Source organism: Mesorhizobium sp. M0037, assembly GCF_040323635.1.
GTDB lineage: Bacteria > Pseudomonadota > Alphaproteobacteria > Rhizobiales > Rhizobiaceae > Mesorhizobium.
Map to the genome: position 1 here is coordinate 500671 of NZ_JAMYVB010000001.1, position 54433 is coordinate 555103.

Consider the following 54433-nt stretch of genomic DNA (forward strand, 5'->3'; position numbering starts at 1 on the left):
GCCGGGTGAATTCCCGGCCGAGACGCACTATATGAAACTTACGCCGCCTTCGGCGCCTAATGGGCAGCCCTCGGCGATGCCATAGTTTGAAAACTGTCGGGCCTTGACCCCGGCGTGGATGGAGAACGCTTATGCCTGCTGTGCAGGACACGATCGATCGGGTCCGAAAGATCGACGTCGACCAGTACAAATACGGATTCCAGACAGAGATCGCGATGGACAAGGCCCCCAAGGGCCTGAGCGAAGACATTATTCGCTTCATCTCGGCCAAGAAGGATGAACCGTCCTGGATGCTGGAATGGCGTCTGGAAGCCTATCGGCGCTGGTTGACGCTGGAAGAGCCGACCTGGGCGCGCGTCCATTATCCGAAGATCGACTTTCAGGACCTCTATTACTACGCGGCGCCCAAGAGCACGCCCGGCCCGACCTCGCTGAGCGACGTCGATCCCGAGCTGTTGAAGGTCTACGAGAAGCTCGGCATTCCGCTGCGGGAACAAGAAATCCTCGCCGGCGTGCAGAAAACCGACGTCTCCGATCTCGAGGAGCCCAGCGACAACGTCTACAAATCGGGCCGTGTCGCCGTCGACGCGGTGTTTGATTCCGTTTCCGTCGTCACCACGTTCAAGAAGGAACTGGCGCAGGCCGGCGTCATCTTCTGCTCGATCTCGGAAGCCATCCGCGAGCATCCGGAGCTGGTGCAGAAATATCTCGGCTCGGTCGTGCCGACATCCGACAATTTCTACGCCACGCTGAATTCGGCTGTCTTCACCGACGGCTCGTTCGTCTTCGTGCCCAAGGGCGTGCGCTGCCCGATGGAGCTGTCGACCTATTTCCGCATGAACGAGAAGAACACCGGCCAGTTCGAGCGCACGCTGATCATCGCCGAGGAGGGGGCTTACGTCTCCTATCTCGAAGGCTGCACGGCGCCGCAGCGCGACGAGAACCAGCTGCATGCCGCCGTCGTCGAACTGGTGGCGCTCGACGATGCCGAGATCAAATATTCGACGGTGCAGAACTGGTACCCCGGCGATGCCGAGGGCAAGGGCGGCATCTACAATTTCGTCACCAAGCGCGGCGACTGCCGCGGCCACCGTTCGAAGATCTCGTGGACGCAGGTCGAGACCGGTTCGGCGATCACCTGGAAATATCCCAGCTGCATCCTGCGCGGCGACGATTCCTCCGGCGAGTTCTATTCGATCGCTGTGTCGAACGGCTACCAGCAGGTCGATAGCGGCACCAAGATGATCCATCTCGGCAAGAACACGTCGAGCCGCATCATCTCCAAGGGCATTGCCGCCGGCTTCTCGCAGAACACCTATCGCGGCCAGGTCTCGGCGCACCGCAAGGCGACCAACGCCCGCAACTTCACCAATTGCGATAGTCTCCTGATCGGCGACCAGTGCGGCGCCCACACCGTGCCCTACATGGAAGCCAAGAACTCGACGGCGCAGTTCGAGCATGAGGCGACGACGTCGAAGATTTCCGAGGACCAGAAGTTCTACGTCATGCAGCGCGGCATCCCGGAAGAGGAGGCGATCGCGCTGATCGTCAACGGCTTCGTCAAGGATGTTATCCAGCAGCTGCCGATGGAGTTCGCGGTCGAAGCGCAGAAGCTTATCGGCATCAGCCTCGAGGGCTCGGTCGGCTGACCGGACAATATATATCCAGGAAAGAAAAAATGCTTGAGATCAAGAATCTGCATGCCCGCATCGTCGATGACGGCACCGAGATCATCCGCGGCCTGAACCTGACGGTGAAAAACGGCGAGGTCGCTGCCATCATGGGTCCGAACGGCTCGGGCAAATCGACGCTGTCCTACATCCTCGCCGGCCGTGAGGACTATGAGGTCACCGAAGGCGACATCCTCTATAACGGCCAGTCGATCCTCGAAATGGATCCGGCCGAGCGCGCCACCGCGGGCATCTTCCTCGCCTTCCAGTATCCGATGGAGATACCTGGCGTCGCGACCATGGAGTTCCTGAAGGTGGCGATGAACGAGCAGCGCAAGGCGCGCGGCGAGGAGCCGCTAAAAATTCCGGAATTTTTGAAGCGGGTGAAAGAGGCGGCAGCCTCGCTCTCGATGGACATGGCGATGCTGAAGCGGCCGCTCAATGTCGGCTTTTCCGGCGGCGAGAAGAAGCGGGCCGAGATCCTGCAGATGAAGCTGCTGGAGCCAAAGCTCTGCGTGCTCGACGAGACCGATTCAGGCCTAGACATCGATGCGCTGAAGATCGTCTCGGACGGCGTCAACGCGCTGCGTTCGCCCGACCGTGCCATCATCGTCATCACCCACTACCAGCGCCTGCTCGAGCACATCGTGCCCGATAGCGTGCACGTCCTATACAAGGGCCAGGTGATCAAGTCCGGCGACAAGTCGCTGGCGCTCGATCTCGAAGCCAATGGCTATGCCGGCGTGATCGGCGAAGCCGCGTGAGACGCCAGAAGGCCATTTTATGCTGAAAGGCGGGGCAAAACTGATGAATATGCATACACAACCCCAGCGCACGCAGGCCGAAACGGCGTTGATCGACGCTTTCGGCGAGCGTCTGTCGTTGCTGCCGGGTGACGGCGCGGTGATGCTGAAGCGCGACGACGCCATCGAGGCGATCAAGCACGGGCTGCCGACGCGGCGCATCGAATCCTGGCATTACACTGACCTGCGCCGGCTGTTGACCGCGGTGCCGGCATTCGATCCGACGGCCGCCGCCAAAACGCTAACGCCCATCGTCGAAGGTTCCGCCGTGCTGGCGGTTCTGAACGGCGTCTCGAGTGCGAAATTCCCCGCGATCGAGGGCGTGACGATCCAGCGCCTGTCGGAAAAGCTGACCGACGGCTCGATTGCACCCGGCCTCGAGCCCTATGGCAGCGATGACGCCATCGGCGCGCTGAACACTGCTTTCGTCGCCGACGGCTATTTCGTCGACATCGCCGATGGCGCAGCACTGGAAAAGCCGATCGAATTGCAGAACCTGCAAGCCGGCGGACAGACCCATGTGCGCTTTCCCGTGCGTGTCGGCGCCGGCGCCAAGGCTGCGATCGTCGAGCGTCAGGCGGGCGAGGGCGCGGCTCTGGCCAGCTCCGTCAGCCAGCTGGTGTTGGGCGAGGGCGCCGAGGTGACCTGGCTGATCATCCAGGAACAGCCGGAAACGGCCACCCATCTGGCGCAGTTCAAGGCGCATCTCGGCAAGAATTCGAAGCTGACGCTGTTCTTCATGAATGCCGGCGGCAAGCTTGTGCGCCAGGAGATCGTGGTGAAGACCACGGGCGAAGGCGCCGATTTCAAATTGCGCGGCATCAACCTTCTGGCCGGCGACACCCACACCGACGTGACCATGGTGCTCGACCATGCCGTGCCGCATACGACATCGACGGAAGTGATCCGCAATGTGGTGACCGGCAAGGCGCGCGGCGTCTTCCAGGGCCGCATCAACGTCCACCAATACGCGCAGAAGACCAACGCTAAGATGGCCTGCAACACGCTGCTTTTGTCGGATGATGGCGAGTTCTCGACCAAGCCGGAGCTGGAAATCTTCGCCGACGACGTCATCTGCGGCCACGGCGCGACCGTTACCGAGATCGACCACAACCATCTGTTCTACCTGATGGCGCGCGGCATCGACGAGAAGAGCGCCCGTGGCCTGCTGGTCAAGGCGTTCGTCGCCGAAGTGATCGAGGAACTGGACGACGAAACCATCGTCGAGGCCCTGGAAACAAGGCTGGACGACTGGTTCGTGGCCCATGGGTAAGCACCTCTTTCCCTTCTCCCCTTGTGGGGTCCGAAGGACGGGCGAGGCAAGTGACTCGCCCCGGGCGGTGGCCGAGCGAAGCTCGGTCGGATGAGGGGCGAGTGACGGAGTGAGGCGTTGCCTCAAGAGAGCTTGTAATGGACCAGAAACTCGAAACCACCCCCTACGACGTCGAGGCGATCCGCCGCGACTTCCCGATCCTGTCGCGCGAAGTCTACGGCAAACCGCTGGTCTATCTCGACAATGGCGCCTCGGCACAGAAGCCGCAGGTGGTGCTGGATACGATCCAGCACGCCTATTCCCAGGAATACGCCAACGTCCATCGCGGCCTGCATTTCCTGTCCAATGCCGCGACCGACGCCTACGAGAAGGCGCGCGAGACGGTGCGCCGCTTCCTCAACGCGCCAAGCACCGACAACATCGTATTCACCTCGAACACGACCGCGGCGATCAACACCGTCGCTTACGGCTATGGCATGCCCAATATCGGCGCGGGCGACGAGATCGTTCTGTCGATCATGGAGCACCACTCCAACATCGTGCCGTGGCATTTCATCCGGGAGCGGCAGGGCGCCAAGCTGGTCTGGGTGCCGGTCGACGATCTCGGCATCTTCGGCATCGAGGAATTCGAAAAGCGCCTGACCGACAAGACCAAGCTCGTCGCCATCACGCATATGTCGAACGCGCTGGGCACGGTGACGCCGATCAAGGAGATCGTGCGCATCGCGCATTCGCGTGGAATTCCCGTACTTGTCGACGGCAGCCAGAGCGCCGTGCACATGCCGATCGACGTCCAGGACCTCGATTGCGATTTCTTCGTCTTCACCGGCCACAAGGTCTACGGGCCCTCCGGCATCGGCGTGCTCTACGGCAAGAAGGATATTCTCTCGGCCATGCGCCCTTTCATGGGCGGCGGCGAGATGATCGAGGAAGTGACGGAAGACGTCGTCACCTACAACGAGCCGCCGCACCGCTTCGAGGCCGGCACGCCGCCGATCGTCCAGGCGATCGGGCTGGGTGCAGCATTGGAATACATGGAAAAGATCGGCCGCGAGCGCATCGCCGCGCACGAGGCCGACCTCAAGACCTACGCGCACGAGCGGCTGCGCGCCATCAACTCGCTGCGCATCTTCGGCGACGCGCCGGACAAGGGCGCCATCATTTCCTTCGAATTGCAGGGCATTCATGCCCATGACGTGTCGATGGTGATAGACAGGCAAGGTGTTGCCGTCCGCGCGGGCACCCATTGCGCCCAGCCGCTGTTGAAACGCTTTGGCGTAACCTCCACATGCAGGGCATCGTTCGGCATGTATAATACCAGGGCCGAAGTCGACGCTTTGGCCGATGCGCTGGAAAAAGCGCGCAAGTTCTTCGGGTGACAGGTTCTTTGGATGACGACCATGGATGATGCGAGCCACACCACCGCGCCGGAAGCGGCCGTCAATCCGCTGGTTTCCGCCTCGGCCATTCCCGCCGACGAGCTGGCGCGGCTGACCGACGACATCGTCTCGGCGCTGAAGACGGTCTATGACCCGGAAATACCGGCCGACATCTATGAGCTCGGCCTCATCTACAAGATCGACATCGAGGACAACCGCGCGGTCAAGATCGACATGACGCTGACCGCGCCCGGCTGTCCGGTGGCCGGCGAAATGCCCGGCTGGGTGGAAAACGCCGTCGGCGCCGTCGAAGGCGTCTCCGGCGTCGAGGTCAACATGACCTTCGACCCGCCCTGGTCGCCCGACCGCATGTCGGAAGAGGCGCAGGTGGCGGTGGGCTGGTACTAGGTTGACTGAGGTTGGTGCACTTGCACCAGTGGTAAAACTTCACCATTTTAGGTGAGGAATCATTCGGCAGGCCTTGAACCTGCATGGAATGGAAGAGGAAAAAGAATGGGACGCTTCGCCGTCATCACGATGACCGAAAAGGCCGCCGACCGGGTGCGCGAGATCGTCGCCACGCGCGACAATGCGCATGGCATTCGCCTCGGCATCAAGAAGGGCGGCTGCGCCGGCATGGAATACACGGTCGACCTGGTGACCGAGCCCAATACCAAGGACGACCATATCGAACGCGACGGCGCGCATGTCTATGTCGCGCCCGAGGCTGCCCTTTTCCTGTTCGGCACCGAGATGGATTTCGAGCAGACCACGCTGCGCACCGGCTTCACCTTCCACAACCCGAACCAGAGTTCGGCCTGCGGCTGCGGCGAATCCGTCGAACTGAAGCCCGCCGACCTGAAGGCGCTGGCTGAGGCGCGCGCTTCGGCCTGATCTTCCTTCTCCCCGTTCACGGGGAGGTGAGGAATGGTCCGCGCAGCGGGCGAAAAGCCAATTGCTTGGCTTTTCGAATGACGAACGGCCCGAAGGGCCGGATGAGGGGCAGCGCTGACCATCGGAAGTCGCGCTCCGCGCCTCCCTGCTTACTTCACCCACATCTTCGTCCGCTTGTGCCAGTCGGCGATCGATTCCTCGGGATAGACGTCGAAGACCTTGTCCTTTTTGCCGATCACCGGCTCGACCCAACTCGCCTTGTATTTCAACATCAGATGCACCTTCTCCGGCGGTTTCGGCAACTCGCTGTCGATTGCCGAGGCGAAGGGGTGGACCAGGTCCGGCCATGTCGGATCGTAGAGCCAGAGCGCCGAACCGCACTTCTTGCAGAAATTGCGCTCGCCCGTCGAAATCTCGCACTTTGGATGCTCGTCGTCCGCGATCTCGGCCTGGTAGACGCCGAGATTGCGCTTGCCCTTGATTTTCAGCGTCTTGTAATCGGCGCCGAGATTGATGGCGAAGCCGCCGCCGCCCTGCTGCTTGCGGCAGATCGAGCAGTAGCACAGCATGAACGGCACCGGCGTGTTGCTCTCCACCTCGAAATGGACGGCATCGCAGCGGCAGGATCCCTTGAGCAGCAGCGGCATGACAGAACTCCGACGGATGGCTCTCAACTTGCCAGCATGGTTTTTGGTTGCAGCCATGGCAAGCCCGGTGACATGATTGCGGCATGGACAATGAACGCATCGAAGAACTGTTCGAAGGCCTCGGCCCGGTCAGTATCCGAAAACTGTTCGGCGGCAAGGGTATCTATTTCGACGGCGTCATCGTCGCCATCGTGCTGCGCGGCGAATTGCTGCTCAAGGCTGACGAGCAAAGCGCGCCCGACTTCGAAGCCGCCGGCTGCAAGCAATGGACCTATACCGGCACCCGCCACGGCAAGCTGGTCGCGATGCCGTACTGGAGCATTCCCGACGACGCGTTTGATGATCCTGACGAGATGAGGGTGTGGGCGCGCCGGGCGTATGAGGCGGGACGAAGGGCGGGGAAGTGAACCGGGACCGCCGCGTTTCTTCCCACCCCCCTCTGTCCTGCCGGACATCTCCCCCGCAAGGGGGGAGATCAGTTGTCACATTGGCCTTCGCTAATCACCAACGTTGAAAATGGGAGCCTGCGGCTAAGCTGTTAATCTCCCTCCTTGCGGGGGAGATGGCCGGCAGGCCAGAGGGGGGTGCTGTCCCGCCGACGTAGGCGATCCTACAGCGCCGTCGCAATCCTCGCCGCCAGCCGCGCATTGTTCTCGACCAGCGCGATGTTGGTCTTCAAGCTCCGGCCGCCGGTCAGTTCGAGGATTTTGCCCAGCAGGAACGGCGTCACCGCCTTACCGGTCACATTCTGCACTTCCGCCGCCTTCTGCGCGGCCTCGATATAGCCGGCCATCTCGTCGGCCGGGATTTCATCGTCCTGCGGCACCGGGTTGGCGATCAGCATGCCGCCGACCAGGCCAAGTGCCGCCCTGGTCTTGTAGAAATGCGCGATCTCTTCCGGTCTGTGCAGGGTCAGCGGCGCGCGGAACGGCGAATGCCGCGACCAGAAGGCCGGCATCGTCTCGCAGCCATGGCCAATCACCGGCACGCCGCGCGTCTCCAGCACTTCCAGCGTCTTTTCGATGTCGAGAATCGCCTTGGCGCCGGCCGAGACGACGATGACCGGCGTGCGCGCCAACTCGTCGAGATCGGCCGAGATGTCGAAGCTCTTTTCCGCGCCCTTGTGGACGCCGCCAATGCCGCCGGTGGCGAACACCTTTATCCCGACCAAGTCAGCGGCGATCATGGTGGCGGCGACCGTGGTGCCGCCGGTGCGGCCTTGCGCCACCGCAAAGCCGAGATCGGCGCGCGACAGCTTCATGGCGTCGCCGGTCATCGCCAGCGACTCGCGCTCGCCGTCGGAAAGCCCGATCTTGATGCGGCCGGCGACCACGGCGATCGTCGCTGGCACCGCGCCATTGTCCAGGATTATCTTTTCGACATTGGCGGCCATGGCGCCATTGTCGGGGTAAGGCATGCCATGGGTGATGATGGTGCTTTCCAGCGCCACGACGGGGCGGCCAGCGGCGAGCGCCTCGGCCACGGGCGCGTGGAGGTCGATGAAGGGGCGGGCGCTTTGCGGTGTCATGATGGTCTCCGATCCGGAGATCCGCGCGTCCGCTTGGACGTCGCGCTCCGGCAATGGCAATTGGCCGCCCTCATGCCATTTCCTGCGCGTCGGGCACAAGAGCCAGTGCCTCGGTGAAGGTCGCAATCGTGAAGGCCGGAACCGCGTCGGCGCTTTCAATGGCCAGCGTGGCGGCGGCAACGCCCTCGCGCAATGCCTGGCGCAGGGGCAGGCCGCGCAGCAGGGCAGCGATGGTGGCGCCGGCCAGCGCGTCGCCGGCGCCGGTGACGTCGGCGACTTTTCTCGGCGCCGGCGGCAGGATAGAGAAGGCGCCGGCTTCGTCGAATCCCAGCACCGGGCCGTCGCCCGCCGTCACCACGCCACTGGTGAGGCCGCTGCAGCGCAGTCCGTCGACGATCTCGCGCTCGGTGGCATTGGCATCGACGCCGGCCAGCACCATGGCCTCGCGCCGGTTCATGAAGACCTGCGCGAGTTCCTTCAGCACTGGTATCATCCGCACCACCTTGGCCGGCGAAATGGCGATGGCGAACACCGGCTTGCCGGCGGCGAGCCCCACCAGCCGCTCCAGCGCCGTTGATGGCAGATTGGCGTCGCAGAGCACCGCATCGGCCTCGGCGACCACCTCGCGCACCTTGGAGCGGCGGATCTGCTTGGGGAACGCCAAATCGTAGAGCGCCATATCGGCAAAGCCGGTGATCAGCTCGCCGTCGCGATCGATCAGCGCCGTGTAGCTCGGCGTCGTGCGGTCGAGGAAAACCGCCGACAGGTCGGCAATGCCGGAGTCGGCGATGGCGCGCGCAACCGTCTCGGCCGAGGCATCGCCGCCGCGCACCGACAAAAGCGAGGCCGAGACGCCGCGCCGCACCAGGCTGCGCAGCGCGTTGAAGACGCCGCCGCCGACATCCTCGCGCATCGTGCCGGGGTTGGACGCCGCGGGCACGTACGTGCCCGACACCTGGCCGCGGCGATCGATATGGGCGCCGCCCACCGCCAGTATCTTTGCTGATTTCACCATGCCGGCGATATGACCTTTGTTATTCGAACCAGACAAGCGCTAGGCTGTGCGACCGAGCTTCGCAGGCGAGCCGGCGATTCGGCCCATCGAAACAGCCGGAGCATCTGGCCCAATGCGGAACGCGTCCGAAAACCAAACCACGAGACAAAAAAAGAACAAATCCGGATAATGATTGTTTTTCAGTTATTTGATCCCTCTTGCCAAACGAGAACAAAAGTAGTACAAAATGGGCAGGGATTACGGATTGTCCGGCCTTCATTGACGACCAAGGGGTGATGTATCATGGCTCAGAATTCTTTGCGGCTTGTAGAGGACAAAGCGGTGGACAAATCAAAGGCTCTGGACGCGGCGCTGTCGCAAATCGAGCGCGCCTTCGGCAAGGGCTCGATCATGCGGCTTGGCGCCAATGAGCAGGTCGTCGAGATCGAAACCGTGCCGACCGGATCGCTGGGCCTCGACATCGCGCTTGGCGTCGGCGGCCTGCCGCGCGGCCGCATCGTCGAGATCTACGGGCCGGAAAGCTCGGGCAAGACGACACTGGCGCTGCACACAGTTGCCGAAGCCCAGAAGAAAGGCGGTATCTGCGCCTTCGTCGATGCCGAGCACGCACTCGATCCGGTCTATGCCCGCAAGCTCGGCGTCGATCTGGAAAACCTCTTGATCTCGCAGCCGGACACCGGCGAGCAGGCACTGGAAATCTGCGACACGCTGGTGCGTTCCGGCGCCATCGACGTTCTGGTGGTCGATTCGGTGGCCGCCCTGACGCCGCGCGCTGAAATCGAGGGCGAGATGGGCGATTCGCTGCCCGGTCTCCAGGCTCGTCTGATGAGCCAGGCGCTGCGCAAGCTGACCGCCTCGATCTCGCGCTCCAACACCATGGTCATCTTCATCAACCAGATCCGCATGAAGATCGGCGTCATGTTCGGTTCGCCGGAAACCACGACCGGCGGCAACGCGCTGAAATTCTACGCTTCGGTGCGCCTCGACATCCGCCGCATCGGCTCGGTCAAGGACCGCGACGAGGTCGTCGGCAACCAGACCCGGGTCAAGGTGGTCAAGAACAAGCTGGCGCCGCCCTTCAAGGTGGTCGAGTTCGACATCATGTATGGCGAGGGCGTCTCCAAGACCGGCGAACTGGTCGATCTCGGCGTCAAGGCCGGCGTGGTCGAGAAGTCCGGCGCCTGGTTCTCCTACAATTCGCAGCGTCTCGGCCAAGGTCGCGAAAACGCCAAACTGTTCCTGCGCGACAATCCCGACACGGCGCGTGAGATCGAACTTGCGCTGCGGCAGAATGCCGGGCTGATCGCCGAGAAATTTCTTGAAAATGGTGGCCCCGAGCGCGGCGAAAGCGACGACGGCTTCGAGGAAGAATCCGGCGCCATGTAGGGCACGGCCAGAGTTCGGCCATAAATCCAGCTTAAGTAACCGAGTTCTTTAGTATTGCGTTTCAAACCGCCGGCCTTCGCGCCGGCGGTTTTCGTTTTTGGGCAGCGTGAAGCCGGCTTGGCAGTTGCCGGATTGGCCCAATTCCGTGTTTCTGGACAGGGTGGGGCGTGCCCGCTAAAAGGCCAAGTCAATCGTCTAAAAAGCAGAGACCAGTGTCCGCCGGCCGTGCCGGCGGTTTTCGCGAAAAGGCAGCACTCATGAGTGGCGTGAACGAGATCCGGTCGACATTCCTCGACTATTTCCGCAAGGAGGGCCACGAGGTCGTGGCCTCGAGCCCGCTGGTGCCGCGCAACGACCCGACGCTGATGTTCACCAATGCCGGCATGGTGCAGTTCAAGAACGTCTTCACCGGCCTGGAGAAGCGGTCCTATTCGCGCGCCACCACTGCGCAGAAAAGCGTGCGCGCCGGCGGCAAGCACAACGACCTCGACAATGTCGGCTACACCGCGCGCCATCTGACCTTCTTCGAAATGCTCGGCAATTTCTCCTTCGGCGACTATTTCAAGGAGCGCGCCATCGAACTGGCCTGGAACCTGATCACCAAGGAGTTCGGGCTGAACAAGGACAAGCTGCTGGTCACCGTCTATCACACCGATGACGAGGCGGCCGGCTTCTGGAAGAAGATCGCCGGTTTCTCCGATGACCGCATCATCCGCATCCCGACCTCCGACAATTTCTGGGCTATGGGCGACACCGGACCGTGCGGGCCGTGCTCGGAAATCTTCATCGACCGTGGCGAGCACATCTGGGGCGGCCCTCCCGGCAGCCCGGAGGAGGACGGCGACCGCTTCCTTGAATTCTGGAACCTGGTGTTCATGCAATATGAGCAGGTCACCAAGGATGAGCGCATCGACCTGCCGCGGCCGTCGATCGACACCGGCATGGGCCTGGAGCGCATGGCCTCCATCCTGCAAGGGGTGGAGAGCGTCTTCGAGACCGACCTGTTCCGTCATCTGATCGATGCGGCCTCGTCAGCGCTCGGGCAGGGACCCGACAAGGAGACGGTCGCCTCCTTCCGCGTCATTGCCGATCATCTGCGCTCGTCCTCTTTCCTGGTTGCCGACGGCGTGCTGCCGTCGAACGAAGGCCGCGGCTATGTGCTGCGCCGCATCATGCGCCGCGCCATGCGCCATGCGCAGTTGCTCGGCGCCAAGGAGCCGTTGATGTGGAAGCTGGTGCCGGCGCTGGTGCGTGAGATGGGCCAGGCCTATCCCGAACTGCTGCGCGGCGAACAGCTGATTACCGAGACGCTGAAGCTCGAGGAGACCAGGTTCCGCAAGACGCTGGTGCGCGGCCTCGGCCTGCTCTCGGAGGCGACGGAGACGCTTCATGCCGGTGACATGCTGGACGGCGAGACGGCCTTCAAGCTCTATGACACGTACGGCTTCCCGCTCGATCTGACGCAGGACGCACTGCGCCAGCGCAGCATCTCGGTCGACCTTGCCGGCTTCACCCATGCGATGGAGCAGCAGAAGGCCGAAGCGCGCAAGCATTGGGCTGGCTCCGGCGACGCGGCCACCGAGACCATCTGGTTTTCTGTACGCGAGAAGGCCGGCGCCACCGAATTCCTCGGCTACGAGACCGAACAGGCGGAAGGCCTCATTCAGGCGCTGGTCAAGGACGGCAAGACCGTCGACAGCGCGATCAAGGGCGACGCGGTGGCGGTGGTCGTCAACCAGACGCCGTTCTATGGCGAGTCCGGCGGCCAGATGGGCGACACCGGTATCATCTCCGGCGAAGGTTTCTCGATCGAGGTTTCCGACACGCAGAAAAAGGCCGACGGCCTGTTCGTGCATCTGGGCAAGGTGACGAACGGCACGGTCAAGCCAGGTGCAGCCGTCGAGCTGAAGGTTGACCATGCACGCCGCACCCGGCTGCGTGCCAATCATTCGGCAACGCATCTGATCCATGAGGCGCTGCGCGAGGTGCTGGGCACCCATGTCGCGCAGAAAGGTTCGCTGGTCGCGCCCGAGCGCCTGCGCTTCGACATCTCGCACAACAAGCCGATCTCGGCCGAAGACCTCGAAGAGGTCGAGCGCATGGCCAACGAAATCGTCGTCCAGAACAGCCCGGTGACGACGCGGCTGATGTCGGTCGACGACGCCATCGCCGAAGGCGCCATGGCGCTGTTCGGCGAGAAATACGGCGACGAGGTGCGTGTCGTCTCGATGGGCACCGGCGTGCATGGCGCCAAGGCCAATAGACCCTATTCCGTCGAACTTTGTGGCGGCACCCATGTCCGGGCGACCGGCGATATCGGCCTGGTGCGTGTCGTCTCCGACAGCGCGGTCGCCGCCGGCGTGCGCCGCATCGAGGCGCTGACCGGCGAAGCCGCACGAAAATATCTCGACGAGCAGGACAGACGCCTGAAGGCAACTGCGGCCGTGCTGAAGATCTCGCCGGCCAACGTGCCGGCGCGTGTCGAGGCGCTGCTCGAGGAACGCAAGAAGCTCGAGAAGGAACTGAGCGAAGCCCGCAAGAAACTGGCGCTGGGCGGTGGTGCTGCGGCCGATGCTCCGGCCACCACCGAAACCGTCGCCGGGATCGGCTTCCTCGGCAAGGCGGTTTCCGGCGTCTCACCTAGGGATTTGAAGCCGCTGGCCGATGCCGGCAAGACATCGCTCGGCTCCGGCGTCGTCGTCTTCGTCGGTGCGGGCGAAGACAACAAGGCAAGCGTCGTGGTCGCCGTGACGGACGATCTCGTCGGCCGCTTCAGCGCTGTCGATCTGGTGCGCGTTGCCTCGGCCGCATTGGGCGGGCAGGGCGGCGGCGGACGGCCCGACATGGCGCAAGCCGGCGGTCCGGACGCCTCGAAGGCCAATGATGCGATCGCCGCGGTGAGGGCGGCGCTGGAGGCAGCCTGAAAGCCACCCTATGTCGTATCTGGTTCGTGTGCGGCTTTCCGGCCTTCGCCGCCGTGCTTGCCATTCTGTGGCTGATAGTGGCAAGCCGGCAATCAGCTCTTAGACGGTCCGTCTAGCTAGTCTAGTTCTTTTCGCCGCCTTCAGGGCGCGCGTCATTCTGCTGGAATCGCCCCAGGTGGACAGCCAGATCAGCACGTCCGTGGCGATCGAAATCAGCGACCGTAAAAAGTTCAGCGCCGGGCCGGGCGATTTCAGCTGCTCTTCGGCGTGATGGAGATGGGCGAGCTCTTCCTCGCGGATCGCCAGGATGATGCCTTGCAAGTCGTGGTCGCGATTGGCGAGGAAAAACAGCTGATCGTCCAGATGGCGATGCACCGCCGCTTCAACCGCCGCCGTGCAGGCCCAGATGCCTTGCGGACCGAGCAGGGCGGTGACAAAACCCAGCAGCCAGCCACCCCAGCTCCAGAATTGCATCACCCGGCACGGTCGCGCCTTCCGCGCCGGCATGGCGGCACGGAAGGCGGCGCAATGCGTGCGCTCGTGCCCGAGCATCTCCGACAAGGATGGCACGCAATCCGGCCAGAAGCGCCTGGCGACAAGAATCTGCGCCGAATAGATCCTGATCGCACCGAACTCACCGGCGTGGTTGACCCTGACAATTCTGGCGATGGTGAGCGCGTCCTGGCGAGATGGGTCAGCCATGGCCCGAACCCATATCAGCCCGCCGCCAGGCTCGGACGTTTTGCGATGCCGTCCCACCAGGCCTGGATGTCGGCGAACGCCGCAAGCAGCTTTTGCCCGTCGGCGACCTTGACGAAATAGGCGATGATGGATGCCGCATGCAGGTCGGCCAGCGTCAGCTGGTCGCCGAGCAGCCACGGCCCGGGAGGCTTGAGTGCGGTGAGCACCCGCAGCACCGTTTCCGCCTGGCGCAGCCCGTTGGCGACCAGTGCCTCGTCTGGCGCTTCCTTCTCAAGCCGCTCGACGGCGACGTCCCAGACCATCGATCTGTAGGCATAGGCGTCGAGCATGCCGATGATCTGGTTCATCGTTGCGCGGGTGCGGGCGTCTTTTGGCTGCAGTGCCGGGCCGTCGAACGCCTCGTCGACATAGCGGGCGATTGCGCTGGTTTCGAACAGGCGAAACCCGCCGTGCTCGAAGGCCGGAATGCGGCCGAAAGGGTGATGCTCGAAGTACCAGGCGGGAGTGCCCTCGGCGGCAAAGACATCGACCGGCACAAGGTCGTAGTCGATGCCTTTTTCCGCCAGCACGAGGCGGACGATGCGCACATAGACGCTGTAGTCCGCCCCGTAGACGACCGGCTTGGCCATGGCTGCCGGCTTACGCCATCGCCTTCTGCAAATTCTCGTCGATCTTGTCGAGGAAGCCGGTGGTCGACAGCCATGGTTGGTCGGGACCGATCAAGAGCGACAGGTCCTTGGTCATGAAGCCGCTCTCAACCGTCTGGATGCAGACCTTCTCCAGCGTGTCGGCAAATCGCTTCAACTCGGCATTATCGTCGAGCTTGGCGCGGTGGGCGAGGCCGCGCGTCCAGGCGAAGATCGAGGCGATCGAATTGGTCGAGGTTTCCTCGCCCTTCTGGTGCTGGCGATAGTGGCGCGTCACGGTGCCGTGCGCGGCCTCCGCTTCCACCGTCTTGCCGTCCGGCGTCATCAGCACGGAGGTCATCAGGCCAAGCGAGCCAAAACCTTGCGCCACCGTGTCGGACTGGACGTCGCCGTCATAATTCTTGCAGGCCCAGACGTAGCCGCCAGACCATTTCAGGGCGGAGGCCACCATGTCGTCGATCAGCCGGTGCTCGTACCACAGCTTCTTCGCCTTGAACTCGGCCTCGAATTCAGCCTCGTAGACCTCCTGGAAAATGTCCTTGAAGCGGCCATCATAGGCTTTGAGGATGGTGTTCTTGGTCGAGAGATAAACCGGATAATTGCGCAGCAGGCCGTAATTCAGCGAGGCGCGGGCGAATTCGCGGATGGAGTCGTCGAGATTGTACATCGCCATGGCAACACCGGCGCCGGGTGCGTCGTACACGTCGTGCTCGATCACCTTGCCGTCCTCGCCGACGAACTTGATGGTCAGCTTGCCCTTGCCGGGGAAGCGGAAGTCGGTGGCGCGATACTGGTCGCCGAAGGCATGACGGCCGACGATGATCGGCTTGGTCCATCCCGGCACGAGACGCGGCACGTTCTTCATGATGATCGGTTCGCGGAAAATGGTACCGCCGAGAATGTTACGGATGGTGCCGTTGGGCGACTTCCACATCTTCTTCAGCTTGAATTCCTCGACGCGCTGCTCGTCGGGCGTGATCGTCGCGCATTTCACACCGACGCCCCATTTCTTGATGGCATTGGCCGAATCGATGGTCACCTGGTCGTTGGTGGCGTCGCGGTGCTCGACGCCGAGGTCGTAATATTCGAGCTTCAGGTCGAGATAAGGGTGAATCAGCTTGTCCTTGATGAACTGCCAGATGATGCGGGTCATCTCGTCGCCGTCGAGCTCGACGACCGGGTTCGCCACCTTGATCTTCGCCATGAAAAGAATGCCTCGCTTTTGGGGAACTAAACGGCCTTGCCCGCATGGCTTCGGCCGGGGATGCGGAGCGTATATCAAAGCCTATTTGGCCGCGCAAACGCCGATCCGTGCAGAATGGGTCGTCTGTGCCGCGACCGGTGTTTTGCAAAAGCTTCATTTTGCCGAGCGGATGTGGCAGGGAACGCTGAAATGCCGCAAACAGCAGTTCATTGAGATCATGTCCGCCGTCGATCATCCTGAAATCGCATCCGCCGCCGGGCCGGCGATCATCCTGGTCGAGCCGCAGCTCGGCGAGAATATCGGCATGGTTGCGCGCGCCATGGCCAATTTCGGCCTTGCCGAACTGAGACTGGTCAACCCGCGTGACGGCTGGCCGAGCGAGAAGGCGCGCGCCGCCGCCAGCCGCGCCGACCATGTCATCGATGCCGTAACAGTGTTCGGCGACCTGGCGTCCGCCGTCGCCGACCTCAACTTCGTCTTCGCCACCACGGCGCGGGAGCGCGACGGCTTCAAACCCGTGCGTGGTCCGGTCGAAGCGGGCAGGGCGCTGAGGGCGCGTCAGATGGCCGGCCTGCGCACCGGCATCTTGTTCGGCCGCGAGCGTTTTGGGCTCTACAATGACGAGGTCGGGCTGGCCGACGAGATCGTCACCTTCCCGGTGGATCCCGGCTTTTCGTCGCTCAACATCGCCCAGGCCGTGCTGTTGATGTCCTATGAATGGATGAAGTCGGGCCTGGAAGACGAGACGGCGACCAATTTCTCCAGCCCTGAAATGAAGCCGGCAAGCAAGGAAGAGTTGCACGGGCTGTTTGCCTATCTCGAAGGCGCGCTCGAAGCGCGCGGCTATTTCCGCCCGGCGCCCAAGAAACCCAAGATGGTCGACAATCTGCGCGCCGTCTTGACGCGCGCCGGTTTCGCCGAGCCGGAACTGAAAGTGCTGCGTGGCATCATCTCGTCGCTCGACCGGTTTTCGCCGGCCATGCCGCGCGGTGACGGCTCGCCGGGAGACGATCCAAGGCGTTTGCCGGCCGCTGCGCGAAAACGCCAGGCAGACAAAGAAGATTAGAAATCGCTAAGCTTCGAACGGCTGAAGTAACCGAATTTTATTTGCCTCTCGTCCATTGTTGTCAAAACGGTGGGGTGGCAAATGTTCACGTCCAAAATCGGCCGTATGCGCTTCTTCTTCTATTCGCTCGGCGTAGCCCTGCTCGAGGCCGTTCTTGCTGTGCTGTGCATCGTTGGCACGATCGGCTTTGAGGGGCTGGTCAACTCGGCGCCCGGTCCATCGCGGCAAGGCATGGCAGGCGCGGTTCTGGTCGTTTCCCTCCTGGCCGTGGTCATGCGTGCCAACATCGCCTGGCGACGCAGCCGCGACGCCAACGGCAAAGCCTGGATCCTGTGGTCCTACATCGTGTTCTGCGCCATCTACGCCTTTCTGCAGGCAGGCACGCTGCTGGTCATCGATTTCAAGAACCCGGAAAGCACGTCCAGCGGTTTGAACCTGCTGGCGCTGTCGATCTTTGGCCTTTGGTGCACGATCCTGGTGGCTAAGCCGGTGGCGGGCATCAATATCGACGAACTGACATCGGTTTTCGATTTCGATGGCGATACGCCCATGCCTGCGGGATCCGGTCGGATGGCCAGCAGCATGGCACAGTCTTCCATGCGCAACGCCACACCGGCCACGCGCTCGGTGCCGTCCGCCCAGCCTATGGGCCGCCCGAGGCCCGCCGGCTTCGGCAAGCGCGGGCTCTAGCCCGAGGCAAGGTCGTCTTCGCCGGCTTTGCATAGAACTTGCTGACATTCGCCACTTCAAGACCATGATGGTTGCAGATAGAAGAACGGCATTGGCCAATGACCGCCAAGCCTTCTGATCCAGCCTCTTTCATGGTCCGATATCAATGAGCCACCGTCCGATCCTGATGTTCGATTCCGGCGTTGGCGGATTGACCGTGCTGCGCGAAGCGCGCGTGCTGATGCCCGACCGGCGCTTCGTCTACGTCGCCGATGACAAGGCCTTTCCCTACGGCGCGTGGGAAGAGCCGGCGCTGCAGGCCCATATAGTCGAGCTCTTCGCCAAGCTGCTCGACCGTTTTGATCCGGAAATTTCGGTCGTCGCCTGCAATACCGCTTCGACGCTGGTGATCGATGCCTTGCGGGAAAAATTCCCTGGCCATCCCTTTGTCGGCACGGTGCCGGCAATCAAGCCGGCTGCCGAGCGCACCCGGTCCGGGCTGGTCTCGGTGCTGGCGACGCCGGGCACGGTGAAGCGCCAGTACACGCGCGACCTGATCGGCAAATGGGCGCAGAAATGCCATGTCCGGCTGGTCGGCAGCAACAATCTCGCCGGACTGGCCGAGGCCTACATGCGCGAGGGCTTTGTCGACGAGGAGGCCGTGCGTGCCGAGATCGCACCGTGTTTTGTCCAGCATGACGATTTGCGCACGGACATCGTCGTGCTCGCCTGCACGCACTATCCGTTCCTGGCCAATCGCATGCGCAAGACCGCGCCCTGGCCGGTCGACTGGATCGACCCGGCCGAGGCGATTGCGCGGCGCGCTCTGTCGCTGCTTCCGGCTGTCGACGGGCCATTGCCGCAAAGCGAGCCCGACATCGCCGTCTTTACCTCGGGAAAGGCGGACTTCGCCATCAGCCGGCTGATGCAGGGTTTTGGATTGAGCGCACGCTAATGCATGTCGCCCAAAAGTGCGCAGCGGTTCTGGGACAAGGACATGCACAAAACGAAAAAACTAAAGCGCGTCGCCGACGCGCTTTAGGCAGGCTCGAAGACAATGACGCGCCGATCCGGATCGGCCGAAACAAGCCTTAGCGTCAGGCCATCGCCCTGCCTGAACCCAGAGGCCTTCACATTCGCAACGACAGGCATGTCCGAGAGCTGAACGCGCACACGCTGATCACCGACGTCGGTGACGACGGCCTTGAATGTTTCACCCATGCGCCCCCTCAGCATCACCGCCTCGGCAAGGTCGATGGCCGCGTGGTTGATCTGCGAGGCGCGGGCGCCTGCGCGGCCCATCACCTTCGGCAGTCTGGAAAACGCCTCGGTAACGGCTTGCGGCACCGGCTGGCCGTTGACGATGGCCAGCACGCAGCGCACGACATAGCGATCGGCCAGCCGCCTCAGGGGCGCGGTGGCGTGGGCATAGGTCGCGGCCATCGCCTCGTGCCAGGGGACAACGCCTTCTTCATAGGGTTGGTAGGACGCACCGGAGCCGGCGCGGCGGATTTCCAGCATCAGCGCTGCCTGGTGCATGTTGGTCGGATCGAGGGTTCGCTGATAGTCGGACAGGCTGGTCGAAGGAGGCCAGGACAGGCCTAAGGCCCGTGCCGCGCTGCGCAGTCTTTGTACTTTGGAAGCATCGGGCGGCGCCATCACCCGGAACAAGCCGGTCCGGTGTGCCAGCATGGCGTCGGCAATCGCCATGTTGGCGGCCAGCGAAAGTGCTGCGTTGTCTTGCTCGGATTGCAGCAGCGGTCTGAACGCAAGCTGGAACGTGCCATCGGCAAGCTGTTCCACCTCCTGCTCGGGCGGGTCGACGCGCGAAGCGCCGCGACGGTCTTCGGCCGCCGCCATGCGTCGCGCGATTTCGGCGAAGCCGACTGGGACGTCGGCGGCCTGCACGCTGTCATAGGCGAGCTTGGCGCGGCTTTGAATGATTGCCCGCTCCGCGCCATCCAGCCTTACCGCTCCGTCGTCGACGATCCGGACCGTGAAGATGACAGCCGGACGCGGACCGCTGGGCAGCAAGCTCGCGGCGCCCTCGGCAAGCACCCGGGGATAGAGCCCGGCCTTGCCGTCCGGCAAATACAGGGTTTCGCCCCGCGCCCAGGCTTCGCGATCCACCGCGTCGCCGTCCGCGACGAACCAGGCTACGTCGGCAATCGCATAGTGCAACAGAAGGTCGCTACCGCTCGCTTCGATCGAAAACGCTTGGTCAAGATCGGTGGAAGCCGCGGGATCGAGCGTCACGAAGGGCATCGCCGTGCGGTCGGCATGCTGGTCGGGCACGCGCCTGGCCGCCGTCTGTGCCATGGCCATTACATCAGGGGGAAATGCCTCCGGCACATGGAACTCGGTGCGGATTTTCGCGAGGCCGGTAGCGAGTGCCTGCGAGGGATCGTTCAACGATTTCATGGCGCCGTCCTACACCGGCGTTGCGGGCACGGGAAGGTGGTTTTGCCGGCAGTTGGCCGACCATGGGCAGGCATGAGCGCGGAACGGAAGTTGACCGCCAGCGCTGGAACCGTCGCCGGAGCGCAACGTTTCTTCCTCTGTCAGCAAAGGAGGTGCCGATATGCCTGCAACCTCAAAAGCACAGCAAAAGGCCGCTGGAGCAGCCCTGTCGGCCAAGCGCGGCGAGACCAGGAAGAGCGAACTTCAAGGCGCGTCGAAGTCGATGTACAATTCGATGAGCGAAAAACAGCTCGAGGAATTCGCAGAGACCAAGCGCAAAGGCCTGCCGGAGAAGAAATCGGCAGACTGAAACCTTGAACCGAGTCGATAAACAAAGCCCGTGGCCGAAACCACGGGCTTCTTCGGTTCAGGCCAAGCCCGAAACCCCTGACGTCACCAGCAGCGCTTCACCTTGTAGCGGATGACCTTCTTGTGGCCATGCCGCCAGATGACCTTCTTCTTCACCACGACATGGCAGGTCTGACGATGCTTGTGGCCCTGCCAATGCTTGGCCATCGCTGGCTCGGGCACGGCGATCGACATCGTCCCGGCCAGGACGGCTGCACCGACCAACGAGAGGAAAAACTTCTTCATGCGACTTCGGGCTCCTTTGGCTCCAGTCCCTTCCTAAATGCCGTCGGCGCAACAACCTCCCGCCGCATCCGGCACGGCACTCAACGCCAAAGACGTGATATGGTTGCCGGGCCCAGCGCCAGCGACGCGCTTGACTCTGCTCAAATCTCCGTTTAACGAGCGCACCAACACCGGGCCGCAATGCCCGGTTGTTTCTTTTGCATGGCAAGCCCGGGAAAGCAGGTTTATCGTTTCCTGGGTTTTGTCTAGACTGACGTGTCCCGTGGGTTTTCCGCCGCGTTGCGTGGGAAAACCCTGTCAGGCCTCGAAAACGGAGGCCAGAGGAGGGCGCGTTTCCTTCACCCGGACCATGAGGCTCCGGGTGGTTTGTTTTGAAAGGGAATGCGATGAGCAAGCGCGAATCCGCGAAGTACAAGATCGACCGCCGTCTCGGCGAAAACATCTGGGGCCGCCCGAAGTCCCCGGTCAACAAGCGTGAATACGGCCCCGGCCAGCACGGCCAGCGCCGCAAGGGCAAGCTTTCCGATTTCGGCCTGCAGCTGCGCGCCAAGCAGAAGCTGAAGGGTCACTATGGTGATGTCTCTGAAAAGCAGTTCCGCAAGGTCTATGAAGAGGCTGATCGCCGCAAGGGCGACACCTCCGAGAACCTGATCGGCCTGCTCGAGTCGCGTCTCGACGCGGTCGTCTACCGCTCCAAGTTCGTGCCCACCATTTTCGCGGCTCGCCAGTTCGTCAACCACGGCCACGTCAACGTCAACGGCAAGCGCGTCAACATCGGCTCGTACCGTTGCAAGCCGGGCGACGTCGTCGAAGTGCGCGAAAAGTCGAAGCAGCTGGTCATCGTGCTGGAAGCGGTCGGCCTCGCCGAGCGCGACGTGCCGGACTATATCGAAGTCGATCACAACAAGATGGTCGCGACCTTCTCGCGCATCCCCGGCCTGGCCGATGTTCCGTTCGCCGTGCAGATGGAGCCGAACCTGGTCGTCGAATTCTATTCGCGCTAAGCGATCGCTTTCTGCGATACCGGAAAGGGCCGCCCGTCGAGGCGGCCTTTTCTTTGTCGGCCATGTCCGCTAATCCGGCACTCTCGGCTATGGAAAGCGACAAGCCATGAACATGCTGGCAGGCATCGACACAGTTGAACCGATTGCTGAAGGCGGCTTCCACCCGCTGTTTGCCGACGTGCCGTCTTCGGTCGAGTTCAACAAACTGCGTAAGCGGCTGTTGCGGTTGGCCCGCCAGGCGATCGACGATTTCGCCATGGCGAGGCCCGGCGACCGCTGGCTGGTGGCCTTGTCCGGCGGCAAGGATTCCTACGGCCTGCTGGCCGTGCTGCTCGATCTCAAATGGCGCGGGCTGCTGCCGGTCGAGCTGCTGGCCTGCAATCTCGACCAGGGCCAGCCGAATTTCCCGAAGCACATTTTGCCCGATTACCTCGATGCGCATCGCATTCCCCATCGCATCGAGTATCAGGACACCTATTCGGTGGTCACCGACAAGCTGCCTCAGGGCAGCACCTACTGTTCGCTGTGCTCGCGGCTGCGGCGCGGCCATCTCTATCGCATCGCGCGCGAGGAGGGCTGTTCGGCGCTGGTCCTCGGCCACCACTGCGAGGACATTCTCGAAACCTTCTTCATGAATCTATTTCATGGCGGCCGCCTTGCCGCCATGCCGCCAAAGCTGCTCAATGACGACGGCGACGTCATGGTGCTGCGGCCGCTGAGCTACTGCGCCGAGGTCGATCTGGAGAAATTCGCCGCCGCGATGAAATTCCCGATCATTCCCTGCGATCTCTGCGGCAGCCAGGAAGGCCTGCAGCGCAACGCCATGAAGGCGATGCTGGACGATATGGAAAAGCGCATGCCGGGCCGCAAGGATACGATGCTGCGCGCGCTGTCCAACACCAGGCCGTCGCATCTGCTCGACAGAAAGCTGTTCGACTTTGCCGCCCTCAATGGCAGCCTCAGCACAGGACAAGACATTTCCGATGATATTTGACGACCAAGCGATCGACTGGCTGGCCGAGCTTCTCGCCGATGCAGCCAAGGCCGAAATCATGCCACGCTTTCGCCGGCTGGGCGAGGGCGACATCAGACAGAAGACCTCGGCTGCCGACCTGGTGACCGAGGCCGACATCAACGCCGAGCGGCTGATCACGGCCAGGCTGCGCGAGCGCTATCCCACGGCGATGATCGTCGGCGAGGAAGCCTGTTCCGACAATCCGGCGCTGCTTCAGGGGCTCGGTGATGCCGACCTCGCCTTCGTCGTCGACCCGGTCGACGGCACCTTCAACTTCGCCTCCGGCGTGCCGCTCTTCGGCGTCATGCTGAGCGTCGTCGTCAAGGGCGAAACCGTCGCCGGTATCATCCATGACCCCGTAGGCCGGGACTGGCTGATCGGCGCCAAGGGCGCCGGCAGCCATATCCGCCATGCGCATGGCGCGCTGGAGACGGTGCATGTCGCCGATGCCGTGCCGATCTCGCAGATGACCGGCTCCGTCTCCTGGCAATATCTGGCGGAACCGCAACGCTCGCTCTTGGCGCGCAACCAGACCAAGACCCTATCGCAGTTCGGCTATCGCTGCGCGGCACATGAATACCGTCTTCTGGCCAGCGGCCATGCCCATTTCGTCGTCTACAACAAACTGATGCCGTGGGACCATCTGGTCGGTGTGCTGATCCACGCCGAGGCCGGCGGCTACACCGCGCGGATCGACGGCAGCGCCTATCTGCCCTCGTATATCGACGGCGGCATTCTTGTCGCCCCGGACAAGGAAAGCTGGCAGGAGTTGCGCAGGGAACTCTGGGCGCAATAATCGGTCCAACTGCTGGTAGAGGCTTTCGTCAAGTATATTGGCTCTGTTATAGTGTCCAATCTCTCGCGAAGTCGGAAGCTGCGAAATGAAACATCGGTCCGCAATTGTTGCAACGGCGCTTGCACTTGCCTTGGCCGCCGCTGGCGCCACTGAGGCAAGATCGCAGGAACGCGCGTGCGGCAGTCGCGATCCCGTCGATACCATAGACGAGATGTTTTCCGCGATCTTTGCCTGTTGGCAGCCGCCGCCTGGAAGTGCTGGCATGACCCTGACGCTGAGTTTCTCAATTCGCAAAAACGGCACGCTGATGGGCAAACCGCGCGCCACTTTCTCCCATATGGGAGATGATGCCTCGCTCAACCGGGTCTTTGTGTCATCCGTGCTCGAAGCTCTCGACAAGGCTCTGCCGATGCCTCTTTCGGACAGCATGGGTGGCGCCATCGCAGGGCGCCCGCTGTTCCCTCGTTTCACGGCAGTGATTGGCGGCGCATCCTGAAACGCGTCGCTTGAAGGTGGCTGCGGTCTGAGACAAATAAAACTCGTAGCGCAGAACAGTTGCTCAATGCAGGTCGGTGACGTGCCCTAAAATGGGTGGGTTGTGCGGCTGGAACATCTTGCCGCGCTCGGCGATCAGGATCATCAGCAGGGCCGCGACCGAGACGCTGCAGAAGCCGGCGGCAAGCGGCGTCACCGTGCCGTTGAAGGCCTGGCCGATCAGCGTGCCGAGGATGCCGCCGAGAAAAGTCTGCATGAAGCCCAGGATGGACGACGCGGTGCCCGCCAGTTGGCCGAGCGGCTCCATCGCGAGCGCGTTGAAATTGGCGCCGAGCGCGCCGAACGGGAGCATCGCGCTGGCGAAGAAGGTGATGAACAGCCAGAGTGGCATCTTCATTTGAAGCGAAACGGTGAGCCAGGCAAGGCTGATCACTAGGAACAACAGCAGTGCGCTCTGCGACAGGCGGCGCATGCCGATGCGGCCGACCAGGCGCGAGTTGAGGTAGTTCGAAAAAGCGAGAACGCCGGCGACACCCGCGAAGATGACAGGAAACAATTCGCCGACATGAAAAATGTCGACATAGATCTGCTGTGCGGAGGCGATGAAGCCGAACATGGCGGCGAAAATGAAGGTGCTGGCAAAGGCGTAGCAAAGCGCCATGCGGTTGGTGAGCACGATGCGGAAACCACCGACGACGGATGAGACTGTCAGCGGCCGGCGGTACTCCGGATGCAGCGTCTCCGGCAGCCGCAGCAGCGACCACGCCGACACGATCAGCGCTCCGACGGCCATGGTGACGAAGATCCAGTGCCATGTTGCGAACAGCATGATGAACTGGCCGATCCCAGGCGCGATCACCGGGATGGCCATGAACACCATGAAGATCAGAGACATCACCTCGGCCATGCGCCGACCGTCGAACGTGTCGCGCACGATCGAGACGGCGATGACGCGGGTCGCCGCCGCACCGATGCCTTGCACCAGCCGGCACAGCAGCAGGACGGCGAATGACGGGGCGATGGCGGCAGCTGCCGCCGCCACGACATAAATCGCCAGCCCGGCAACGAGTGGCGCGCGGCGCCCGAACCGGTCCGAGATCGGTCCGAAGAAAAGCTGTCCGCCACCGAAGCCCAATATATAGGCGGTGATCACATACTGGCGGTGGTTTTCATTCTCAACGCCAAGCGTGGCGCCGATTTGCTGCAGTGCCGGCAGCATGATGTCGATGGCCAGCGAGTTCAACGCCATCAGTGCCGCGCACAGCGCGATGAATTCCCAGCGCGGAATAGGCAATTTGCGTGCCTGTTGCGGCGCTTTTGCTGGCTGGTCCACGGCGGGTCCGATCTTCAAAACGAATATGCGCCGGCATGCCGGCGCATAACTTCGTCCTCACTCCGATAGGGGGAGGTAACATTTTGCCGGGGCGGGGCTGCCCCGTCTCAACTCAGAATCAGGCTGTCGCTTTGACGCTGACGCCCTTGTCGACGAGCAACGTCTGCAGCTCGCCCGCCTGGAACATTTCGCGGATGATGTCGCAGCCGCCGACGAATTCGCCCTTGACGTAAAGCTGCGGGATCGTCGGCCAGTTCGAATATTCCTTGATGCCTTGGCGCAGTTCGGCCGAGGTCAGCACGTCGACGCCCTTATAGTCGGCTCCGATGTAATCGAGGATCTGGACGACCTGGCCGGAAAATCCGCACTGCGGAAAACCGGGCGTGCCCTTCATGAAAAGGACGACGTCGTTGCCCTTCACTTCGCTGTCGATGTAGTCGTTGATGCCGCTCATGAGATATCCTTTCACGCCTGTGGGAGTCAGGCTCGAAGCATAGCCATCAAATAAACCCATAGATGGGCCGAAACAAGATGTTTGCGCCGCCGTCGCGGAAATGGCGCAAAGGATCGCCTGTCTTGGGCCAAGCATCCGAGCCGATTGCAGCCTTCGGAACATGATGAAAAGACGATATGGCGCCGCCCTTCCGATCGCCATCCTGCTGGCGGCGATTGCCGTTGTCTGGTGGCCGAGACGCCCGGAGCCGCCGCCGCTGGTCATTGGCGGTGACCTGCCCGCGCCTTGCCGGAATGTCGCCTTCGAGGCGGTGACCTATGTCGTCTGCGAGATCGATCTTCGCGCCGACAGCATCGGTGTTTTCCACGCCAGCGCCGATGGCAAGCCTTTTGGTTCGCTCGAAGCCTTCGACAAGGCGGTTGCGGGCGAGGGGAGGCCGGTGCTGCTCGCCATGAATGGCGGCATGTATCACGAGGATTTGTCGCCGGTCGGCCTGCTGGTCGAGAACGGCAGCGAAAAGTCACGGCTCAATCTTGCCGACGGCGAAGGCAATTTCTTCCTGAAACCGAACGGCGTCTTTCTGGTGGGCAATGACGGCAAGGCGGCTGTCATGGAAAGCAACGCCTATGCCGTCGCCAAACCCGATGTTGCCTTCGCCACGCAGTCCGGCCCGATGCTGGTGATCGATGGCAAGATTCACCCACGCTTCGAGCCGAACGGAACCTCGCGCTACATCCGCAACGGCGTCGGCGTGCGCGATGAAAACACCGTTTTGCTGGCGATCTCGCGGTCTGAGGTCAGTTTCGGCAGCTTTGCGCGGCTGTTTCGCGACGCGCTACAATGCCGCAACGCGCTGTTCCTCGACGGCGCGGTTTCCGCGCTGTCGGATGGGAAAAGAATGATCGTCGGCGGAAAATACCCGGCGGGCCCGATCATCTCAGTGTCGGCGAAGCCGATCACGTCAGTGTCGGCGAAGCAGCCGCAGAAACAGTAGGCCAGTCTGGCTTCAGTCCGGCACGCTGGTCTGCAGGGCCAGCGCGTGCAGCACGCCGCCCATATTGCCCTTCAGCGCATCATAGACCATCTGGTGCTGCTGGACGCGGCTCTTTCCGCGGAAGCTTTCGGCCACCACTTCGGCTGCATAGTGATCGCCGTCACCGGCGAGGTCGCGGATCGTCACCTTGGCGTCCGGAATCCCGTCCTTGATCAGTTTTTCGATGTCGTGGGCATCCATTGCCATGGCATAATCCTGTTCTGGGCGGCTAGGCACGAAGTGACTCGGACGGCAGCCTAAAGCCTTTCTGGTCCGGGTTGAAGCCGCTCTGTCGGCGACGCAGTGTCTAAGGGCCATCCTGCGGCGGGTGCACCACACCATCTTCGGTGATATCGTCGCGGGTCGAGAACCCCCGGCCAAGGCTGAACACCAGGACATAGAGCGGGATGTTGAGCGCTAGGTTGATGATCGGGAGATAGCTGGTCATCTGCCACAAGGGCGAAAAGAATGGTTGGCCATAGCCGTCGCAGATCAGCGATGACCCGTATTCCCACAGCGCGCCGGTAATGACCGCAATGGCAAAGAGCTTGATGCAGGTGGCGACATGCCTTGCGCGCGCCGGGTTCGGCAAAAGGCGGCTCCACAGCACCAGGCAGATGATGGGGATCGCATAGATCAGACTTTGCAAGGCCAGCATCTGCAGTGTGCCATTGGCCGCCTCAATGAACTGGTCACGCCTTTCCAGCAGCGGACAGACCTCGCTCGAGGTCGTCGACAGCAGGAAAAAGACGAACGGCCCGAGGAACCAGAAGAAGAACAGCAACGGCCAGAAGACGACTGCGATCAGCGTCCGGGCTGCCAGGCTGGTCAAATGGACTTGTCCATGAAGTTCGGGAACCAGCCTTCGTGGGCGGCGGTCAATTCGCTGACCGGGATCGCCCTGGCATCGCCGAGCTTCAGTTCGTTTCCACCGGTCGAGCCGATCCATGGCGCAAAGATGCCGAGCTTGCTCTGTTCCTCGCGGATGGCGTCCCATTCCTTGCTCTGCGGATTGACGGACAGCGTCAGCAGGTAGCGGCCCTGGTCTTCGCCGAACCAGACCGGGATCGGGTCGGTGCCGGCGAGCCCCGGAATGGTGGCGCCGATGCCGGACGCCATCGCCATTTCGGCCAAGGCTATCGCCAAGCCGCCATCGGAAAGGTCATGCGCCGCGGTCACGACGCCCGACGCGATCAGCGCGCGCACGTGGTCGCCGACGCGCTTTTCGTGCGCGAGGTCGACGGATGGCGGCGGCCCGTCGGTACGGCCATGGATGTCCCTGAAATAGGCGGACTGGCCGAGATGGCTGCCCCAGCTTGCGGGTGCGCCGACCAGCAGGATCATCTGGCCCTCGGCGGCAAAGCCGATACGGGTCATCTTCGACCAGTCGGCAATCAGCCCGACGCCGCCGATGGTCGGCGTCGGCAGGATGCCTTGGCCATTGGTTTCGTTGTAGAGCGAGACATTGCCCGACACGATCGGGAAGCCGAGCGCCCGGCAGGCATCGCCAATGCCTTTCACCGCGCCGACCAGCTGGCCCATGATCTCAGGCCGTTCCGGATTGCCGAAATTGAGGTTGTCGGTGGCCGCCAGCGGCAGCGCGCCGGTGGCGGTGAGGTTGCGCCAGCATTCGGCCACCGCCTGCTTGCCGCCTTCGTACGGGTCGGCCTCGCAATAGCGCGGCGTGACGTCGGAGGAGAAGGCGAGCGCCTTGGTCGGATGGCCTTCGACGCGCACCACGCCTGCGTCGCCGCCCGGAAGCTGCAGCGAATTGCCCTGGATCAGCGTGTCGTACTGCTCCCACACCCAGCGGCGCGACGACAGGTCCGGCCCGCCGAGCAGTTTCAACAGCGCGTCGGCGACATCGGCCTTCGGCGCATCGCCGGCGGCAAGCGCCGCAGGTTTCTTCGGCTCGACCCAGGGGCGGTCATATTCCGGCGCCTTGTCGCCAAGGTCCTTGATCGGCAGGTTGGCGACCTCGTCACCCTGGTGAATGACGCGGAAGCGCAGATCGTCGGTGGTCTTGCCGACAATGGCGAAGTCGAGGCCCCATTTGTGGAAGATCGCCTCGGCTTCCTTTTCCTTCTCGGGGCGCAGCACCATCAGCATGCGCTCCTGGCTCTCCGACAGCATCATCTCATAGGCGCTCATGCGCTCTTCGCGCACCGGCACCTGGTCGAGGTGAAGCTCGATGCCGAGGTCGCCCTTGGCGCCCATCTCGACCGCCGAACAGGTGAGGCCGGCCGCCCCCATGTCCTGGATGGCGATAACGGCGCCAGACGCCATCAGCTCAAGACAGGCTTCGAGCAGGCATTTTTCGGTGAAGGGATCGCCGACCTGCACGGTCGGGCGCTTCTCGTCGATCTTGTCGTCGAACTCGGCCGAGGCCATCGTGGCGCCGCCGACGCCGTCGCGGCCGGTCTTGGCGCCGAGATAGACGACGGGCAGGCCGACGCCCTTGGCTTCCGACAGGAAGATCGCATCGGTCTTGGCGAGGCCCGCGGCAAAGGCGTTGACCAGGATGTTGCCGTTGTAGCGGGCGTCGAAATTGACCTCGCCGCCGACCGTCGGCACGCCGAACGCATTGCCGTAGCCGCCGACGCCGGAAACCACGCCGCTGACCAGGTGCCTGGTCTTGGGATGGTCCGGTGCGCCGAAGCGCAAAGCGTTCATCGCCGCAATCGGCCGCGCGCCCATGGTGAAGACATCGCGCAATATGCCGCCGACGCCGGTCGCCGCACCCTGGTAGGGCTCGATGTAGGAGGGATGGTTGTGGCTCTCCATCTTGAAGACGACGCAGTCGCCATCGCCGATATCGACCACACCGGCATTCTCGCCCGGACCCTGGATGACCTGAGGCCCGGTGGTCGGTAGCGTGCGCAGCCATTTCTTCGAGGATTTGTAGGAGCAGTGCTCATTCCACATCGCCGAGAAGATGCCGAGTTCGGTAAAGCTCGGTTCGCGCCCGACCAGGTCGAGGATGCGCTGGTATTCGTCGGGCTTCAGCCCATGCGCGGCGATGAGTTCCGGGGTGATCGGCACGGAATTGGAAATGGTCATGGGCGGCGATTGATGTCCATGGGAGAGGGGAATTTGAGTCCCCTCATATCGCAAGCTTTGGCGTGATACACCCCATTGGATGACGAAAAACGCCGGAAAACCACAGGGCGACGATGGTAGCGGGGAGCCGTTGGGGAACGCTATGGCATCCCGGCCGTTAGGCCTCAAACCAATCAGGAGATTTCGACATGGCCACCAAGCAAGGCAAGAAAGACAATCGCCTCTCCGACAAGGAGGCCATGCATATTGCCGAGACCACCGACGTTTCGCCCAAGCAGGCCAAGGACCTGGCCGAGAAGCACGGCAAGGACAAGGGCGCAAAGGAAGCCAAAAACTTCAAGGCAGAGGGCTGAACCTGAGATCGGTACGCAGGCGCACGGTTTAGCGCCAACGATTCAGGACGAACTGTCGTAGCCGGCGCGGCCTTCCTCCAGCAGCCGCCGGATCACCGCGACGCCGCCGGTGATGTCCTCGCGCCGCCTTGGCTGCGAGACGCCGAAACGCACGCCGTGAAAAACCTGCTCGGAACGCCCCGCCTTGAACTCGTCCTCGTCGTCGAGGAGCACGCCATTTTCGAGGCATGCGCTCCTGAACGTGCCGGACAGCCAGGGATCGGGCAGCGTCAGCCAGACGAAGGGCACGCTGCCGTGTGACTTGAAGGCGAAACCCGCCAGTGTCTCGCGCACGATGGCGATGCGGGCGGCAATTTCGGCAATGCTGCGTTTGCGGATATCGCCAGCCTGCCCTGACAGCACCAGCCGCGCATTCACCTCCGCCAGCAGGAACGGCATCCCGCCGGTCATCATCTTGTGGGCGACGCGGATGCGATGGCGATAGGCGGGCGGGCAGGAGAGCCAGCCGCCGCGAACACCTGCCGCGACCGATTTCGACAGACCGCCGGCGACAATGGTGCGCTCGGGTGCATATTCGGCGATGAGCGGCGTCGGATCTTCGGTCAGGCCGCCATAGAGATCGTCCTCGATGACGATGACATTGTACGCGCGCGCGACACGAGCGATCGCCTCGCGGCGCGAAACCGACAGGATCGCCAGCGTCGGGTTCTGCACCGTCGGCATCAGGAAGATCATCTTCGGGTGCTTTTGCGCGCAGACGCGTTCGAAATCCTCGGGATCGAGGCCTTCTTCGTCCGATGCCACCAGTGCTATGCGCCGCCCGATCAGCCCGGCGCTGCGGGCGATCTGCGAATAGGTGAGGTGCTCGAAGGCGACATAGTCGCCCGGTGTGGTCAGTGCCGCAATCGCCGCCATCACCGCGGCATGTGTGCCAAGCGTGGGAACGATGGTGTCGGCCGCCGGACGGAACGAATTGCGCGACAGCCAGCGGGCGCCGGCCTCGAACCAGCGCTCCGGAAAATCCCTGGTGTAGCTCGAAATCTCGTGCGGGTGATCCTGCACCGTGCGCGAGAGCATGTCAGCGACAATGGCGCCCTGGCCGATGTCGGGCGCGGCAGTGCTGTCGAAACGCAGCTTGCCGGGCGGCGCATCGACATAGCGCGTGCCTTGCACGGCAGGCTCGGCGAATTCGGGTGACGCTTCCGATTGCTGCGCCAGCACATAGGTCCCGCGTCCGACTTCGCCGCTCACCAGCCCGCGTTCGCGCAGCAGCTGATAGGCTCGGCCGATCGTGCCGACCGTCGTGCCGATATCATAGGCGAGATCGCGCTGCGGCGGCAATTTTGCCCCGGCATCGATGACGCCCTTGTCGATGTCCGACTCGATGCTGTCGGCAAGGCGCTGGTAAAGCGGGCCGGAACCGATGGTGAGGTCAGGGAGCCAATTTGTCATGGTGACAATTCTGTATATTGCACCAGATCGGGTGTCAATGCATATCAGAACCGTACTAAGATGGGTACAATTTGCAAGGTTGGCAGAAAGACAATGGATACAATCGAGACAATCCGCTGCGCGGGCATTGAATTGGTCGGGCCGCGCCCGTCCAGCCGGCGAGGCTTTGTCGGCCGGATCGTGCATGTAGTCAGATCGCTGGCGCGATGGATCGACGTGCTGATCGAGCGCCGTCGCGGCCGCCTGGCTTTGCTCGAAATGACCGACGAGCAGCTCAGGGACATCGGTGTGTCGCGTGACGACGCTCACCGCGAAGGCATCAGGCGAATCTGGGACTAACTTGTAGTCTGGTCAGCGGCGTGTGCCCGGAGCCCTGAGGCGTGAGACGCCCTTATCGGCAAGCACGGCGAGGATGCACAGCACCAGGAAAACACCGGTGACGGCCAGCGCCGCAAGGGCGACGTTGGCCGCGCCGTTTTTCGCAACGTCGAGGAACGGGTAGGGCACTTCGCCTGCGATCGGTGCGCGCGCCAGCGCATAGGCGAGATAGGCGATCGGATAGGCCATCCACCACGAAATGTCGCTCCAGCGTGTCCTGCCGTCAGCGCCTGCAACAAGCCACCACAGCACGAACAGCACCGGCGTCACATAGTGCAGCAGCACGTCACAGAGCAGGAACAGCCCCTGCGGCTGCCAGAGCTGCGCCAGAACTGTCGCGTAGACGATGAAGACCAGGGCGATGGAAGCCGCCACGCCCGCCCGCATCCGCGGCCCGGCAAAGGCCGGCAGCCAGGCGTAGCCCGAAGGCGACAGCAGCGAGACATGGACCAGCACTGCACCGATGTTGGTCAGGATGGTGAAGAAGCTGAACAGAAAGACGATGGAGCCGAGAAAACTGCGGCCGGCTTCCATCGATGCCGGGATGGTGATGCACGCTTGCAGGACAAGCCCGGCCAGACCGATGATCAATCCCGCAAACTGCAGGAAGCGGCCCATGGCGTCAGGCGGCCGCGTTGCAGGAGGGGTTGCCCGTTTGCCAGCGCGCAATGTCGGATCCGATGCGCGCGCCGAGCGGATCGTCCATCAGCGGACCGAACACGTCGACGCGGCTGGAATTGCCTTGCGCCTGGACGACCAGCAGCGGCTTGCCGCCATAATGCTTGGCCGGCACCAGCAGGAAGCGGGGCGTGCCGCTGAACGAATTCAGCTCATTGGCCATCTGATAGGATTTGAAGGCGGGATCCTTGCTGGCGATCCAGCATTTGTGGGCCGATATCGCTACCTGTTCCATGGCCAGCAGCGAAGCGCTCTTGCCCGTGGGGACCGGCGCGCTCTTCGGGCTGGACTGGCAGGACGCCAACGCCAAGCCGGCAGCAGCCAGGGGACCTAGGCGAACAATCGTCAGTCTCATGGTCAACCGCCCCCGCGTTTTGAAAGGAATTCGAAGAGATATCAGGCGGCGATGCCGAGTGCGCCTTCGAACAGCGCCCGGCCGTCACTGCCGCCATGCGCGGCCTCGATCAGGTTTTCCGGATGCGGCATCAGGCCGAGCACATTGCCCTTCTCGCTGATGATGCCGGCAATGTCGTTGATCGAGCCATTGGGATTGGTGCCTTCGGCATAGCGGAACACAACCTGTCCTTCGCCCTCGAGGCGCGCAAGCGTGTCGGCATCGGCGAAATAATTGCCGTCATGATGCGCAACCGGCGTGCGGATGATTTGGCCCGGCTGATAGCGGCGGGTGAACATGGTGTTGGCGTTGGCGATCTGCAGCTTCACCTCACGGCAAACGAATTTCAGCGAAGCATTGCGCATCAGCGCGCCGGGCAGCAGGCCGGCCTCGACCAGAATCTGGAACCCGTTGCAGACGCCAATGACCATGACGCCCTTGGCGGCCTTTTCAGCGACTGCCCGCATCACCGGCATCCGCGCGGCAATGGCGCCGCAGCGCAGATAATCGCCGAAGGAGAAGCCGCCGGGAATGGCGATCAGGTCGACATCGGGGATTTCAGTGTCGGTCTGCCAGACGGTCGCCGGCGCCTGCCCGGAAATCTTGGTCAGCGCCGCAATCATGTCGCGGTCGCGGTTGAGGCCGGGGAGAAGAACGACAGCTGATTTCATATCAAGCGATCTCCACCGCGTAATTCTCGATCACCGTATTCGCCAGCAGCTTGTCGCACATGGCTTTCAGATCGGCTTCAGCCTTGGCCTTGTCGGTCTCCGAGAGCTCGAGGTCGAAGACCTTGCCCTGCCGCACCTGGCCGACGCCGCCGAACCCCAGTCCGGACAGAGCGTGCTCTATGGCTTTTCCCTGCGGGTCGAGCACGCCGTTCTTGAGGGTGACGGTGATGCGGGCCTTGATCATGCTGGACAGGTTCCTGTTCGAAGACTTAGCAATTCCAGGAAAAGTGTGAAGCGGTTTTCCGTCCGGAATTGCGTCAAGAAATGAAGACTTAATGCGGCTTGCCTTTGAGGCCATCGGTCGAGGCGACGAGCACCGGGCCGGTCGGGCGCGGCGGCTCGTTCTCGTTCATGATGCCAAGGCGGCGGGCAACTTCCTGATAGGCTTCGACGAGGCCGCCCATATCGCGGCGGAAACGGTCCTTGTCGAGCTTGTCCTGCGTTGCCACGTCCCACAGCCGGCACGAATCCGGCGAGATCTCGTCGGCAACGACGATGCGCATCATGTCGCCCTCGAACAGGCGGCCGCATTCGATCTTGAAATCCACGAGCTGGATGCCGACACCCATGAACAGGCCGGAGAGGAAGTCGTTGACGCGGATGGCCAGCGCCATGACGTCGTCGATCTCCTGCGGGCTTGCCCAGCCGAAAGCGGTGATGTGCTCTTCCGACACCATCGGATCGTCGAGCGCATCGGCCTTGTAATAGAATTCGATGATCGAGCGCGGCAGAACGGTGCCTTCCTCGATGCCGAGGCGCTTGGACAGCGAGCCGGCGGCGACATTGCGCACCACCACTTCGAGCGGAATGATCTCGACTTCCTTGATCAGCTGCTCGCGCATGTTGAGCCGGCGGATGAAGTGGGTCGGAATGCCCATGCGGTTCAGATGGTTGAAGATGTACTCGGAAATGCGGTTGTTGAGCACACCCTTGCCGTCGATGACCTCATGTTTCTTCTTGTTGAATGCGGTCGCATCATCTTTGAAGAACTGGATAAGCGTGCCCGGTTCCGGTCCCTCATAGAGGATCTTGGCCTTGCCTTCATAAATGCGGCGGCGATTTTTCATCTGATTTTTCTCTGGATTTGCGGGCAGGCGGCAAGCGACCAGTTCCTGTCCGTCTGCCTAAATTGGTGCGGCGACGGGTGGGGTTCAATGCCGGGTCTATCCCAATCACAGCGTTTGCTCAATCGGCAAATCCTTTCCATCGACCGCTTTCAGGAATGAAATGCCGCAGCGCAGCAAGTGATGTAGCATATTGACCGGCCCGCGCCCTTTTGGTTTGTGCTGCGGCAACACACATATCCATCGCCAACGCGAATCGATTTCATCGGAGGGAAGCCATGAGCAGCATGAAAGACCGCGAAGAGGGTTTTGAGCGCAAATTCGCCTTCGACGAAGAACTTCGCTTCAAGGCTTCCGCACGCCGCAACAAGGCGCTCGGTCTGTGGGCCGCCGAAAAGCTGGGCAAATCCGGCACTGACGCCGACGCCTATGCCAAGGAAGTTGTGGTTTCCGATATCGAGGAAGCCGGCGATCACGACGTATTCCGCAAGATCCGCAAGGATTTCGACGCCGCCGGCGTCGACCAGTCGGATCACCAGATCCGCCGCACCATGGACGAACTGATGGCGCAGGCGATCGAGCAGATCAAGAACACCTAGAGCGAGTAGCGCTGGACCAATCGACCGCCCGGTCCAGCCGGGCGGTTTTTCTTTGCCTTTTCAGCCTTTTCCGGCTGAAACTGTGCGTAGGCCTGTTACAAGGCTCTACCCAACGAGGAAAGCACCCATGTCCCTGAAGTCACGCCTGGCGGCGGATGAAACGCTGTTCACCGCCTGGTCCGGCGTTCCGGACGCTTTGACGGTCGAAATCATCGCCAAGCAGGGTTTTGACGCCGTCACCCTCGATATGCAGCATGGCGGACACCACGAAGACTCGGTCTTGCGCGGCCTGGTGCCGGTGCTGGCCGCCAACAAGCCGGCGCTGGTGCGCATTCCGGTCGGCCGCTTCGACATGGCCAGCCGCGCCCTCGATTTCGGTGCCGAGGCGGTGATTGCACCGATGGTGAATTCGGTGGCCGATGCAAAACTCTTTGCCGCGGCGATGAAATATCCGCCGATGGGCGAGCGCTCCTGGGGCCCGACCTATGCTTTTCCGCGCCATGGCAAAGGCGACCACGCCGAATGGCTGCGCGACACCAATCAACGCACCATGGCCTTTGCCATGGTCGAAACGCGCGCCGCACTCGATGCGCTGGACGGCATCCTCGACACGCCGGGCATTGACGGCATCTTCCTCGGCCCATCGGATTTCTCCATCGCCTGGTCGAATGGCGCCACCGTCAATTCGACGCTGGAAAGCATGATGGAAACCGTCGCCTCCATCGCCGAGCGGACGCGCAAGGCGGGCAAGCATGCGGCAATCTACGTCGTTGAGCCGGCGATTGCCGGCCGCGTCGTGGCGATGGGCTACCGGCTGCTGGCGATGGGCTCGGACCATGCGCTGATTTCGCTCGGCGCAAAGATACTCATCAAAAGCATGAACGATTCGATCAAGGGCTGAGGCGTGGTGCCTTGCCCGGTCAGGCCTTGAGGTCGGTCAGGAACTTGGCGAAGGTCATCGACCCTTCCGGCCACGGGCCGAAGCCGGCATGCTCATTGAGGTGACCGGTTTCGCCGGCATCGATGAACAGCGAACCCCAGGCGCCGGCAATGTCCTCGGCAACCTCGAAGGCGCAGAACGGATCGTTGCGGCTGGCGATGACGATGGACGGGAAGGGCAGCGGTTCGCGTGCATAGGGGCCAAAGGTCATCAGGTGACGCGGCCTTATCTCCGGGTTGGCGACGTCGGGCGGCGCGACAAAGAACGCACCGGCGACCGGCTTCCTGAACTGCGGAATGGCCTGCACCGCGGCCGCCACGCCCAGGGAATGGGCAACGATCACCACCGGCCGCTCGGCCTCGTTGACAGCGTTCGCCACGCTCGCCGTCCAGTCCTCGCGCACCGGCTTCGACCACTCCGCCTGCTCGACCCGGCGCGCCGTCGACAGTTTCGACTGCCAGCGTGTCTGCCAGTGTTGGGGGCCGGAATTGGTGTAGCCCGGCACGATCAGAATATCTGCGTCTTTGACTTTCATGGCGCTGAGATAGCGAGCGGCCGTGTCTCGTGCAACCCGCGCTGACGCATGCGGTGCATCACAATCGTGAACAACCTGTTCGATTCTTTCCATCTTGTGTGAACGATCAGGATCGACGATTTGAGGCAGGAAGAGATGGACAACAGAATAGACTGGTGGCGCGGCCTGGGATAACGCGCTGAACGGAGAGTTTTATGAGCGAACTGCCTTTTGCCGCGACGACCCCCGTCAGCGTGTCACGCGTGGGCCTGAAGGCGCGCGACGCCGAAGGACTTGCCGATTACTACCGGGCTGTTGTCGGCCTGCAGGAATTGAGCCGCGCCGATGGCGCCATCACGCTGGGCGCTGCCGAGCGCCCGCTGCTGGTCATCGAGCCTGACGCAGCGGCCAAGCCCGACGATCCGCGCAGCGCCGGCCTTTTCCACACCGCTTTCCTTCTGCCCAGCCGCGCCGATCTCGGCCGTTGGATAAACCATGCCGCCGCCAACAAGATCCGCATCGAGGGCGCCTCCGACCATCTGGTCAGCGAGGCTCTCTACCTGACCGACCCCGAAGGCAACGGCATTGAAATCTATAGGGACCGTCTGCCGCAGGAGTGGAAGTGGAACGGCGACAAGATCGCCATGGCGACCGAGCGGCTGAATCTGGCCGCCGTGGTTGGCAGCGTGCCGGCCGGTGACGCCGGCTGGCAGGGCGCGCCGCAAAACAGCATTATCGGCCATGTCCATCTGCGCGTCGGCCGGCCGGAAGATGCCGAGGCCTGGTGGCACGACGAATTTGGCTTCGACACGGTCGCTAAGTATGGAGGGCAGGCGGTGTTCCTGTCGTCGGGAGGCTACCACCATCATATCGGTGGCAATTCGTGGCACAGCGCCGGCGCCGGCCGCCGCGATCCGTCCCGCTCGGGTCTGGCCTGGGTCGAGATGCGCTCGGACAAGACAACCGCTGAAACCACGCGGGAAGATCCGTGGGGCACGGTTATCCGCACCGTGCCGGGCGCCGCCGGCTGAGCGCCCGCTCGGTTCTTACAAGGAATTGGCGGCGTAGCCCGTCAGCAGCCCATGCGCCCAGCTGCCGAAGCCGGTGGCTGTCGCGCGGGTGGACGCCTCGGTCCAGTCATAATTGACCACGTGATGGCTGAACGACCATTGTCCGTCCTTGCGCGTAGCGAGGGCGTAGCGGGCATGCGGACTGCCGGTCACGGTCAGGCCGGGGAATGCCTGGACGCCGACGCTGCCCGGATTGAGGATTGTCCGGTTGTCCGACAAGCGCACAACGCGCGGCGTATGTGTATGGCCGCACAAAGTCAGCCCGGCGCCGGCGCTGCCCAGCTTGTGCCTGATCTGCTTTTCATTGGAGGGGTGGAAGTGGCTGCCTCCGTCTTCCTCGAGCAGGAACACGTCGTCGTCACTGGGGCTGCCATGGCAAAGCAGGATGTCCAGGGCAGGCGACAGGGTGACCGGCAAGGCCGAGAGCCAGGTCAGGGATGTCTCAGAGAGGCGTTGGTGGGTGAAAGCATCGACGTCTTCCAACCCAGAAGCAGGGGGCTCGATCAGCACACGGTCGTGATTGCCGCGCACGGTCGGCCAGTTCTGCGCCATCAGATATTGCGCGGTTTCTTCAGGCCATAGCGGCCCGGAAAGACAATCGCCCAGATTGACGATGATGTCGGGAGAAGCGTCTTTGAAATGCGCATGAACCGCCTCAAGCGCGCGCAGATTCCCATGGATGTCGGAAAGGACGGCCAGCCGCATCGAAAAACCTATCCGAAAACCCGCTTGAAGATCGTGTCGACATGCTTGGTGTGATAGCCCAGGTCGAATTTCTCGCGGATCTCGGCTTCGGGCAGCGCTGCGGTGACTTCCTTGTCACCCAACAATTCTTCAAGAAAATCAGCGCCTTGTTCCCATACCTTCATGGCGTTGCGCTGCACCAGGCGGTAGGCGTCCTCGCGGCTGACGCCGGCTTGCGTCAGCGCCAAAAGCACGCGCTGCGAATGCACAAGGCCACGGAACTTGTTCATGTTCTTCAGCATGTTGTCGGGATAGACCAGCAATTTGTCGATGACGCCGGTCAACCGCGACAGCGCGAAATCGAGTGTTACCGTGGCGTCCGGGCCGATCATGCGCTCGACCGAGGAATGCGAAATGTCGCGCTCGTGCCAGAGCGCCACATTCTCCATTGCCGGCAAGGCCATGGACCGCACCATGCGGGCAAGGCCGGTGAGGTTTTCAGTCAGCACCGGGTTGCGCTTGTGCGGCATTGCCGACGAGCCCTTCTGGCCCGGCGAAAAATACTCTTCCGCTTCCAGCACCTCAGTGCGCTGCAGATGGCGGATCTCGGTCGCCAGCCGCTCGACCGACGAGGCGATGACCCCGAGCGTGGCAAAGAACATGGCGTGGCGGTCGCGCGGGATGACCTGCGTCGACACCGGTTCCGGCTTCAGCCCAAGCTTTTTCGCCACATGCTCTTCGACATAAGGGTCGATGTTGGCGAAGGTGCCGATCGCGCCCGAGATAGCGCAGGTGGCAATATCCTCTCGCGCGTGCACCAGCCGCTCGCGGCAGCGTGAGAACTCGGCATAGGCCTGCGCCAGCTTGACGCCGAAGGTGGTCGGCTCGGCGTGGATGCCGTGGCTGCGGCCGATGGTGACGGTGTCCTTGTGCTCGAAGGCCCGGCGCTTCAGCGCGGCGAGCAGGCCGTCGAGGTCGGCCAGCAGGATATCGCTGGCGCGGCCGAGCTGCACCGCAAGGCAGGTGTCGAGTACATCCGATGAGGTCATGCCCTGGTGGATGAAACGCGCATCCGGCCCGACGAATTCGGCGAGATGGGTGAGGAAGGCGATGACGTCGTGCTTGGTGACGGCCTCGATCTCGTCGATCTTGCCGACGTCGAATTTTGCCGCATTGCCCTTTTCCCAGATGGTCTTGGCGGCTTCCCTGGGGATGACGCCGAGCTCAGCCAGCGCATCACAGGCATGGGCCTCGATTTCGAACCAGATGCGGAAGCGGGTTTCCGGCGACCAGATGGCGACCATTTCCGGCCGGGAATAGCGAGGGATCATCCGTCAGTCCTGATGTGTCCGTGGTTAAGTGCGCGTCCTAGCAGAGGCGGACCGAATGCTCAACGCTGCTGGCGCGCAAACCACACGCTGGCGGCGGCAAGCGCGATGAATCCGAGCGGAAAATAGAGCCTGATACCCAGCACCACGAACTGGTAGAGCGCCGTCAGCGAGGTGAAGACCAGTTCGAACGCCCACCGGGCGGTGAAGGCCTCCGCGTGCCATTCGGCATAGTAGGAGCGGTATTGCAGCGCAAACAACCCGCCGGTGAAGGCGAGCGTCGTGGCAAGCAGGCAGACGAAGGCGGCGGCGAACGCCACTTCCCAGTGCCGGTCGAGCGAGACCAGCCGCGCCGCGAACAACCCGACGGGAAAGGCCAATGCCGCGCCGGTCGCAAACAGCAGGGCGACGAAGCGGATCTTTTCCGGGGTCTCCCAATTGTCGAGCCAAAGACCGGTCAGCGCGCTGGCGCCCATGGCCATCGCCCACAGCAAGGCGCCGACAAGCGCCGCGCCCGTCGATGGTATGGCGCGGCTGACGCGATTTCCGGCGCGCTTGCGCCAGCTGGATTGATCGAGCGCAGTCACAGGCGTCCGGTCACGGCGATCCAGCGAAAATCCGGCCCTTCGAAGCCGTATTGGCGCACCGCGATCAGCACCGCATAGGCGCTGATGCTGTCCATCGAGAACGTCTGCACCGCGCCGATCCTGTAGCCGTTCGGGCAGCCACGGCTTTTCGGGATCGATTTATCCTCATGCAGCAGATGGGTCTGGCCGCCATCCCTGGCCTCGATCCGCAGCAAGCGAAAACCGTTGACCTCGCCCTGGCTCTGGCAGCTTTCGGTGTCATTCATGCCGATCTCGTCCAGCCGGAATTCCAGCGGCGGGTCGACCGGCGAAAAGATCGGCCGTGGGTTCACCACCATGCGGAACGGGTCGGCCGACAATTCGGTCACCGGGTTGAAGCCGGCGGTGATGCCGCGGTTTGCGGTGAGTTCGGCCTGCACAACGACGGCTTCGCCCTTCTGCCTGGCCTGCTGACGGGCCGTATCGAGCGAGGCGGTCTCATCCTCCAGCCGGACCCGGATTGGCGTGCCCTTCAGGAACGTGTCGTCGGCGGTGTTGATGTAGTAGCGATTGGCATAGGGAAAGCCCGAACCGTCTGCCACACCGTATTCCTCGAAGGCGAAGACGCCGCCATCCTTGCTGAAGCCGAGGATTTCAAGCTCGGCGACATCGCCCGCGGGCGGCCATGGCGGATGCCAGATGGACCAGCAGGCAAACGCCAATCAGGACGAGATTTCGCATCGGGGTTCCGCTCCGCCTGCCTTGGTTCGATCGTTCCCTATCACGAGACAGTCAAAACATCGTGCTATTCAAAAGGCGATGCATCCAATTTCGCCTCTGTTTGTTATCGTCGATCGTTTTCAAAAGGAGAACACCCCATGACTGAGGCCAGCAAGATTCGCGAGCATATGGAAGTGGTCGGCGCCGACGGCGTTCACATCGGCACCGTCGACAGGGTCGATGGCGAGCGGATCAAGTTGACCAAGGCCGACAGCGGCGAGGGCGCCCATCAGGGGCATCACCACTACATTCCCTTGAGCCTGCTTGCCGAGGTCGAGGGCCAGAAAGTCTGGCTGTCGGCGAATTCGGATGTCGCGGTCAGCTTCGAGGAAGAGGAGTCCGACGCGACCTGACTGAAAGTCAGCGCGACGACCACACCGCAAACAGGTCGCCTTCGGCCGGCGTCGCGGCATGGATGCCGCGGCTGATTGCGCGCGCCATGGTGGCGCCGGCAGTGGCAAAGAAATCGACGGCATCGTCGGCGCTGAGTTCTATGCCGCTCTTCCCCGTCGCCAGCGCGAACACCAGATCGCCGTCGGCCGGCGTGTGCACCGGCCAGATGGCGCGCACGAAGCCGTCATGCGCTGAAATGGCCAGCCGCTTGGCTGCCGCCTTGGTCAGCACAGCATCGGTGGCGATGACGGCGATGGTGGTGTTGCCACCGGCCTCGACTTGTCCACCGACACGCTTGTCGCGGTATTTCAACAGGATCCGCCTGGCGTCGTCCGGCATCGGCGAGGGATAGCCGAGGCCTCCGAACTCATCGCCGATCTCGAAGGGTGCCGCCCAGAAATAGCGTGTACGCGCAATCGTCACCGAGCCGGTCGGGTTGGCGGCGGCGAGCGCGCCGATGGTGATGCCGCTGTCGAGCGCGGTCGAGGCCGAGCCGAGGCCGCCCTTCAGCCCGGAGCTTAGCGCGCCGGTGCCGGCGCCGATTGTGCCGAGCGGAAAGTCGACTGTTGCCGCCTGGGCGGCTTCGTAGCCGAGGTCGCGGTAGGGAGGATAACGGCCCCAATCCTTGTCGCCGCCATTGCGCAGGTCAAACAGGATCGCCGCCGGCACGATCGGCACCCGAAAGCCGCCGACATCGACGCCAATGCCTTTTTCACGCAACGCCGCCTGCACGCCCGACGCGGCGTCGAGGCCGAAGGCCGAACCGCCCGAAAGCACGACGGCATGAACCGCCTCGATGGAATGGTGCGGTTCGAGCAAATCGGTCTCGCGCGTGCCCGGCGCGCCGCCGAGGATCTGCACGCCACCGACCGCCGGTTCGTCGCACAATACGGTGGTGACGCCCGATTTCAGCGTGGCATCCGACGCGTTGCCGACGCGCAGGCCGGCGACATCGGTGATCAGATTGCGCGGCCCGGTGCGAAACATCAGTTCGTCTCCGCCGGCACGAAACGCGTCCCGTCGAAGCGGAAGGCGCGATAGAGGTTCTGGCTCAGATCGCCTTTGTCGTCGAACCGCAGCGGCCCGATCGCGGTGGTGAAATCATGCCCGGTTAGCGCGTCGGCCAGTCCCTTGCCCGAGGTTTCTGACGCAGCCGTGGCCGCCTTGGCGATTTCCACCGCCGCATAGGCCGGCAAGGCATAGCCATCAGGCGCGATGGTTTTGGCCGTAAACGCCGCCAGCACCTTGGGATCGGCGACATCGGCCCATTCCGGCGGCGCGATCATCAGCGTGCCGATGGCGTAAGGCACATCGCCGGGTGGCGTGCGCAAATTCTCGCCGCCGGCAAAGACAATGCCGGCCTCGAGCTGGCCGGCGTCGCGGCCCATAATGGCGATGTCGTCGCCGTCGCCACCGGCAAAGACATGCGTCGCGCCCGCCTTCTTCAGCCGGCCGATCAGCCCGATCTGGTTGTCGAGCTGCGGCCGGAACGTGTCTGTGAAGACCGGCTTCAGCGCCGCCTGTTCGGCCGCTGCGCGCAGCGTCTCGGCGATTTCGCGGCCATAGATGGTCCCGTCATCGACGATGGCGAACAATTCGCTCTGCCACAGCCGGGTCAGGATGCCAGCCACCGCATTGCGCTCGTCGTCGCCGCGTGGCCCCAGCCGGTAGACCGGCCAGCCGGTTTTGGCGCGGCGGTCGGTCAGGCTTTCGGTGCGCACGCCAACGGTGATGACCGGTATGTTGGCGTCCTTGAGGATCGGCAGCGCCGCCTGGATCGCCTCGGTGCAGAGGAAGCCGACGACGATATCGACCTTCGCAGCGGCGAATTCCCTGGCGGCGGCAGCCCCGCCATCGGCGGTGCAGGCATCGTCGACCGTCCTGATCTCGGCGCCGTTGGCTTCTGCTGCCAGGGCAGCGCCCGCCTCGATCTGCTTGCCCAGGATCGCCGACGGACCGGACAGGGGCGCGGCGACGCCGACATGCAGCGTCTGCGCGCCGGCGCTTGCCGGCAGCAGCCAGAGCAGTGCCGCTATTACAGCTGTTGGGGGTCGCATTTTGACGACGAATTCCTCCGTGCCGGTCGCATGCTTCCAGCGTCTCTTCCGCCAAGACCTAAAGGCTGCCCGCCCCAGGCGCAACACGGGAATTTGCGGATTGGCGTCAACCACTTCGCTTGTGGCCTATTGTGTGCCGCCATATATAACGCTTGGGTTCCCGCTTATGGAAAATCATCGGTGTTGAAGTTGAACGACATAGGGCCTCAGGCCTATCGCGACGCGATGGCGCATTTTGCCGGCCATGTCCATGTGGTGACCACCGAAGGGGCCGCCGGCAAACGCGGCACGACGGTGATTGCCGCCTGTTCGGTGTCGGACACGCCGCCGACGGTTCTCGTCTGTCTCAACCGCGAGAATGCCAAGAACGAGCTGTTCATGCAAAACGGCCGGTTTGCGCTGAACACGCTGGCTTCGCACCAGCAGCCCCTATCGGTGGCGTTTTCAGGCCTGACCGGGCTGTCGGCCGATGAGCGTTTCGCGCTTGGCGAGTGGGATGTCATATCGACGGGCGCGCCTACCCTGAAGGGCGCTCTTGCGGTTTTCGACTGCGAATTGATCGACACCAAGGATCTCGCCACCCATCGTGTGCTTTTTGGCAAGGTGACAGGCCTGCGCATGGGCGATAATTTGCGGCCGCTGATCTACCACGCCCGCGACTACCACGTGCTGCAGAGCGGAGCAGAGGCGGCAACGGAGAAAGAATGACCGAGCTGAAACCGCGCCCCGCGCCGCGGACGATCGACGAAACGCTCGATCTCCTGACCGGCGCGGACTACGTCGCGGACCGCTCGCTGGCAACGGTGCTGTTCCTGTCCCTGCGCATGCAGCGGCCGCTGTTCCTTGAAGGGGAGGCCGGCGTCGGCAAGACCGAGATCGCCAAGGTGCTGGCGCAGGCACTCGGCCGCCGGCTGATCCGCCTGCAATGCTATGAGGGGCTCGACGTCTCGTCCGCCGTCTACGAGTGGAATTACGCCGCGCAGATGATAGAGATCCGCATGGAGGAGGCGGCAGGCTCGGTCGACCGCTCCGACATGGAGCGCAATGTCTTTTCCGAAAAATACCTGATCCGCCGCCCGGTGCTCGATGCGCTGACCGGCAAGGCGGGTGCTGCCCCGGTGTTCCTGATCGACGAACTCGATCGCACCGACGAAGCCTTCGAGGCGTTCCTGCTCGAAATCCTGTCCGACTTCCAGGTGACGGTGCCCGAGCTTGGCACGATCAAGGCGGAGGAGCCGCCGATCGTCATCATCACCACCAACCGCACGCGGGAAATCCACGACGCGCTGAAGCGGCGCTGCCTCTATCACTGGGTCGACTATCCCAATGCCGAGCGCGAGCTGGAGATCGTGCGCCGCAAGGTGCCGCAGGCCAACAGCCGGCTTTCCGCGGAAGTGGTGTCGTTCATCCAGAAGCTGCGCCGGGTCGAGCTGTTCAAGGCGCCGGGCGTCGCCGAAACCATCGACTGGGCCGGCGCGCTGACCGAACTCGACAAGGTGGCGCTCGATCCCGAAACCGTCTCCGACACGATCGGCGTTTTGCTGAAATACCAGGACGACATTGCCCGCATCGGCGCGGGCGAGGGCCGGCGCATCCTCGACGAGGTCAAGGCCGAACTGGCGGCGGCGGAGTAGGGCAAGTGAAGGCGCCCGAACCCAGAGAGGCGACGGAAGACGGGCGCATCGCCGACAACATCGTCTATTTCGCCCGCACCTTGCGCAAATCCGGCATGCGGGTCGGGCCGGCTTCGGTCAAGGATGCGATCGAGGCGGTGCTGGCAGCCGGCATCGGTTCGCGCGACGATTTCTACTGGACGCTGCATGCCGTGCTGGTGTCGCGGCACGAGGATCACCCTGTTTTCGACGAAGCCTTCCGGCTGTTCTGGAAATCGCGCGAGCTGATCGAGAAACTTCTGGCGATGTTCTCGCCTGTGGCGCCCGACACCAAGGGGAAGCAAAAGCCGCGCGCGGCAGAAAACCGCGTCAGCCAGGCCATGTTCGAAGGCCACGAGAAGAATCGGCCGGTCAGGGAAATCCCGGAGATCGAAGTCGACGCCCGGCTAACCTTCTCCGGGAATGAAGTGCTGCGCGGCAAGGACTTTGCCCAGATGAATGCCGACGAGATGGCAGACGCAAAGAAGGCGATTGCCCGGCTGCGGCTGCCGTTCGACATGGTCCGTACCCGACGCTTCAAGGCAGACCTGCATGGCCGCCGTATCGATCCACGCGCCATGATGCGCTCGGCCGCGCGCACCGGCGGCGAACTGATCCTGCCGAAATTCCGCTCAGCCCGCGAAGTGCATCCGCCGCTGGTGGTTCTCGCCGATATCTCCGGTTCGATGAGCCAGTACACGCGCATCTTCCTGCACTTTCTGCATGCGCTGACCGAAAAACGGCGGCGCGTGCACACCTTCGTCTTCGGCACGCGACTGACCAATCTCACGCGGCAGATGCGCCATCGCGACCCCGATGCCGCCCTTGCCGACTGCTCGGCGGCGGTGAAGGACTGGTCGGGCGGCACCCGCATCGGCGATACGCTGGCGGAGTTCAACAAGCACTGGTCACGCCGCGTGCTCGGGCAGGGCGCGGTGGTGCTTTTGATCACCGACGGGCTGGAGCGCGACGATGTCGCCGGCCTGTCGGAGGAGATGGATCGCCTGCACAAAACCTGCCGGCGGCTGATCTGGCTGAATCCCCTATTGCGCTTCGACGGTTTCGAGGCCCGCGCCCGCGGCGTCAGAGCGATGCTGCCTCATGTCGACGAGTTCCGCTCGGTGCACAATCTCGATGCGCTGGCCGACCTCTGCGCCTCGCTGGACAAGAAATCCGCCGCTTCGGTCGATCCGCGTCGCTGGCTGGACGCTGGTGTCAGGCGCGCCGCATAGCCATATTGGATTCCGAAAACAGGCTCCCAGAGAAAACAGACTTTGAGGCAAGCGATCATGGACAACAGCATCTATCTCGATGAGGCCCGCGACCCCTTGATCATCGCGGAAGGCTGGATGAAGGACGGCAAGGATGTTGCCATCGCCACGGTGGTCGAGACCTGGGGTTCGGCGCCGAGGCCGGTCGGCAGCCACTTGGTCATCGACGCCGAAGGCAATTTCCACGGCTCGGTCTCGGGCGGCTGCGTCGAGGGTGCTGTGGTGAGCGAGGCGATGGACGTCATCGACTCGGGGAAAGCGAAGATGCTGGAGTTCGGCGTTGCCGACGAAACCGCCTGGCAGGTCGGCCTGTCCTGCGGCGGCCGCATCAAGGTCTATGTGGAGCGGCTTGGTTAGGCATGGATCCCTACGCTCTCAAAACGCTCAATGCCGAACGCCGGGCCCGCCGCGCCGCGATCCTGGTCACCGATCTCGGCGACGGCCGCGACCGCATCGTGCGCGAAGGCGACCAGGTTGCCGGGGAACTCGGGCAAGCGATCGCCAAGGCTTTCCGCACCGGCAATTCGGGTTCGGTCGAGGCTGAAGGGCGCACCTTCTTCCTCAACGCGCATTTGCCGCAGCCGCGCCTGGTGGTAGTCGGCGCCGTCCATATCAGTCAGGCGCTGGCGCCGATGGCCAGGATCGCCGGCTATCCCCTGGAGATCGTCGATCCGCGCACCGCCTTCGCCACCCCGGACCGTTTTCCCGATGTAGCCCTGCATGCCGAATGGCCGGAGGATGTGGTGAAGCGCCAGCCGCTCGACAGCTATACGGCGCTCGCCGCCGTCACCCATGATCCGAAGATCGACGATTTCGCACTGAAGGCCGCGCTCGACGCCAACTGTTTCTATGTCGGCGCACTCGGCAGCCGCAAAACACACGCCAGGCGCGTCGAGCGCCTGCTGGCGCTCGGCGCCAGCGCCGACCAGATCGCCCGCATCCACGCACCGATCGGTATCGACATTGGCGCGGCGAGCCCGGCCGAGATCGCCGTCGCCATCCTGGCGCAGACGATCCACGCCTTTCGCTCGCGCGGTCTCGAAGCCAAAGGCGCGGCGGCGTGAAGTTCGGGCCGATCCCGATCGATCAGGCGCAAGGCGCGGTGCTGGCGCATGCCACGACGGCGGGCGAGCGGCGTTTCCGCAAGGCGCACAGGCTGAGCACGCAGGACGTGGCGGTGCTGAAGGCGGCCGGCATTACCGAGATCGTCGTGGCGGTGCTTGCCGCCGATGACCTCAGCGAGGATGCGGCGGCCGAAAAGATTGCTGCCAGCATGGCCCACCGCAACATCGAGGCAAAACCGGCCGCGACCGGCCGCGTCAACCTCCATGCCAAGGCCGCCGGTCTCTTCACCGTCGATGCCGCCATGATCGACGCCATCAATGCGGTCGACCCGACCATCACCATCGCCACGCTGGCGCAGCACGCACCTGTCGAGACGGGGCAAATGGTGGCGACGGTCAAGATCATCCCGTTCGCTGTTGCCACGGCTCTGGTCGACAAGGTGACGAAGATCTGCGCCGGCGGCGAGATCTTCGCCGTCAACGCGTACCATCCGGTGCGCATCGGCGTCATTCAGACGATGCTGCCCGGCATTAAGGCCAGCGTGCTCGACAAGACGCTGCGCGTCACCGAGGCCCGGCTGGCACGCTCCGGCGGCCGGCTGACGACGGAGCGCCGCACGCCGCACGAGATCGCGCCTGTAGCCGAGGCAGCGGCCGCGCTGGCGCGCGACAACGACATGGTGGTGATCTTCGGCGCCTCGGCGATGAGCGATTTCAACGATGTCGTTCCGGCGGCGATCGAGGCAGCAGGTGGCACGGTGATCCGCGCGGGCATGCCCGTCGATCCCGGCAATCTGCTGGTGCTGGGCACGCTCGACGGCAAGCGCGTCATCGGCGCGCCCGGTTGCGCCCGCAGCCCCAAGGAGAACGGTTTCGATTGGGTGCTCGACAGGCTGATCGCCGGCCTCGACGTCACCGCCAAGGACATCGCCGGCATGGGCGTTGGCGGCCTCTTGATGGAAATCCCGACCCGGCCGCAGCCGCGCGAGCCGCTGCCGGCGAGAGCCGGGCTGAAGGTCGAGATCGTGCTTCTGGCCGCCGGTCGCTCCAGCCGCATGGGCGGGCCGAACAAGCTTCTGGCGCTGTTCGACGGCAAACCGCTGGTGCGCCGGACAGTCGAGCGCGCACTGGCCTCGAAGGCAACCAGCACCGTTGTCGTCACCGGCCACCAGCGTGAGCGGGTGCACCAAGCCTTGACCGGCCTCGACGTGATCTTCGCCGACAATCCGGATTTTGCCGACGGCCTGTCCTCGTCTCTAAAAGCCGGCATTGCCCGCGTTGGAGCCGAGGCGGCCGGCGCCATGATCGTACTCGGCGACATGCCGGGTATCTCATCGGCCGATCTCGACCGGTTGATCGAGGCCTTCCGTAGGGACGGCGGCCGCTCAGTGGTGCGTGCCGCCCATGACGGCCGCCGCGGCAATCCGGTGCTGCTGCCACGCGCGCTGTTTGGAGGCATCGCTCACCTCGAGGGCGACACCGGCGCCCGCCATCTGGTCGAGGCCGAGGGACTGGATGTCATCGACGTCGAGATCGGCGACGGCGCGTCGATCGATGTCGACACCCGCGAGGCGCTGGAAGACGCCGGCGGCGTGCTGCAGGATTGACAAAGCGAAGCCGAAAAACGCATGCCTTTAGCATGGCTCTCTCTTTACTTGCCTCAGCGCTTCTACCCCCCTCTGGCCTGCCGGCCATCTCTCCCTCAAGGGGGGAGATCAGCAGCCTCGATGGCGGCGTCTATCCTGCAGCTTTGAAGATTGGCGGAAGGCGGCGTGATATCCAATCTCCCCCCTTGAGGGGGAGATGGCCGGCAGGCCAGAGGGGGGCGGCCGCGCTCCATAGCCTTCTGATTTCGCTCTTTTTCCTGTTCTCTGCCGCCCACGCCGACGCGCTCGAACTAAAACCCTACAAGGATGACCTCTTCGCCTATCCGGCGACGCTCTCGTCCACGGACAAAGGCGCCTACACCGTCATCGACTATCGCGAGATGCGCGACATCAACGACCGCGACGAGGTGCCGGAAAAGCGCGTGCAGGCTAAGTATACCGACACCGGCGTGCGCAAGGTGCAGCGGGATTTGATGCTGAAAACCGATGCCGGCGATGTCAGGCATGTCGCCGTCGGTAAGACCGAAGGCGCCGGCATCATCGTGCTTTACCTGCACGGGCAGGGCGGCAGCCGCAAGCAGGGCGTCGACGACTTCACCTTCGGCGGCAATTTCAACCGCATCAAGAACCTGATGGCCGGCAATGGCGGCCTCTATCTCTCACCCGATTTCACCGATTTCGGCGACAAGGGCGCGGCCCAGGTCGCGGCGCTGATCGGCCACTATGCCGAGGCCTCGCCGGACGCCAAGATTTTCGTCGCCTGCGGCTCTATGGGTGGTGCGCTGTGCTGGAAGCTGGCCGGCCGCAACGATACGGGACGGCGCATAAACGGGCTGCTGCTGCTCGGCTCGCTGTGGGATGACGGTTTCCTGTCGAGCCCGGCCTACAGGCGCCATGTGCCGGTGTTCTTCGGCCAAGGCAGCAAGGATCCGGTCTTTCCCGTGGAGAAGCAGGAAGCCTTCTTCCGCTCCATCACTGCGAACTCGAAAGCCTATCCGACCCGGTTCGTCCGGTTCGAGACCGGCACCCATGGCACGCCGATCCGCATGGTCGACTGGCGCCAAACGCTGAACTGGATGCTGTCGAAGGCGCCCTGAGGCATATCGCCCAGGGGTGCCCCTTGGTTTTGGCAATCATGGTTCGGCCGATATCCTCTTAGGTGTAGGCTGATATGATCCAACAGATCGGAAGCACAGCGATGGACGCCCACCCCTTCAAGATCCAAATTCCGAACGAACAACTTGAAGATCTCCAGCGCCGGCTTAGCGCAACACGATGGCCAATTCCGCTAAGCGAAGCGGGCTGGAACGATGGGGCCGAGCTGCCGTTCATCAAGCGCCTTGCGGATTACTGGCGAGACCGCTTCGACTGGAGAGTGCAAGAGGCGCGGCTGAACCGGCTGCCGCAATATCTGACGAGGCTGAACAACCTAGATGTCCACTTTGTCCACCAGCCAGGCAACGGACCGGCGCCGCTGCCGCTGATCATGACGCATGGCTGGCCCGGCTCGTTCATCGAAATGGAACACGTCATTCCATTGCTGGCAGACCCAGCTGCCCATGGTGGTGACCCGGCCGACGCTTTCCACGTGGTAGTTCCCTCCTTGCCCGGATACGGCTTTTCCCAGGCGCCGACGGAACCAGGCTTCCATTCCGGCCGCATCGCGGAGTTATGGGTACAGTTGATGCGCGGGCTCGGCTACGACCGCTTCGCTTCCCAAGGAGGCGACATCGGCGCGGGCGTTTCCGCCTGGATGGCACGGCTCCATTCCGAAAGCGTGCTTGGCGTCCACGTCAATTACATTCCCGGGAGCTATCGGCCACCCTTGGGTGCAGGTCTGCCATCTGTCACCGTTGAGGAGCAGGCCTTTCTGGAAAAGGCCGCGGCCTGGACGGCAACGGAGGGCGCCTATGCCCATCTGCAGGGCACGAAGCCTCAGACGCTTGCTTATGCTCTGACAGACTCGCCGATCGGTCTCGCAGCCTGGATGATCGAGAAGTTCCGTAGCTGGAGCGATTGCGACGGTGACGTGGAGCGCACCTTCGGCATGGACACGCTCCTTACGGATGTTTCGCTCTATTGGTTCAGCAACGCGCTCACCTCGTCCTTGCGGCTCTACAAGGAGAATCGACTGTTCTCTCTTGCGTTCGAGACGCTGGAACGCGTTTCGCCGCCATTTGGGGTAGCGCTTTTCCCTCGCGAGTTGCCGATGCCGCCTCGATCCTGGGTGGCGCGGGTCTTTGACGTTCAGCGATGGACATTGATGCCGCGAGGGGGCCATTTCGCTGCGCTGGAGGAACCGAGTCTTCTGGTCGAGGACATTCGCGCCTTCTTCCGGCCGATGCGTTCCCGGCCTGAAACGAGAAGGCGAATGTGAAGGACTGCTTGAGCGCGGCGGTTCCTGATAAGATCCCTACGGCGCGGTGTTGTAGTCGACCACCGTCTGCGGGTTCTCCTCGCCATCGTAAGACGCGTCCACATCATATTGGACGAGGGAAAAATCGCCGTTACGGAACAGGTATATCCCCTTGTCCGAGGCGTCGCCGATGCCGCGCCATTTGTTGAACGTGGTCAGCGTCTTGGCGTCTTCGTCATATTCGGAATTGGCCGCCCAGCCGGATGTGCGGAAGCCGATGATATCCATGCCCAGCAGTTTGCCGTCGCTGTCATTGTTCTCGTAACGGATATCCATTTCGGGCTCGGTGAACTGCAACTGCCGCACGCCCGATACTTCGTCGGTCATGTAGTAGACCGAACTTGCGTTATAGGCTGCCGCTTGGCAGTAGAACTCGAAAAGCCGCGTTTCCTTGTCGAAATCGCTGGCAGCCGCGTCCTTTGCCTTGTATTTGATCGAAAAGATGTTCGGCTCCTCGCCGAGAAATTGCTTGTCACACTGATCGCCATAATCGGCGGCGAACAGTTTCTTCACCTGCTCGAGTGCGGTGTCCTTTTTCGGCGGCGGCGGCCCGTCACCACAGCTTGGCGGCAGCGCCTCCTCGAAATCGGCCTTGGACGGCTTCAGCGCGCCCTTGTCGATAAAGATCGGTCGGAACGGCGGGGCCTGGATCTGAGCGCTGACCTGGCGCAGCGTGTAGCAGCCGGCGAAGACCGCTTCATTGCCGTCCTTGTCGGTGGCGCGGATGGCGACAGGAACGCTGTAATAGATGCTGCCGGCCGCACCTTCATCGGAAATGGCGCCGGTTTCGACGTCGACCTTGTCGGTGCCGTCATAGCCCTTGACGAAGGTATCAAAATCCTTTGCCGGCTTGGTATCGCCGTAGTAAGCCCAGGCGCGGGCGAATTCGTGCCGGTTGATGGCGCTGTAGAGCGAGCGGATGACGGCTGCGGCGTCCGACCTGTCATCGACGTAAGGGGCTTGGCCATCGGCTGCCGGTTCATCGTCGGCGAACACAGCCTGGCCGGATGCGGCAAGGGAGCAAAAGGCGGCCGCTGCCAGAAAGACGCGTCTCATCGGAGAATCTCCACCACGAAGGAGTCTATCATAGAGATTGCGGCGACGTGGTGACGCTTGAAAAATCCTCCGGGAAGGCGCTACGTCCCGCCGTCGGCGCTTCAGCCGCAATGGAGATTTGAACGTGACACTATCGATGTATGAAGCCTCGGTGCCGGTGTTTTCGGCCAGGCTGAAGGCGCTGTCCGGCGTGCTGTCGGCGGCCGAACAGAATGCAACCGAGCGCAAGATCGACCCGCAGGTGTTTTTGACCGCGAGGTTGGCGCCCGACATGTACGCGCTGGTCAGGCAGGTGCAGGTCGCCACCGACCACGCCAAGGGCGCGCCATCACGGCTGGCCCGTCGCGAGGTGCCGAAATACGAAGACAATGAAGCGACCTTCGCCGAGCTTCAGGCGCGCCTGACCAAGACGCTCGATCTGCTGGCGTCATTCTCGGCCGCCGAATTCGATGGTTCGGATGAAAGGGTGGTCGAACTGAAGTTTGGCCAGCGCGAAGCCTCGATGCCCGGCATGCAGTATCTGCTGCATGTCGCCATGCCCAACTTCTATTTCCACGTGACCACGGCTTACGACATCCTGCGCCACAATGGCGTGCCGCTGACCAAGGGTGCCTATCTCGGGAATCGTTGACGAATTCGGCATTCCGAGGTTTCCCGGTCGCTGCCGGGAAACTTCGTTTGACGCTGGTTCGGCGCCAAGGCCTTGATCAACGCGGTGACATTTCGCGGGCTATGCGCGGGAAGTCGGCCGGCTTGATGCCGATGTCGGCGCGGTCGGCATTGCTCATCGAATGCAGCAACGCCAGTGCGGAACGATAACGCAGATGCTCCTGCGGACGCGGACGGGCAAACATTTCAGTGAAGAACCCCATGATTCGGCCCCTTGTTGATCCTCCACGGCGCCGAGTATAGGAAAATTGTGAAGATTGTGCAGTGCAGCATTTGCATGGCAGCCATTCCAAGCGAATTTTTTTCGGCACAATTGCCGCGTGCGCTGAAACTTGTGGCGCATCCCCACCGTATGCATAGACGCTGGCACATGGCCGGCTTTTCCTCGCCACTCCTGGCGAATTTCCGGACTGCATGCAAATGCAGTCCGGCTTTTTGTTGGGTCTTGCACATCGCCAACCGGGCCCGCGCAAGCCTCGCAAACGCCTAAACTGGTTAAGATCAGCGGCATTCATTTTTAACGAGCCGGTTCTATGCTGCGACCGGCTCTGTTCGCACGCTTAAACGAGGGGGAGGCTGACATCGGCGCCAAGCGGGATTTCGCTTCCTTGCTCGACGATCTGTTCGTTGCCTCCGACAAGGATGAGGCGGCGGAAGAGACGAGCG

At 63.0% G+C, this 54433-nt stretch carries 62 protein-coding genes and 1 pseudogene (1 of these 63 cut by a window edge); 34 read left to right on the top strand and 29 right to left on the bottom strand.

The genetic code is table 11. The features are described from left to right. Positions 1-131: 131 nt before the first annotated feature. From sufB to sufA, 6 genes are all read left to right on the top strand, one after another. On the top strand, positions 132-1649 hold the full coding sequence (gene sufB, locus NKJ78_RS02580; protein ID WP_023706434.1) for a Fe-S cluster assembly protein SufB: 1518 nt from the start codon (positions 132-134) through the stop codon (positions 1647-1649). A gap of 29 nt (positions 1650-1678) precedes the next feature. Beyond that, entirely contained in the window at positions 1679-2434 is a 756-nt protein-coding gene (gene sufC / locus NKJ78_RS02585) for a Fe-S cluster assembly ATPase SufC (protein WP_023684862.1), read from the top strand. Positions 2435-2477: 43 nt separating this feature from the next. Then, positions 2478-3746, top strand: coding sequence for a Fe-S cluster assembly protein SufD (sufD, locus tag NKJ78_RS02590; RefSeq protein WP_023700862.1), 1269 nt, complete (start codon positions 2478-2480; stop codon positions 3744-3746). Positions 3747-3883: 137 nt separating this feature from the next. Then, positions 3884-5125, top strand: coding sequence for a cysteine desulfurase (locus tag NKJ78_RS02595; RefSeq protein WP_023739399.1), 1242 nt, complete (start codon positions 3884-3886; stop codon positions 5123-5125). A 21-nt stretch (positions 5126-5146) separates the two neighbouring features. After that, positions 5147-5533 (top strand): SUF system Fe-S cluster assembly protein, encoded by a 387-nt coding sequence (locus NKJ78_RS02600; RefSeq protein ID WP_023669122.1) that lies wholly within the window; start codon positions 5147-5149, stop codon positions 5531-5533. A 105-nt stretch (positions 5534-5638) separates the two neighbouring features. Further along, positions 5639-6019: a Fe-S cluster assembly scaffold SufA gene (gene sufA, locus NKJ78_RS02605; RefSeq protein WP_013532156.1), complete on the top strand. Its 381-nt coding sequence runs from the start codon at positions 5639-5641 to the stop codon at positions 6017-6019. 149 nt (positions 6020-6168) lie between these two features. Here sufA and NKJ78_RS02610 read toward each other — a convergent pair whose 3' ends face one another. Further along, the gene (locus NKJ78_RS02610) at positions 6169-6666 is read right to left on the bottom strand and encodes a GFA family protein (RefSeq protein WP_023697559.1); all 498 of its coding nucleotides are present in this window, start codon (positions 6664-6666) and stop codon (positions 6169-6171) included. Between the two features lie 83 nt (positions 6667-6749). Between NKJ78_RS02610 and NKJ78_RS02615 the strand changes: the two genes are divergently transcribed. After that, entirely contained in the window at positions 6750-7073 is a 324-nt protein-coding gene (locus NKJ78_RS02615) for a TfoX/Sxy family protein (RefSeq protein WP_023669120.1), read from the top strand. A gap of 203 nt (positions 7074-7276) precedes the next feature. On the opposite strand, the gene NKJ78_RS02620 is transcribed toward NKJ78_RS02615, so the two are convergent. Both NKJ78_RS02620 and NKJ78_RS02625 read right to left on the bottom strand, forming a co-directional pair. Further along, positions 7277-8194, bottom strand: a complete 918-nt coding sequence (locus NKJ78_RS02620) for a pseudouridine-5'-phosphate glycosidase (protein ID WP_023739397.1) — start codon at positions 8192-8194, stop codon at positions 7277-7279. A gap of 70 nt (positions 8195-8264) precedes the next feature. Further along, the gene (locus NKJ78_RS02625) at positions 8265-9209 is read right to left on the bottom strand and encodes a carbohydrate kinase family protein (protein ID WP_023739396.1); all 945 of its coding nucleotides are present in this window, start codon (positions 9207-9209) and stop codon (positions 8265-8267) included. A 282-nt stretch (positions 9210-9491) separates the two neighbouring features. On the opposite strand from NKJ78_RS02625, the gene recA reads away from it, so the two are divergent. Together recA and alaS are read left to right on the top strand one after the other, a co-directional pair. Further along, the gene (recA, locus tag NKJ78_RS02630; protein ID WP_023669117.1) at positions 9492-10595 is read left to right on the top strand and encodes a recombinase RecA; all 1104 of its coding nucleotides are present in this window, start codon (positions 9492-9494) and stop codon (positions 10593-10595) included. Positions 10596-10852: 257 nt separating this feature from the next. Further along, positions 10853-13519, top strand: a complete 2667-nt coding sequence (alaS, locus tag NKJ78_RS02635; protein WP_352459462.1) for an alanine--tRNA ligase — start codon at positions 10853-10855, stop codon at positions 13517-13519. 99 nt (positions 13520-13618) lie between these two features. Here the strand turns inward: alaS and NKJ78_RS02640 are convergent, their stop codons facing one another. From NKJ78_RS02640 to NKJ78_RS02650, 3 genes are read right to left on the bottom strand one after another with little or no spacing between them, the layout of a single operon-like run. Then, positions 13619-14221 (bottom strand): demethoxyubiquinone hydroxylase family protein, encoded by a 603-nt coding sequence (locus tag NKJ78_RS02640; protein WP_352459432.1) that lies wholly within the window; start codon positions 14219-14221, stop codon positions 13619-13621. Between the two features lie 14 nt (positions 14222-14235). Further along, a complete protein-coding gene (locus NKJ78_RS02645) occupies positions 14236-14850 on the bottom strand; it encodes a glutathione S-transferase family protein (protein ID WP_352459431.1) in 615 nt (204 codons plus the stop codon). Positions 14851-14860: 10 nt separating this feature from the next. Next, on the bottom strand, positions 14861-16072 hold the full coding sequence (locus tag NKJ78_RS02650) for an NADP-dependent isocitrate dehydrogenase (RefSeq protein WP_023669114.1): 1212 nt from the start codon (positions 16070-16072) through the stop codon (positions 14861-14863). A gap of 217 nt (positions 16073-16289) precedes the next feature. Here NKJ78_RS02650 and NKJ78_RS02655 point away from each other — a divergent pair, with 217 nt between their 5' ends. The 3 genes from NKJ78_RS02655 to murI all read left to right on the top strand — a co-directional run bounded on the left by NKJ78_RS02655 (position 16290) and on the right by murI (position 18762). Continuing rightward, positions 16290-17138 carry an RNA methyltransferase gene (locus NKJ78_RS02655; protein WP_023684872.1) on the top strand — a complete coding sequence of 283 codons (849 nt, stop codon included), beginning with the start codon at positions 16290-16292 and terminating at the stop codon, positions 17136-17138. 81 nt (positions 17139-17219) lie between these two features. Then, positions 17220-17828 carry a DUF805 domain-containing protein gene (locus NKJ78_RS02660; RefSeq protein WP_352459429.1) on the top strand — a complete coding sequence of 203 codons (609 nt, stop codon included), beginning with the start codon at positions 17220-17222 and terminating at the stop codon, positions 17826-17828. Between the two features lie 145 nt (positions 17829-17973). Further along, positions 17974-18762 (top strand): glutamate racemase, encoded by a 789-nt coding sequence (gene murI, locus NKJ78_RS02665; protein ID WP_023684874.1) that lies wholly within the window; start codon positions 17974-17976, stop codon positions 18760-18762. 83 nt (positions 18763-18845) lie between these two features. Here the strand turns inward: murI and NKJ78_RS02670 are convergent, their stop codons facing one another. Then, a complete protein-coding gene (locus NKJ78_RS02670; protein WP_023669110.1) occupies positions 18846-20228 on the bottom strand; it encodes an RNB domain-containing ribonuclease in 1383 nt (460 codons plus the stop codon). Between the two features lie 160 nt (positions 20229-20388). On the opposite strand from NKJ78_RS02670, the gene NKJ78_RS02675 reads away from it, so the two are divergent. Beyond that, positions 20389-20577 carry a DUF3008 family protein gene (locus tag NKJ78_RS02675; protein ID WP_023684876.1) on the top strand — a complete coding sequence of 63 codons (189 nt, stop codon included), beginning with the start codon at positions 20389-20391 and terminating at the stop codon, positions 20575-20577. Positions 20578-20660: 83 nt separating this feature from the next. Here NKJ78_RS02675 and NKJ78_RS02680 read toward each other — a convergent pair whose 3' ends face one another. Continuing rightward, complete coding sequence (locus tag NKJ78_RS02680; protein ID WP_023690200.1) at positions 20661-20861, bottom strand: hypothetical protein; 201 nt, start codon at positions 20859-20861, stop codon at positions 20661-20663. A 386-nt stretch (positions 20862-21247) separates the two neighbouring features. Between NKJ78_RS02680 and rpsD the strand changes: the two genes are divergently transcribed. From rpsD to NKJ78_RS30780, 4 genes are all read left to right on the top strand, one after another. Beyond that, complete coding sequence (gene rpsD, locus NKJ78_RS02685; RefSeq protein ID WP_023669107.1) at positions 21248-21865, top strand: 30S ribosomal protein S4; 618 nt, start codon at positions 21248-21250, stop codon at positions 21863-21865. 106 nt (positions 21866-21971) lie between these two features. Further along, positions 21972-22859 carry a tRNA 2-thiocytidine(32) synthetase TtcA gene (ttcA, locus tag NKJ78_RS02690; RefSeq protein WP_352459428.1) on the top strand — a complete coding sequence of 296 codons (888 nt, stop codon included), beginning with the start codon at positions 21972-21974 and terminating at the stop codon, positions 22857-22859. Continuing rightward, on the top strand, positions 22849-23676 hold the full coding sequence (locus tag NKJ78_RS02695) for an inositol monophosphatase family protein (protein ID WP_352459427.1): 828 nt from the start codon (positions 22849-22851) through the stop codon (positions 23674-23676). The genes ttcA and NKJ78_RS02695 overlap by 11 nt, the downstream gene beginning before the upstream one ends. An 85-nt stretch (positions 23677-23761) precedes the next feature. After that, a complete protein-coding gene (locus tag NKJ78_RS30780; RefSeq protein ID WP_023669104.1) occupies positions 23762-24172 on the top strand; it encodes a UCP034077 family protein in 411 nt (136 codons plus the stop codon). A 63-nt stretch (positions 24173-24235) separates the two neighbouring features. Here NKJ78_RS30780 and NKJ78_RS02705 read toward each other — a convergent pair whose 3' ends face one another. Together NKJ78_RS02705 and grxD are read right to left on the bottom strand one after the other, a co-directional pair. Next, the gene (locus NKJ78_RS02705; protein ID WP_023669103.1) at positions 24236-25504 is read right to left on the bottom strand and encodes a multidrug effflux MFS transporter; all 1269 of its coding nucleotides are present in this window, start codon (positions 25502-25504) and stop codon (positions 24236-24238) included. A gap of 118 nt (positions 25505-25622) precedes the next feature. Further along, complete coding sequence (gene grxD, locus NKJ78_RS02710) at positions 25623-25958, bottom strand: Grx4 family monothiol glutaredoxin (RefSeq protein ID WP_023669102.1); 336 nt, start codon at positions 25956-25958, stop codon at positions 25623-25625. Positions 25959-26118: 160 nt separating this feature from the next. Between grxD and NKJ78_RS02715 the strand changes: the two genes are divergently transcribed. Continuing rightward, entirely contained in the window at positions 26119-26952 is an 834-nt protein-coding gene (locus tag NKJ78_RS02715) for a phosphodiester glycosidase family protein (RefSeq protein ID WP_352459426.1), read from the top strand. 12 nt (positions 26953-26964) lie between these two features. Here NKJ78_RS02715 and NKJ78_RS02720 read toward each other — a convergent pair whose 3' ends face one another. From NKJ78_RS02720 to purL, 3 genes are all read right to left on the bottom strand, one after another. Continuing rightward, complete coding sequence (locus NKJ78_RS02720) at positions 26965-27198, bottom strand: BolA/IbaG family iron-sulfur metabolism protein (RefSeq protein WP_010909092.1); 234 nt, start codon at positions 27196-27198, stop codon at positions 26965-26967. Between the two features lie 100 nt (positions 27199-27298). Continuing rightward, positions 27299-27823, bottom strand: a complete 525-nt coding sequence (locus NKJ78_RS02725; RefSeq protein WP_352459425.1) for a hypothetical protein — start codon at positions 27821-27823, stop codon at positions 27299-27301. Then, positions 27820-30051 carry a phosphoribosylformylglycinamidine synthase subunit PurL gene (gene purL / locus NKJ78_RS02730; protein WP_023745974.1) on the bottom strand — a complete coding sequence of 744 codons (2232 nt, stop codon included), beginning with the start codon at positions 30049-30051 and terminating at the stop codon, positions 27820-27822. Before purL ends, NKJ78_RS02725 begins: the two co-directional genes overlap by 4 nt. 188 nt (positions 30052-30239) lie before the next feature. Between purL and NKJ78_RS02735 the strand changes: the two genes are divergently transcribed. Beyond that, a complete protein-coding gene (locus tag NKJ78_RS02735) occupies positions 30240-30404 on the top strand; it encodes a hypothetical protein (protein WP_023669098.1) in 165 nt (54 codons plus the stop codon). Positions 30405-30446: 42 nt separating this feature from the next. Here NKJ78_RS02735 and NKJ78_RS02740 read toward each other — a convergent pair whose 3' ends face one another. Further along, entirely contained in the window at positions 30447-31856 is a 1410-nt protein-coding gene (locus tag NKJ78_RS02740) for an aminotransferase-like domain-containing protein (RefSeq protein WP_023736517.1), read from the bottom strand. Positions 31857-31949: 93 nt separating this feature from the next. Between NKJ78_RS02740 and NKJ78_RS02745 the strand changes: the two genes are divergently transcribed. Continuing rightward, entirely contained in the window at positions 31950-32195 is a 246-nt protein-coding gene (locus NKJ78_RS02745) for a DUF1127 domain-containing protein (RefSeq protein ID WP_023739389.1), read from the top strand. Between the two features lie 12 nt (positions 32196-32207). Here NKJ78_RS02745 and NKJ78_RS02750 read toward each other — a convergent pair whose 3' ends face one another. The 6 genes from NKJ78_RS02750 to NKJ78_RS02775 all read right to left on the bottom strand — a co-directional run bounded on the left by NKJ78_RS02750 (position 32208) and on the right by NKJ78_RS02775 (position 35332). Next, on the bottom strand, positions 32208-32852 hold the full coding sequence (locus tag NKJ78_RS02750; RefSeq protein WP_023684887.1) for a Pr6Pr family membrane protein: 645 nt from the start codon (positions 32850-32852) through the stop codon (positions 32208-32210). A 4-nt stretch (positions 32853-32856) separates the two neighbouring features. Continuing rightward, entirely contained in the window at positions 32857-33267 is a 411-nt protein-coding gene (locus tag NKJ78_RS02755; RefSeq protein ID WP_023669094.1) for a hypothetical protein, read from the bottom strand. A gap of 41 nt (positions 33268-33308) precedes the next feature. Beyond that, positions 33309-33977: a phosphoribosylformylglycinamidine synthase subunit PurQ gene (gene purQ / locus NKJ78_RS02760; protein ID WP_023684888.1), complete on the bottom strand. Its 669-nt coding sequence runs from the start codon at positions 33975-33977 to the stop codon at positions 33309-33311. A gap of 1 nt (position 33978) precedes the next feature. Further along, complete coding sequence (gene purS, locus NKJ78_RS02765) at positions 33979-34221, bottom strand: phosphoribosylformylglycinamidine synthase subunit PurS (protein ID WP_023669092.1); 243 nt, start codon at positions 34219-34221, stop codon at positions 33979-33981. A gap of 88 nt (positions 34222-34309) precedes the next feature. Next, the gene (purC, locus tag NKJ78_RS02770; RefSeq protein ID WP_013532127.1) at positions 34310-35104 is read right to left on the bottom strand and encodes a phosphoribosylaminoimidazolesuccinocarboxamide synthase; all 795 of its coding nucleotides are present in this window, start codon (positions 35102-35104) and stop codon (positions 34310-34312) included. A 105-nt stretch (positions 35105-35209) separates the two neighbouring features. Next, positions 35210-35332: a hypothetical protein gene (locus NKJ78_RS02775; protein ID WP_280790911.1), complete on the bottom strand. Its 123-nt coding sequence runs from the start codon at positions 35330-35332 to the stop codon at positions 35210-35212. 47 nt (positions 35333-35379) lie between these two features. Between NKJ78_RS02775 and NKJ78_RS02780 the strand changes: the two genes are divergently transcribed. Then, the gene (locus tag NKJ78_RS02780) at positions 35380-35700 is read left to right on the top strand and encodes a DUF1476 domain-containing protein (RefSeq protein WP_023669091.1); all 321 of its coding nucleotides are present in this window, start codon (positions 35380-35382) and stop codon (positions 35698-35700) included. Positions 35701-35827: 127 nt separating this feature from the next. Continuing rightward, positions 35828-36601 carry an HpcH/HpaI aldolase family protein gene (locus NKJ78_RS02785; RefSeq protein ID WP_023669090.1) on the top strand — a complete coding sequence of 258 codons (774 nt, stop codon included), beginning with the start codon at positions 35828-35830 and terminating at the stop codon, positions 36599-36601. 19 nt (positions 36602-36620) lie between these two features. Here the strand turns inward: NKJ78_RS02785 and NKJ78_RS02790 are convergent, their stop codons facing one another. Further along, complete coding sequence (locus tag NKJ78_RS02790) at positions 36621-37175, bottom strand: RBBP9/YdeN family alpha/beta hydrolase (protein WP_023739388.1); 555 nt, start codon at positions 37173-37175, stop codon at positions 36621-36623. Between the two features lie 194 nt (positions 37176-37369). Between NKJ78_RS02790 and NKJ78_RS02795 the strand changes: the two genes are divergently transcribed. Further along, positions 37370-38185: a VOC family protein gene (locus NKJ78_RS02795; protein ID WP_023669088.1), complete on the top strand. Its 816-nt coding sequence runs from the start codon at positions 37370-37372 to the stop codon at positions 38183-38185. A 15-nt stretch (positions 38186-38200) separates the two neighbouring features. Here the strand turns inward: NKJ78_RS02795 and NKJ78_RS02800 are convergent, their stop codons facing one another. The 4 genes and pseudogenes from NKJ78_RS02800 to NKJ78_RS02815 form a co-directional block, all read right to left on the bottom strand. Continuing rightward, positions 38201-38929, bottom strand: coding sequence for a metallophosphoesterase family protein (locus NKJ78_RS02800; RefSeq protein ID WP_352459424.1), 729 nt, complete (start codon positions 38927-38929; stop codon positions 38201-38203). Positions 38930-38937: 8 nt separating this feature from the next. Next, on the bottom strand, positions 38938-40239 hold the full coding sequence (gene purB / locus NKJ78_RS02805; RefSeq protein ID WP_023726918.1) for an adenylosuccinate lyase: 1302 nt from the start codon (positions 40237-40239) through the stop codon (positions 38938-38940). Positions 40240-40298: 59 nt separating this feature from the next. Further along, complete coding sequence (locus NKJ78_RS02810; protein WP_023726917.1) at positions 40299-40763, bottom strand: hypothetical protein; 465 nt, start codon at positions 40761-40763, stop codon at positions 40299-40301. A 56-nt stretch (positions 40764-40819) separates the two neighbouring features. Next, positions 40820-41543, bottom strand: a pseudogene (locus NKJ78_RS02815) (DUF2259 domain-containing protein). A gap of 137 nt (positions 41544-41680) precedes the next feature. Here NKJ78_RS02815 and NKJ78_RS02820 point away from each other — a divergent pair. Further along, positions 41681-41935 (top strand): DUF2171 domain-containing protein, encoded by a 255-nt coding sequence (locus NKJ78_RS02820; protein WP_023684896.1) that lies wholly within the window; start codon positions 41681-41683, stop codon positions 41933-41935. A 7-nt stretch (positions 41936-41942) separates the two neighbouring features. Here the strand turns inward: NKJ78_RS02820 and NKJ78_RS02825 are convergent, their stop codons facing one another. Both NKJ78_RS02825 and NKJ78_RS02830 read right to left on the bottom strand, forming a co-directional pair. Next, positions 41943-42962 carry a P1 family peptidase gene (locus NKJ78_RS02825; RefSeq protein WP_352459423.1) on the bottom strand — a complete coding sequence of 340 codons (1020 nt, stop codon included), beginning with the start codon at positions 42960-42962 and terminating at the stop codon, positions 41943-41945. Further along, positions 42962-44032: a branched-chain amino acid ABC transporter substrate-binding protein gene (locus tag NKJ78_RS02830; protein WP_352459422.1), complete on the bottom strand. Its 1071-nt coding sequence runs from the start codon at positions 44030-44032 to the stop codon at positions 42962-42964. Before NKJ78_RS02830 ends, NKJ78_RS02825 begins: the two co-directional genes overlap by 1 nt. Positions 44033-44212: 180 nt before the next feature. Between NKJ78_RS02830 and NKJ78_RS02835 the strand changes: the two genes are divergently transcribed. The 8 genes from NKJ78_RS02835 to NKJ78_RS02870 all read left to right on the top strand — a co-directional run bounded on the left by NKJ78_RS02835 (position 44213) and on the right by NKJ78_RS02870 (position 52003). After that, positions 44213-44740, top strand: a complete 528-nt coding sequence (locus tag NKJ78_RS02835; protein ID WP_031239320.1) for a flavin reductase — start codon at positions 44213-44215, stop codon at positions 44738-44740. Next, a complete protein-coding gene (locus tag NKJ78_RS02840) occupies positions 44737-45666 on the top strand; it encodes an AAA family ATPase (RefSeq protein WP_023700847.1) in 930 nt (309 codons plus the stop codon). The genes NKJ78_RS02835 and NKJ78_RS02840 overlap by 4 nt, the downstream gene beginning before the upstream one ends. 5 nt (positions 45667-45671) lie before the next feature. Beyond that, on the top strand, positions 45672-46916 hold the full coding sequence (locus NKJ78_RS02845) for a vWA domain-containing protein (RefSeq protein ID WP_352459421.1): 1245 nt from the start codon (positions 45672-45674) through the stop codon (positions 46914-46916). A gap of 57 nt (positions 46917-46973) precedes the next feature. Beyond that, a complete protein-coding gene (locus tag NKJ78_RS02850) occupies positions 46974-47312 on the top strand; it encodes an XdhC family protein (protein ID WP_023700845.1) in 339 nt (112 codons plus the stop codon). Positions 47313-47314: 2 nt separating this feature from the next. Then, complete coding sequence (locus NKJ78_RS02855; protein ID WP_023748573.1) at positions 47315-48019, top strand: XdhC family protein; 705 nt, start codon at positions 47315-47317, stop codon at positions 48017-48019. Continuing rightward, positions 48016-49626 carry an NTP transferase domain-containing protein gene (locus NKJ78_RS02860; RefSeq protein WP_023726915.1) on the top strand — a complete coding sequence of 537 codons (1611 nt, stop codon included), beginning with the start codon at positions 48016-48018 and terminating at the stop codon, positions 49624-49626. Before NKJ78_RS02855 ends, NKJ78_RS02860 begins: the two co-directional genes overlap by 4 nt. A 185-nt stretch (positions 49627-49811) precedes the next feature. Next, positions 49812-50723: an alpha/beta hydrolase gene (locus NKJ78_RS02865; RefSeq protein WP_245260652.1), complete on the top strand. Its 912-nt coding sequence runs from the start codon at positions 49812-49814 to the stop codon at positions 50721-50723. A gap of 74 nt (positions 50724-50797) precedes the next feature. Then, the gene (locus NKJ78_RS02870; protein WP_352459419.1) at positions 50798-52003 is read left to right on the top strand and encodes an epoxide hydrolase family protein; all 1206 of its coding nucleotides are present in this window, start codon (positions 50798-50800) and stop codon (positions 52001-52003) included. A 36-nt stretch (positions 52004-52039) separates the two neighbouring features. On the opposite strand, the gene NKJ78_RS02875 is transcribed toward NKJ78_RS02870, so the two are convergent. After that, complete coding sequence (locus NKJ78_RS02875) at positions 52040-53098, bottom strand: DUF1176 domain-containing protein (protein WP_352459418.1); 1059 nt, start codon at positions 53096-53098, stop codon at positions 52040-52042. A gap of 124 nt (positions 53099-53222) precedes the next feature. On the opposite strand from NKJ78_RS02875, the gene NKJ78_RS02880 reads away from it, so the two are divergent. After that, complete coding sequence (locus NKJ78_RS02880; RefSeq protein ID WP_023669071.1) at positions 53223-53729, top strand: DUF1993 domain-containing protein; 507 nt, start codon at positions 53223-53225, stop codon at positions 53727-53729. Between the two features lie 76 nt (positions 53730-53805). Here the strand turns inward: NKJ78_RS02880 and NKJ78_RS02885 are convergent, their stop codons facing one another. Beyond that, entirely contained in the window at positions 53806-53970 is a 165-nt protein-coding gene (locus NKJ78_RS02885) for a hypothetical protein (protein WP_023711473.1), read from the bottom strand. A 330-nt stretch (positions 53971-54300) separates the two neighbouring features. Here NKJ78_RS02885 and NKJ78_RS02890 point away from each other — a divergent pair, with 330 nt between their 5' ends. Continuing rightward, positions 54301-54433: the beginning of a hypothetical protein gene (locus NKJ78_RS02890; protein ID WP_352459417.1), read on the top strand. 410 nt of this gene lie beyond the right edge of the window; 133 of the gene's 543 nt are visible here — the first part of the coding sequence; it begins with the start codon at positions 54301-54303; its stop codon lies beyond the right edge, outside the window.

Bases quoted from the DNA above. Each gene is read 5' to 3' on its own strand.
- NKJ78_RS02750 (WP_023684887.1), bottom strand. From the start codon at position 32,852: ATGGGCCGCTTCCTGCAGTTTGCGGGATTGATCATCGGTCTGGCCGGG.
- NKJ78_RS02790 (WP_023739388.1), bottom strand. From the start codon at position 37,175: ATGAAAGTCAAAGACGCAGATATTCTGATCGTGCCGGGCTACACCAAT.
- NKJ78_RS02715 (WP_352459426.1), top strand. From the start codon at position 26,119: ATGATGAAAAGACGATATGGCGCCGCCCTTCCGATCGCCATCCTGCTG.
- NKJ78_RS02800 (WP_352459424.1), bottom strand. From the start codon at position 38,929: ATGCGGCTGGCCGTCCTTTCCGACATCCATGGGAATCTGCGCGCGCTT.
- NKJ78_RS02840 (WP_023700847.1), top strand. From the start codon at position 44,737: ATGACCGAGCTGAAACCGCGCCCCGCGCCGCGGACGATCGACGAAACG.
- NKJ78_RS02645 (WP_352459431.1), bottom strand. From the start codon at position 14,850: ATGGCCAAGCCGGTCGTCTACGGGGCGGACTACAGCGTCTATGTGCGC.
- rpsD (WP_023669107.1), top strand. From the start codon at position 21,248: ATGAGCAAGCGCGAATCCGCGAAGTACAAGATCGACCGCCGTCTCGGC.
- NKJ78_RS02825 (WP_352459423.1), bottom strand. From the start codon at position 42,962: ATGTTTCGCACCGGGCCGCGCAATCTGATCACCGATGTCGCCGGCCTG.
- purC (WP_013532127.1), bottom strand. From the start codon at position 35,104: ATGAAAAATCGCCGCCGCATTTATGAAGGCAAGGCCAAGATCCTCTAT.
- NKJ78_RS02850 (WP_023700845.1), top strand. From the start codon at position 46,974: ATGGACAACAGCATCTATCTCGATGAGGCCCGCGACCCCTTGATCATC.
- NKJ78_RS02600 (WP_023669122.1), top strand. From the start codon at position 5,147: ATGGATGATGCGAGCCACACCACCGCGCCGGAAGCGGCCGTCAATCCG.
- NKJ78_RS02660 (WP_352459429.1), top strand. From the start codon at position 17,220: ATGTTCACGTCCAAAATCGGCCGTATGCGCTTCTTCTTCTATTCGCTC.
- purQ (WP_023684888.1), bottom strand. From the start codon at position 33,977: ATGAAATCAGCTGTCGTTCTTCTCCCCGGCCTCAACCGCGACCGCGAC.
- NKJ78_RS02655 (WP_023684872.1), top strand. From the start codon at position 16,290: ATGTCCGCCGTCGATCATCCTGAAATCGCATCCGCCGCCGGGCCGGCG.
- NKJ78_RS02610 (WP_023697559.1), bottom strand. From the start codon at position 6,666: ATGCCGCTGCTGCTCAAGGGATCCTGCCGCTGCGATGCCGTCCATTTC.
- NKJ78_RS02625 (WP_023739396.1), bottom strand. From the start codon at position 9,209: ATGGTGAAATCAGCAAAGATACTGGCGGTGGGCGGCGCCCATATCGAT.
- murI (WP_023684874.1), top strand. From the start codon at position 17,974: ATGAGCCACCGTCCGATCCTGATGTTCGATTCCGGCGTTGGCGGATTG.
- NKJ78_RS02875 (WP_352459418.1), bottom strand. From the start codon at position 53,098: ATGAGACGCGTCTTTCTGGCAGCGGCCGCCTTTTGCTCCCTTGCCGCA.
- NKJ78_RS02740 (WP_023736517.1), bottom strand. From the start codon at position 31,856: ATGACAAATTGGCTCCCTGACCTCACCATCGGTTCCGGCCCGCTTTAC.
- recA (WP_023669117.1), top strand. From the start codon at position 9,492: ATGGCTCAGAATTCTTTGCGGCTTGTAGAGGACAAAGCGGTGGACAAA.
- NKJ78_RS02735 (WP_023669098.1), top strand. From the start codon at position 30,240: ATGGCCACCAAGCAAGGCAAGAAAGACAATCGCCTCTCCGACAAGGAG.
- purL (WP_023745974.1), bottom strand. From the start codon at position 30,051: ATGACCATTTCCAATTCCGTGCCGATCACCCCGGAACTCATCGCCGCG.
- NKJ78_RS02820 (WP_023684896.1), top strand. From the start codon at position 41,681: ATGACTGAGGCCAGCAAGATTCGCGAGCATATGGAAGTGGTCGGCGCC.
- alaS (WP_352459462.1), top strand. From the start codon at position 10,853: ATGAGTGGCGTGAACGAGATCCGGTCGACATTCCTCGACTATTTCCGC.
- NKJ78_RS02650 (WP_023669114.1), bottom strand. From the start codon at position 16,072: ATGGCGAAGATCAAGGTGGCGAACCCGGTCGTCGAGCTCGACGGCGAC.
- NKJ78_RS02755 (WP_023669094.1), bottom strand. From the start codon at position 33,267: ATGAGACTGACGATTGTTCGCCTAGGTCCCCTGGCTGCTGCCGGCTTG.
- NKJ78_RS02675 (WP_023684876.1), top strand. From the start codon at position 20,389: ATGCCTGCAACCTCAAAAGCACAGCAAAAGGCCGCTGGAGCAGCCCTG.
- NKJ78_RS02620 (WP_023739397.1), bottom strand. From the start codon at position 8,194: ATGACACCGCAAAGCGCCCGCCCCTTCATCGACCTCCACGCGCCCGTG.
- NKJ78_RS02830 (WP_352459422.1), bottom strand. From the start codon at position 44,032: ATGCGACCCCCAACAGCTGTAATAGCGGCACTGCTCTGGCTGCTGCCG.
- NKJ78_RS30780 (WP_023669104.1), top strand. From the start codon at position 23,762: ATGAAACATCGGTCCGCAATTGTTGCAACGGCGCTTGCACTTGCCTTG.
- purB (WP_023726918.1), bottom strand. From the start codon at position 40,239: ATGATCCCTCGCTATTCCCGGCCGGAAATGGTCGCCATCTGGTCGCCG.
- NKJ78_RS02855 (WP_023748573.1), top strand. From the start codon at position 47,315: ATGGATCCCTACGCTCTCAAAACGCTCAATGCCGAACGCCGGGCCCGC.
- sufC (WP_023684862.1), top strand. From the start codon at position 1,679: ATGCTTGAGATCAAGAATCTGCATGCCCGCATCGTCGATGACGGCACC.
- NKJ78_RS02670 (WP_023669110.1), bottom strand. From the start codon at position 20,228: ATGAAATCGTTGAACGATCCCTCGCAGGCACTCGCTACCGGCCTCGCG.
- NKJ78_RS02885 (WP_023711473.1), bottom strand. From the start codon at position 53,970: ATGGGGTTCTTCACTGAAATGTTTGCCCGTCCGCGTCCGCAGGAGCAT.
- NKJ78_RS02615 (WP_023669120.1), top strand. From the start codon at position 6,750: ATGGACAATGAACGCATCGAAGAACTGTTCGAAGGCCTCGGCCCGGTC.
- purS (WP_023669092.1), bottom strand. From the start codon at position 34,221: ATGATCAAGGCCCGCATCACCGTCACCCTCAAGAACGGCGTGCTCGAC.
- NKJ78_RS02780 (WP_023669091.1), top strand. From the start codon at position 35,380: ATGAGCAGCATGAAAGACCGCGAAGAGGGTTTTGAGCGCAAATTCGCC.
- NKJ78_RS02680 (WP_023690200.1), bottom strand. From the start codon at position 20,861: ATGAAGAAGTTTTTCCTCTCGTTGGTCGGTGCAGCCGTCCTGGCCGGG.
- NKJ78_RS02640 (WP_352459432.1), bottom strand. From the start codon at position 14,221: ATGGCTGACCCATCTCGCCAGGACGCGCTCACCATCGCCAGAATTGTC.
- grxD (WP_023669102.1), bottom strand. From the start codon at position 25,958: ATGAGCGGCATCAACGACTACATCGACAGCGAAGTGAAGGGCAACGAC.
- NKJ78_RS02745 (WP_023739389.1), top strand. From the start codon at position 31,950: ATGGATACAATCGAGACAATCCGCTGCGCGGGCATTGAATTGGTCGGG.
- NKJ78_RS02720 (WP_010909092.1), bottom strand. From the start codon at position 27,198: ATGGCAATGGATGCCCACGACATCGAAAAACTGATCAAGGACGGGATT.
- NKJ78_RS02695 (WP_352459427.1), top strand. From the start codon at position 22,849: ATGATATTTGACGACCAAGCGATCGACTGGCTGGCCGAGCTTCTCGCC.
- NKJ78_RS02785 (WP_023669090.1), top strand. From the start codon at position 35,828: ATGTCCCTGAAGTCACGCCTGGCGGCGGATGAAACGCTGTTCACCGCC.
- sufA (WP_013532156.1), top strand. From the start codon at position 5,639: ATGGGACGCTTCGCCGTCATCACGATGACCGAAAAGGCCGCCGACCGG.
- sufD (WP_023700862.1), top strand. From the start codon at position 2,478: ATGAATATGCATACACAACCCCAGCGCACGCAGGCCGAAACGGCGTTG.
- sufB (WP_023706434.1), top strand. From the start codon at position 132: ATGCCTGCTGTGCAGGACACGATCGATCGGGTCCGAAAGATCGACGTC.
- NKJ78_RS02795 (WP_023669088.1), top strand. From the start codon at position 37,370: ATGAGCGAACTGCCTTTTGCCGCGACGACCCCCGTCAGCGTGTCACGC.
- NKJ78_RS02870 (WP_352459419.1), top strand. From the start codon at position 50,798: ATGATCCAACAGATCGGAAGCACAGCGATGGACGCCCACCCCTTCAAG.
- NKJ78_RS02595 (WP_023739399.1), top strand. From the start codon at position 3,884: ATGGACCAGAAACTCGAAACCACCCCCTACGACGTCGAGGCGATCCGC.
- ttcA (WP_352459428.1), top strand. From the start codon at position 21,972: ATGAACATGCTGGCAGGCATCGACACAGTTGAACCGATTGCTGAAGGC.